Genomic DNA, 57,671 nt, shown 5'->3' with positions numbered 1-57,671 from the left:
GTTCACGCCGGAGACGGTGCTGGCGGGGTTGAATTCACTCCCTCCCCCTGCGGGGGAGAGCGGGGGTGGGGGCGAGCGGCGCTTGAGTGGTGACGCCGTCGTGCCCCCATCCCAACCTTCCCCCGGAAGGGGAAGGAGCAAGACAGATGCGCTCTGGCCCCGGCGCAAGGGCATGTGGGCCACCGGCGCCGCGCTCGTCATCGGCGGCATCGGTGTCATCGCGGGCCTGCTCGGCTGGCGCTCCGTCATCGCGCCCGTGTCGCTCACCGCGCCGGTCTACAGCCAGTCGACCATCGAACGCGGCCGCGTGCTGGCGGCGGTCGGCGACTGCGCCGTGTGCCACACCGCTGCGGGCGGCGCACCCAACGCGGGTGGGCGGGCCATGGACACGCCCTTCGGCACGCTCTACACCACCAACCTCACGCCCGACCCCGACACCGGCCTGGGCCGCTGGTCGTTCAGCGCGTTCCAGCGCGCGATGCGCGAAGGCGTCTCGCGCGACGGCCACTACCTGTACCCCGCCTTCCCCTACACCGCCTTCGCCAAGAGCAGCGACGACGACCTGCAGGCGCTGTATGCGTACTTCATGTCGATGCCCGCGGTGCGTGCTGAAACGCCCAAGTCGCAGCTCAGCTTTCCGTTCAGCGTGCGCCCGCTCATGGCCGGCTGGAACGCGCTCTTCCACGACCCCGCGCCGCTGCAGCCCGTGGCCACGCAAAGCGCGGAGTGGAACCGTGGCGCTTACCTGGTCAACGGCCTGGGCCATTGCGGCGCCTGCCACACGCCGCGCAACGCGCTGGGCGCGGAGCAGGGCGGCGCGGCCTTTCTTTCGGGCGCGATGGTCGACGGCTGGGAGGCGCCCGCGCTCACGCAGCTGTCGAAGTCCGCCGTGCCCTGGGACGCCGACGAGCTGTACCGCTACCTGCGCCAGGGCCACACCCAACGCCACGGCATGGCCGGCGGCCCGATGGCCGAGGTGGTGCGCGAGCTGCAGCAGGTGCCCGATGAAGACGTGCGCGCCATGGCCACCTACCTGGGCTCGTTCAACCCCGCACCGGCAGCGCAAGCCACTGCAGTGGCCCAACAGGCGGTCGACAACGCCGCGCGCACGCAGGGCGGCTTGCTCGGCCCCGCGCAGCGCATGTTCGACAGCGCCTGCGCGTCATGCCACCACGACGGCAACGGTCCCACGCTGCTGGGCGTGAACACGCCGCTGGCGCTCAACAGCAACCTCACGAGCGACCGGCCCGACAACCTGCTGCGCACCATCCTCGACGGCGTGCGCGAACCCGCCACGCGCGACATCGGCTTCATGCCCGCGTTCCGCGAGGCGCTCGACGACCGGCAGATCGCCGAGCTGGCCGGCTACATGCGCGCGCGCTTCGCACCGCAGGCGCCGGCGTGGCAGAACCTGCCGGCCGAGGTGGCACGCGTGCGGGCCGCGCCGGGGCACTGACCGGCCACGGACCCACCACGAACCGTCCACGGACGGTTCACGGACCGTTCACGCACCGTTCAATGGCGGGAAAACGAGCGCCCTCCGGCCGGGCGTTCGCGTGAAGCCGCCGCTACGATGCAGCGCAGCAACGTACACATCACGGAGACAACCGCCATGCCACTCGACCTTTCGACTTCTTCCAGCCTGCCCCGCGACGCCGAGCGCGCCACCCTCGTCGGGCGGCTCTGGCAGCCCGGCGTGGGCCCCGTGCTGGTGGCCGTGCACCAGGGCGACCTGTACGACCTGTCCAAGCTCGCGCCCACCATGAGCGACCTGCTGGAGGCCGACGAAGCGCCTGCCCAAGCCGTTCGCCGCGCGGTGAAGAGCGCGCCGCGCATCGCCTCGCTCGAAGAGACCCTGGCAAACAGCGATCAGAGCGACGGTGGCCCGCGCGACACCGGCAAGCCCTGGCTGCTCGCGCCCTGCGACCTGCAGGCCATCAAGGCCAGCGGCGTGACCTTCGTTGCGAGCCTGCTGGAGCGCGTCATCGAGGAGCAGGCCCGCGGCGACGCCTCGCGGGCCGAGGCCACGCGCGCGGCCATCGGCGGCGTGCTGGGCGACAACCTCGCTGACATCGTGCCCGGCTCGCCCGAGGCCATGAAGGTGAAGGAGGTGCTCATTGCGCAGGGCGTGTGGTCGCAGTACCTCGAAGTGGGCATCGGCCCCGACGCCGAGATCTTCACCAAGGCCCCGGTGCTTGCGGCCGTGGGCACGGGCGCCGACGTGGGCATTCATGCGGGCTCGGTGTGGAACAACCCCGAGCCCGAGGTGGTGCTGGCCGTCAACAGCCGCGGCGAGACGCTGGGCGCGGCACTGGGCAACGACGTCAACCTGCGCGACTTCGAAGGCCGCAGCGCCTTGCTGCTGGGCAAGGCAAAAGACAGCAACGCCTCGTGCGCCATCGGCCCCTTCATTCGCCTGTTCGACGAACACTTTGGTATTGCCGACGTGCGCCGCATCACCGTCGCGCTGGAAGTGACCGGCCCCGAAGGCTTCACGCTCGAAGGCTCCAGCTCGCTGTCGAAGATCAGCCGCGACCCGCTCGACCTGGTCGCGCAGACCATCGGCAAGCACCACGCCTACCCCGACGGCTTCATGTTGTTTCTTGGAACTATGTTCGCACCGACACAAGACCGTCACGGACCTGGGCAAGGATTCACCCATGTCGTGGGGGACCGTGTGCGCATCGCCGCACCCGAACTCGGCGCCCTGGTCAACCGCGTGGTGCACGCGGACCAGGCGCCGCGTTGGACTTTCGGTGTCGGCGCGTTGATGCGCAACTTGGGTGCACGCGGACTGTTGTAAACGTTCCGTAGACGTTCTGGCGGTGAGGCCAAAGGAGGTGTACTCCTTTGTAATTCACCGCTCGTACGTTGGCTCCGTTGCTGTTGACCGCGCTGCGCGTTCCCCTCAAGATAACTGTTGTTGACGAACAGTTAACCAAGGGAGAAGAGGTTGTCGCAAAGCGAAATCGAACTATTGCAGTCGGTGGTGGATGGCGCGCGCGCTTGCGGCGAAGACCTCGAATACGACCCTGATTTTCTGGCCCTGCAGCAGGCCACCACGGGCAAGCGCGAGCAGCAGTTCGGCTCGACCATCATCCCCGCGGAACCCCCCGACTGGGCGCGCGTGGAGCGCCTTGCCAAGCAACTGTGCAGCCGCACGCGCGACCTGCGCGTGCTGGTGCCTCTTACGCTCGCATGGACCGAGAACCGCGGCCTTCCGGGCTACGTGGAAGGGCTCCAGCTGGTGCACGCCGTGCTGCAGACCTTCTGGAGCGAGGTGCATCCGGTGGTGGTGGACGGCGACTTCGAAGACCCCCTGCCGCGCATGAACGCACTGGCCGCGCTGGCCGAAGCCGAAGGGCTCGGGCGCAGTGTGCGCGACGCCAAACTGCTCGACGACACCGGCACCGCCATGAGCCTGCGCCAAGTGGAGGCGCTGCTCGATTCGAGCAAGGCCGACCACCAGATCGACTACCCCGGCGGCATCGGACGGCTGCGCGACGCGGCGCGGCGCGCGCACGAAAAGTCGGCACCCCCGGTGGTGGCCCTGCGCGAGGCCATCTTGTTGCTGCAGGGCATTCGCGAGACCTGCGAGCGTGCACTGGGCCAGAGCTGGGCGCCCGACTTCTCGCGCCTCGAACGCTCGCTGCGCACCGTCATGCAATTGCTGCCCGAGCAGGCACAGGCCGACATGACGAAAGTCATGGAGGCCAACGCCGGAGCCCCTCTTCAAGGTGTGGAACTTTCCACTACACCTGCGCAAAGCCACGCCGAAAGTGCTGCAGATGGCGGCATCGGCCTACGCGCGCCGCGCATCAAAGACATTGAAATAGCCAGCCGTGACGACGTGCAAGTGCTGTTGAAAAAAGCTTGCGAATATTTGGAGCGCGCCGAGCCCAGTCATCCCGCGCCCATGCTGATACGAAGAGCACAGCGGCTTCTGGATCTGAATTTTCTGCAGATCATCGAAGAGCTCGTGCCGGAGGGATTGCAAAAGATCGAGAGCCTTGCAGGGCGCCCATCCAGCGGCGCCGGCAGCGCCGAGTAACCGCGCCGCATCGCCAACCAAAGGGCAGCAGCAGCGGCAGGGAGGGGCGCGCGTGCCCCACGCATTTCAGATTCAAGAGGAAGCTTTATGGCAGACAACCGTGTCAGAAACAGTGGTCAGAAGTTCATTGCGCGCAACCGTGCGCCGCGCGTGCAGATCGAGTACGACGTGGAGATCTACGGCAGCGAACGCAAGATTCAGCTGCCCTTCGTGATGGGCGTCATTGCCGACCTGGCGGGCAAGCAGACCGACCCGCTGCCCGACCTCGCGGAGCGCGAGTTCATGGCGGTGGACATCGACAACTTCGACGAGCGCATGAAGTCCATCAAGCCGCGCGTGGCCTTCCAGGTGCCCAACACGCTCACGGGCGACGGCCAGATGAATGTCGACATCACCTTCGACAGCATGGACGACTTCTCCCCTGCACGCATTGCGCGCCAGGTGGGCGCGCTGCAGCACCTGCTGGAGGCGCGCACCGAGCTGTCGAACCTGCTGTCTTACATGGACGGCAAGAACGGCGCGGAGCAACTCATTGCGCAGGCGCTGCAGAACCCGGCGCTGCTGAAGTCGCTGGCCTCGGCGCCCAACCCGGCGGTGGCCAAGGCGGTGGAAGCCGCGAACGAAAAGTCGGGCGCCTCCGGCAACCCCGCAACGCCCTCCGAGTAAGCGCGAGCAGCAAGGACACAGCCCCATGAGCACCGCCCCCCAGAAGACCGCCACTCAGGCACAGGCCACCGTCGAGGCGCTTGCGCCCAACGAGTTCTCCGACCTGCTGCAACGCGAGTTCAAGCCCAAGACCGACCAGGCCCGCGAGGCGGTGGAGAACGCCGTCAAGACGCTGGCCGTGCAGGCGCTGGAAAACACCGTCACCGTCTCCAACGACGCCTACCGCTCGGTGCAGGCCATCATCACGGAGATCGACCGCAAGCTCTCCGAGCAGATCAACCAGATCCTGCACCACGAAGAGTTTCAGCAGCTCGAAGGCGCATGGCGCGGCCTGCACTACCTGGTGAACAACACCGAGACCGACGAGCAGCTGAAGATTCGCGTGATGTGCGCGTCCAAGCGCGAAGTGGCGCGCTCGCTCAAGCGCCACAAGGGCATCGGCTGGGACCAGAGCCCGCTGTTCAAGAAGATCTACGAGGCCGAGTACGGCCAGTTCGGTGGCGAGCCCTTTGGCGCGCTCATCGGCGACTTTCACTTCGACCACAGCCCGCCGGACGTGGAGATGCTCGGCGAGATGGCCAAGATTGCCGCGGCCGCGCACTGCCCCTTCATTGCCGGCGCATCGCCCACGGTGATGCAGATGGAGTCGTGGCAGGAGCTGTCGAACCCGCGCGACCTGACCAAGATCTTTCAGAATACAGAGCACACCGCCTGGCGCTCGCTGCGCGACTCCGAAGACGCGCGCTACATCGGCCTGGCCATGCCGCGTTTTCTGGCGCGCCTGCCCTACGGTGCGCGCACCAACCCGGTCGACGAGTTCGAGTTCGAGGAAGAGACCGACTCGGCCGCGCACAACCGCTACACCTGGGCCAACTCGGCCTACGCCATGGGCGTGAACATCAACCGCTCGTTCAAGCAGTACGGTTGGTGCACGTCGATTCGCGGCGTGGAGTCTGGCGGCGCGGTGGAGAACCTGCCCACCCACACCTTCCCCACCGACGACGGCGGCGTGGACATGAAGTGCCCCACCGAAATTGCCATCAGCGACCGGCGCGAGGCCGAGCTGGCCAAGAACGGCTTCATGCCGCTGGTGCACCGCAAGAACTCCGACTTTGCGGCCTTCATCGGCGCGCAGTCTTTGCAGCTGCCGGCGGAGTACTACGACGCCGACGCCACGGCCAACGCCAACCTGGCCGCGCGCCTGCCGTACCTGTTCGCCTGCTGCCGCTTTGCGCACTACCTGAAGTGCATCGTGCGCGACAAGATCGGCTCGTTCCGCGAGCGCGAGGACATGGAGCGCTGGCTGAACGACTGGATCATGAATTACGTCGACGGCAGCCCCGGCACCTCGTCGCAGGACACCAAGGCCATGAAGCCGCTGGCGGCCGCCGAAGTGCAGGTGGAAGCCATCGAAGACAACCCCGGCTACTACGCCGCCAAGTTTTTTCTCCGGCCGCACTACCAGCTCGAAGGGCTGACGGTGTCGTTGCGGCTGGTTTCGAAGCTGCCGTCCAACAAGAAGGACAGCAGCTAATTCAACGGCGACCCGACACCGGGCGCACACACCTCAGGGAGTCAATTCAATGGCAGTAGACATGTTCATGCGCGTCGAAGGCGCGGGCGGCGAATCGAAGGACGCGAACCACAAGGACTGGAGCGACATCAAGTCGTTTGCATGGGGTGCCACGCAGCCCGGCAACATGGTCAGCGGCGGCGGCGGGGGCGTGGGCAAGGCCAGCTTCAACGACCTCCAGGTGCTCGCACGCATCGACAAGGCCGCACCTGCCGTGCTGAAGAACTGCGCCAGCGGCAAGCACCTGGCCAAGGTGGAAGTGTCGGTGTGCAAGGCCGGCGGCGGGCAGATCGAATACACCCGCGTCACGCTCGAAGAAGTGCTGGTCACGTCCGTGCAGTACACGGCCGAGCAGGGCTCCGACGCCGTGTTCGTGCAGTACGCCTTCCAGGCCGCGAAGGTGAAGCAGCAGTACTGGGAACAGACCGAAAAGGGTGGCAAGGGCGCCGAGACGGTGCTGGGCTGGAACCTGAAGGAAAACAAGGAAGCCTGATCCGCTTGCGGGTGTCGGCTGCAGGTGCGCGACCGGTCTTGGGGCTGGTCGTGCCGGTTTCCCGACGGTCTGCAAGGCCGTCCTTCGCACAGTGGCTTTTGTTGCGCCACGTGCCCGTCAGTCAGTGAGGAAGCGTCATGGGAGTTACCGGAGTTACCGGAGCTATTGCACAAGGGTTTGCCGTTCTTGGCGAGCAGTCCGTCGCCGAGCACATCGAAGCGGTGCAGCGGCAGATTCGCGCCAACCCCCAGAACGCCGGCCTGCGGCTGGCGCTGTGCCACTTTCTCGCGGTGCGCGGTGAATGGGAGCGCGCCGAGGAGCAGCTCAAGCGCGCCACCCAGCTGGACACCACCTTCACCCCCGCCAGCGTGACTTGCGCGATGGCGCTCGCGGCGGAACGCCATCGCGCAGACGTGTGGAACGGCACACGCGCGCCAATTTTGCTGGGCGGCAATGCGGAGTGGGTCGAGCAGCTGATCGCCGCCGCGGCGCTGCCGCCCGAGCGCACCGACGAGGCCGCCGCCCTGCGTGAAAGCGCACGGCAGGCCGCACCTGCATTGCAAGGCGCACTGACCCAGGTGGACCGCAGCGATTCGCGCGCCGCGCAGGCGCTGGACGGCGAGCCCGTCGAGCGCACTGCTTTCACCTGGCTGTGCGATGGCGACGTGCGCCTGGGCCCGGTGCTGGAGCTGCTCACGCCCACGGGTTATGCATGGCTGCCATTGACCGAGGTGCGCCGCATCAAGTTCTCGCGCCCGCGGCACCTGGTCGACCTGCTGTGGGCGCCCGCCGAAACCGAGCGGCACGACGGCCGTGCGCTCAACGGGCTGGTGCCCGTGCGCTACCCCGGCCCGCTCGAAGGGCTGGACGACGACACCGCCCTCGGGCGCCGCACCGACTGGCTGCCTCTGGCCGGCGAAGAGCAGTACGCGGGCCAGGGCCAGCGCACGCTGATCAGCGAGGCCGGCGACCATTCGATGCTCGACCTGCGGCTGATCGAATTCAATTCAGAGGGCACCGCCGCATGAGCGCCATGCTGGATACCGAGGGCGAGCTGCAGGAAAGCGTCGCGCGCGACCGACTGCAGCCCGTGCTGCTCGACCGCCTGACCGACACCACGCCGCAAACCCGCCATGAGCGCGCGGGCGCCTTCCTCATGAGCGGCAAGCTGTTGCGCGACTCGGTGCTGCGCGACCTGCAGTGGCTGCTGAACACCGCCAACTTCGGTGCCGACCACGACATCAACGCCATGCCGCGCGCGCGCCGCTCGGTGCTGAACTACGGTGTGCGCGGCTGGGCCGGCGGGCGCATGTCGGAGGTCGACTTCGCCGACGTGGAGGCCGCCATTCGCGGCGCCATCATCGACTTCGAGCCGCGCATCATGAAAGACAGCATCGACGTGCGCTGCGTGACCGATGCCAACGACCTGGAGCACCACAACCTGCTGGCGCTGGAAATCCGCGGCACGCTGTGGTCGGTGCCATACCCGATCGAATTCATCCTGCGCTCGGAGCTGGACCTGGAAAGCGGGCACATGGTGCTGCGGCCGACTGGAGGGCTTTGATGCGGCGCGTGGTGCTGGTGGCTTGCCGCCCGTCTTGCCCCCTCTCCCTCCGGGAGAGGGTTGGGGTGAGGGCCGACGGCGATGGACCCGCCGACAGCGCTTGCAACGCCGCACCCCTCACCCTGGCCCTCTCCCGCAGGGAGAGGGAACAAGGCGGGAGCCGCTGACATGGACGCCAAGCTCCTCGACTATTACAACCGCGAGCTCACCTACATGCACGAGCTCGGGGCCGAGTTCGCGCAGCGCTACCCCAAGATCGCGGGCCGCCTGGGCATGCGCGGCATCGAGGTCAGCGACCCGTATGTGGAGCGCCTGCTCGAAGGCTTCAGCTTTCTCACGGCGCGCATCCAGCTGAAGATGGACGCGGAGTTTCCGCGCTTCTCGCAGCGCCTGCTCGAGGTGGTGTACCCCAACTTTCTGGCGCCGCTGCCCGCTATGGCCGTGGTGCAGATCGACGGCAACCTCAACGAAGGGTCGCTCAAGGCCGGCTACGAGCTGCCGCGCCACACCATCCTGCGCGGCCGCATGATCAAGGGCGAGCAGACGGCCTGCGAATTTCGCACCGGCCATGCCGTCACGCTGTGGCCCATTCGCATTGCCGAGGCCGGCATCGGCCCGGTGCCCGCGGACATTGCGCACGCCATGCCGATGGTGGCGCGGCAGGCGAAGAGCGCCATCACCATCAAGCTCGAAGCGGTGGGCGGCGCGCGCTTTGCCGACATGCCGCTCGACCGGCTCGAGTTCTTTCTGTCGGGCGCCGAGCTGCATGCGCTGCGCGTGCTCGAACTGGCCACGCACCACAGCCTGGGCGTGGTGTGCCGCAGCGGCCCCGGCGCCTCAGGTGGTGCGGGTGGCGGTGCTCGCATCGTGCCGCTCGGTGAAGACGCCATCAAGCACGAAGGCTTCGACCCCGAGCAGGCCCTGCTGCCCTACGACGCGCGCTCGTTCCAGGGCTACCGCCTGCTGCACGAGTACTTCGCGTTCCCCGACCGCTACCTGTTCTTCAGCGTCAACAAACTGCGCGCGGCGGCAGCGGCCATGGGCGGCACCACGATGGAAATCGTGATCCTGCTCGACCGTGCCGACGCCGACCTCGAACGGCTGGTCGACGCCAAGCACTTCTCGCTGTTCTGCACGCCCATCATCAACCTGGTGCCGCGCCGCAGCGACCGCATTCCGGTGGGCCCGGGCCAGCATGAGCACCATGCGGTGATCGACCGCACCCGCCCGCGCGACTTCGAGATCTTCACCGTGGAGCGCGTCACCGGCCACATGGCCAACGGCTCGGAGGAGCGCGAGTTCCGCCCCTTTCTCGGTTCATTCGCGGCGGACGACGGCGACTTCGGCGCCTACTTTTCGCTGCGCCGCGAGCCGCGCCTGGTGTCCGACCGGGCGCGCGCGCAGGGCACGCGCACCAGCTACACCGGCAGCGAGGTGTACGTGTCGCTGGTCGACCAGCAGGACGCGCCGTTTCCGCACAGCCTGCGCCACATCACGCTCGATGCGCTGTGCACCAACCGCGACCTGCCGCTGCTGCTGCCGACCGGGCTGGAGTCGGACTTCACGCTGCGCGTCTCTGCCCCGGTGCGCGCCATCCGCATCCTGCGCGGGCCGTCGCGACCCTACCCGGCATTGGCCGAAGGCGCGCTCACCTGGCGCCTCATCAGCCACCTGGGGCTGAACTACCTGAGCCTCACCGATGTGGACGCGGAGCAAGGCGCATCGGCCCTGCGCGAAATGCTCGACCTGTACGGCAACCTGGCCGACCCGGCGGTGCGCCGCCAGATTCAGGGCGTGCGCTCGATGGCGCTGGCGCCGGTGTTCCGCAGGCTGCCGGAGCCGGGGCCGATCATGTTCGGCCGCGGTGTGGAAATTGCGCTGAAGATCGACGAGGTCGCGTTCTCCGGCGCCAGCCCGTACCTGTTCGGTGCCGTGCTGGAGCAGTTCTTCAGCCGCCATGTGTCGCTCAACTCGTTCACCGAGTTCGCGCTGAGCAGCCTGCAGCGCGGCGAAATCGCGCGCTGGACTCCGCGCGTGGGACGTCGCCCCGCGGTATGAACGACATCGGCATCACTGGCAGCACGGCCGTTGCAAACACTGCGGCGGTCGATGGGTTCGACGCCCTCGCCGAGCAAGGTCGTGAGATTGCGCAACCGCTGCAGTCCACGCCCGTGCCACGCGGCATGCCAGAGATCGACCCCGCGCTGTGGGCCCGGCTGGTCGAGCAGCCCTTCGAGCACGACCTGTTCATGCTGCTGCGCCGCCTCGACGCGCAGGGCGACCATCCGCTGCTGGGCCGCGCGCCGCGACCGGTCGACGAGCCTTTGCGGCTGGGGCAGGAACCGTCGATGGCCTTCGCGCCGTCCAACGTGTCGGGCGTGGAGGTCGACGGCGACGGACCGCCGCGCATTTCCATCTACGGCTTCGGCCTGTTCGGCCCCAACGGCCCGCTGCCGCTGCACCTGACCGAATACGCCCGCGAGCGCAAGCGCCACCATGACGACGACACGCTCAGCGCGTTTGCCGACCTGTTCCATCACCGGTTGATCTTGCTGTTCTACCGGGCCTGGGCCGACGCCCAATCAGTCAACAGCCTGGACCGCCCCGACGGCCATCGCTTCGTCGACTACGTGGCCAGCCTCATGAACATGGGCCAGCCCGGCCTGCAAGAGCGCGACCGCATCGCCGACCACGCGCGCACCTTCATGGCGGGCCACCTGGTGCGCCAGACACGCAACCCCGAAGGGCTGATTCAGATCCTCAAGCTCTACTTCGACGTGCCCGTGCGCGTGGAGGAGTTCGTGAGCGACTGGGTGATGATCGACGAGCGCGAGGTCAGCCGCCTGGGCCTGTTCGGGCGCAACCACCGGCTTGGCGGCGGCGCCACGCTGGGGCTGGCGGTGCGCGACGCGCAGAGCAAGTTCCGCCTGGAGCTGGGGCCGCTGTCGCAAGCCGAGTTCCGTGAGTTCCTGCCCGGCAGCAAGCGCCTGCAGCAGGTGGTCGACTGGGTGCGCCAGTACGTGGGCATCGAGTTCGCGTGGGAGCTGCGCCTGGTGCTTAAAAAGCAGGACGCCCACGCCACCCAGCTCGGCGGCAGCCAGCGCCTGGGCTGGGGCAGCTGGCTGGGCACGCGCCTGTCGGACACCGACGCCGGCGACATGGTGTTCCAGCCCGAGGCCTTGTTTTCCCATTCCGCATCGGCACCAACCGGTGCCGTGCCTGCATCTTCTTCCATGGGTTTATGACCGACATCCGCCGCGTCTCTCTGTTCTCCAAGCTCAACCCGGTGCTCTACAAGGCACTGGAAACCGCCACCGCCTTCGCCAAGCTGCGCGGCAATGCCTATGTGGAGCTCGTGCACTGGCTGCACCAGATCCTGCAGCTGCAGGACAGCGACCTGCGCCGCATCGTGAAGCGCGCGGGGCTCAACCTGGACGCGGTGGAGCAGGACCTGGTGCGCGCGCTCGACCGGCTGCCGCACGGCGCCACGTCCATCAGCGACATCTCCGAGCACGTGGACAACGCGGTTGAACGCGCCTGGGTCTATGCCAGCCTGCGCTTCGAGGCCACCTCCATCCGCGGTGCCTACCTGCTGGCCGGCATCGTGAAGACGCCGGGGCTGCGACAGGTGCTCTCGGGCATCTCGCGCGAGTTCGACAAGCTGGTGCCCGACGTGCTGGTGGCGCAGCTCGCGGCCTGGACCGAAGGCTCGCCGGAAGACGACTTCGATGCCGCGCCGGGCGCGGGTGAATCCGCTGGCGCACCCGCCGTGGCGCACCAGGGCGACGGCCCCCCCGCGGGCGGCTCGGCGCTGGCCAAGTACGCAAGCGACCTCACGGCCAAGGCGCGCGCGGGCGAGCTCGATCCGGTCTACGGGCGCGACGACGAGATCCGCCAGATCATCGACATCCTCATGCGCCGCCGGCAGAACAACCCGCTGCTCACCGGCGAGGCCGGCGTGGGCAAGACGGCGGTGGTCGAAGGCCTGGCCTCGCGCCTTGCATCGGGCGACGTGCCACCGTCGCTGAAAGACGTGTCGCTGTGGGTGCTCGACCCCACGCTGCTGCAGGCCGGCGCGGGCGTGAAGGGCGAGTTCGAGCAGCGCCTGCGCCAGGTGATCGACGAGGTCGAGAAAAGCCCCAAGCCCATCGTGCTGTTCGTCGACGAAGTGCACACGCTGGTGGGCGCGGGCGGCACGGCCGGCACCGGTGATGCGGCCAACCTGCTCAAGCCCGCGCTGGCGCGTGGCCGGCTGCGCACCATCGGCGCCACCACCTGGTCGGAGTACAAGAAGTACATCGAAAAAGACCCGGCGCTCACGCGCCGCTTTCAGACCATTCAGGTGCACGAGCCCACCGAGCCCAAGGCGGTGATCATGCTGCGCGGCATTTCGGCCGAGCTGGAAAAGCACCACGGCGTGCTCATCCTCGACGCCGCGCTGGAGGCGGCCGTGAGCCTGTCGCACCGCTACATTCCCGCGCGGCAGTTGCCCGACAAGGCGGTGAGCCTGCTGGACACCGCCTGCGCGCGCGTGGCGCTGAGCCAGCATGCATTGCCGGCTGCACTGGAAGACCTGCAACGGCGCATCGAGGTGCTGGGCATCGAGTCGGGCATTGCGGGGCGCGAGGCGGTCATCGGCGTGGGCGAGCACCAGCGCGTGGCGGACATCGCCGCGCAGGTGGCGCAGGCGCAGGCCGAGCTTGCGCTGCTGGAAAGCCGGCGGGTGGAAGAAAGTGCGCTGGTCGAACGCATCGTCGCGTTGCGCAAGCAGCTGTCGCCGGCTGCGGTGCCGGTGCAGGCCGAGCAAGGTGATGCGCCCGATGCCGATGCGCCGCCTGCAGTGCCTGTCGAACCCACGGAGCCCGCGCGTTCACCCGAAGACCTCCGCGCCGAACTCGACGACGCGCAAGACAAGCTCGTGCAGCTGCAAGGCGAGTCGCCACTGATTCTTTCGGCGGTGGACGCGCAGGCCATCGCCACCGTGGTCGCCGACTGGACGGGCATTCCCATCGGGCGCATGGTGCGCGACGACGCGCAGTCGGTGCTGCGGCTGGGCGAGATTCTGTCGGCGCGCGTGGTCGCACAGCCCGACGCGCTGGAAACCATCTCGCGGCGCATTCGCACCGCGCGTGCGCGGCTGGACAACCCCAACAAGCCGGTGGGCGTGTTCCTGCTGTGCGGCCCTTCGGGCGTGGGCAAGACCGAGACCGCGCTGGCGTTGTCCGAAGCGCTGTACGGCGGCGAGCAGAACCTGGTCACCATCAACATGAGCGAGTTCCAGGAGTCGCACACCGTCTCCACGCTGAAGGGCGCGCCGCCCGGCTACGTGGGCTATGGCGAAGGCGGCGTGCTCACCGAGGCGGTGCGCCGCCGGCCTTACAGCGTGGTGCTGCTCGACGAGATCGAGAAGGCCCACACCGACGTGCACGAGATCTTCTTCCAGGTGTTCGACAAGGGCTGGATGGAAGACGGCGAGGGCCGCCACATCGACTTTCGCAACACCGTGATCATCATGACCTCCAACGTCGGCACCGACCTGGTCATGCAGCTGTGCGAAGACCCGAGCCTGCGCCCCGACCCCGAGCCGCTGGCCGCCGCGCTGCGCGAGCCGCTGCTGAAGGTGTTCGCGCCCGCGCTGCTGGGCCGCCTGGTGGTGGTGCCCTACTACCCGCTGCATGCCGAGGCGCTGCACCGCATCATTCGCCTGCAGCTGGACCGCGTTGCCGCGCGGCTGCAGGCCAACCACGGCATTGCGCTGGCCTACGACGACAGCGCCGTGGCGCTGGTGGCACGGCGCTGCACGGCCATCGAGTCGGGCGGGCGAATGATCGACGCCATCCTCACGCACACCATCCTGCCGCGGCTGAGCGAGGAGGTCATTGGCGCCACCGTCAGCGCGCGCAGGCTCACCGCCGTGCAACTGGGCGCGGCGGGCGACGAATTTCACTATGAGTTTTCCGAGGCGCCGCGCTGAGTGCGCAAGGCAAACCAAGAAAGGGAGCAGCCATGGACCGCGTCGTCATAGCCCATACACCGCTGGCGCAAGACCAGCTCATGTTCCGTTCGATGCAGGGCAGCGAAGCCCTGTCGCAGCTGTTCGAGTTCGAGGTCGACCTGCTGAGCCCGGGCACGGCCGTCGACATGAAGGCGATGCTGGGCAAGCCACTCACGCTGCAGATCAAGACCCTCACCGGCGTGCCGCGCTACCTCAACGGGCAGATTACGCGCTTCACCCTGGTGGGCCGGGACACCAGTTCGTCGCGCTACATGGTGTATCGCGCCTCGCTGAGGCCTTGGCTCTGGTACCTCACGCGCACCAGCGACTGCAAGATCTTCCAGAACAAATCGGTCGTCGAAATTATCGAGGAGGTGCTTGGCGAGTACGGCTTTGCATTCGAGACAAAGCTCACCGCCACTTACCGCCAGTGGGACTACTGCGTGCAATACCAGGAGACCGACTTCGCCTTCGTGAGCCGGCTCATGGAGCACGAGGGCATCTACTACTACTTCAAGCACGAAGACAACCAGCACACGCTGGTGCTGGCCGACGACATGAGCGCGCACGATGCGCTGCCGGAATATCCGAGGATCAGCTACCTGTCGACGGACCGCCTGGCCGACCCCGGCCGCGAGTCGATCGACCAGTGGGAAGTGACGGAGGAGATTCGCCCCGGCACCTACGTCGTGGACGACTTCGACTTCAAGAAGCCGAAGGCCGACCTGCTCAACACCCGCAGCCAGCCGCGCGGCCATGACCATGGCCAATACGAGATGTACGAATGGATGGGCGGCTACAGCGACGCCGGACAAGGCGAGCACTACGCCCGCATCCGGCTGGAGGAGGCGCAGGCGCAGGCCGAGCTGGACGTCGGCCATGCCACCGTGCGTGGCATGGCCCCGGGCTATCGCTTCACGATGCAGAACGCGCCGCGCGAAGAAGACAACCGCGAGTACCTGATCGTCTCGGTGCTCTACAGCCTGCGCGAGGGCGGCTATGCCTCCGGCAGCGAGAAGGGCAGCTACGGTTTTCAGTTCGGCGTGCAGCCCACGTCCGTTGCCTATCGCGCGGCGCGGGTGACGCGCATCCCGACCACCCACGGGCCGCAGACCGCCACCGTGGTCGGCCCGCCGGGCGAGGACATCTGGATCGACAAGTACGGCCGCGTCAAGGTGCAGTTTCGCTGGGACCGCTACGGCCAGCGCAACGAGAACAGCTCATGCTGGGTGCGCGTGTCGAGCGCCTGGGCGGGCTCCAACTTCGGCGCCGTCAACCATCCGCGCATAGGCCAGGAGGTGGTGGTCGACTTCATCGCCGGCTGCCCCGACAGGCCCTTGATCATCGGGCGCGTCTACAACGCCGACCAGATGCCGCCGCTCGAGTTGCCCGCCAAGGCCACGGTCAGCGGCTTCATCAGCCGCACCCTCAAGGGCGACGGAGAGCTGGCCAACCACTTCGTGATCGACGACGACCCGAGCAACGAGTCGATCAAGATCCATGCGCAGAAGGATTTCAGCCTCAGCGTCGAGAACAATGAAACACACACCGTGGACGGCTTGCGCGAGACGGTGATCGAAGGCTCGGACACCTACACGACCAACACCTCGCTCGACGAGACGGTCAACGGGCCGCACACGCTGACGGTCAACAAGGGCGGGCCGCAGAAGATCACCGTCAACGGCGGCGACCAGTTCATCAAGGTGGACGGTGGCAACCAGCAGGTCGATGTCATCGGGAATCAGACCCTCCATGTCACCGGCAAGCGCACGGACACGGTGGACAGCGGTGAAGAGCGAATCATCGGCAAGTCGCTCAAGGAAGACATTGCGGGCCCGCAGACCACCACGGTGGTTGGTCTGTACACCGAAGAAACCAACGGGAAGAAGGTGACGGTCAACGGCGACGAGGACTACTTGGTCAATGGGGCGCAAAAGGTGCATGCGACCACGTCGTTGAAAGCCACGACGGACGGCCCCATGAACCTGGAAAGCACCAAAGCAGACATCACGGTGAAGTCACCGACCATGATCATCCTGGATGCGCCCCATGTGGAGGACACGTCGAAGAAGAAAGTGACGTTCACGGACTGGGGCATTGCTTTCAAGGGCTTCAACATGGGGATCACCGGGGTCAACGTGAACCTCAATGGCGTCGGCGTGACCGTGAATGCGTCGTCCACCACCGTTACCGGCCTGAACACGGGGTTCAACGTCTACTCGCTCACAGGTACGTTCATCAAGCTCGACCTGTACAACGTCAGCCTTTCGATGGGCGTGTTTTCCACCACCCAGACGGTTTTCACGTGGGACAACCAGGCGCAAAAAATCGAAAACAACGCATACAGGGTGAACCTCTCGGGCCTCACCGTCTTCATCTGAGCCTGGAGCGCATGTTGGATCTTTTCACTGTGTGGTTTACCAAGTACTGGTATCTGATTGTCCCCATCGCCGTCGTCGTGCTGTCGACGTTCGTGGCGATCACGCTGGCCAAGCGCTATGCCTCCCACGTGATGCAGATGCAGAGCGAGGGGAACCGCCGCGCGATGGGTACGGATCTCGCCGAGCGAGTGCTTCGCACGGGCCAACCGGCCGTAGCGACAGTGCTCGAGAGCCATGACACGGGCATGCGGGTCGCTCGCATCTACATCCTCGTACGGCTCAAGTTCCAGGTACGGCCCGAGGGAGGACGGCCTGCCTTCGAGGCTGAACTGGTCGCCCCGATCAGCCCGGTGAAGCTCGCCGACTTCGCACCGGGGCGCTCCGTGAAGATGCGCTTCGACCCGGTCTCGCACGAGATCGCCATCGATCAGCCGATGCGCTGAAGCGGGTCCGCTGCCCTCATGAAGACCATCAAACCCTTTCGCCTGAGCATCCTCACGCGGCCCTTCCGGCGGCAGCGGCAAGACCACCTGGGCGTCTCGGTCTTCGCGATGGCCAGCCTGGCGCCCGAGCCTTTGCTGATGCCAGACCAGGATCTGTGGAAGCTGGCAGCCGACGAGATCGGGCCCGGCAACGTGCTGGACCTGGGCGTGCCCAAGATCGAGCCGGAGTGGCTGGTCAGCGGCTATGCGTACACGGCGCATCAGGACGACAAGACACTGTGCGCGGCCAAGGCCGTTTTCCATGGCCAGGCCAAGTCGTTGCTGGTGAGTGGGGACCGCTACTGGCTTGGCGGCCGCGCGACGCCTCCCCAGCCTTTCGAGCGCCTGAGGCTGGACTGGGCACATGCCTATGGCGGCCCGAGCGAGTCCGAAAACCCCGAGGGCATCGGCAGCTTCGATGAAACGATCAACGGCGTACACACGCGCCGGGTTCCCAATGTCGAGTTGCCCGGCGCGCGCCAGGACGGGCCCGGGCGGCGCATCGTGCCCGCGGGTTTCGGCGCCGTGCCGCCTGATCGGCCGCAGCGGCTCGCGCTGATGGGGCGCGCCTACGACCAGCAGTGGCTGCAGCACGAGTACCCGGGTTTCGCCGATGACATGGACTGGCGCTACTTCAATGCCGCGCCTGCCGACCAGCGCCTGCCCGGCCAGCGCGAGTTGCCGCCGGGCGCCGCCTACGAACTGTGGAACATGCACCCTCGACAGCCGGTGATGCGCGGCCAGCTGCCCGATTGGCAGGCGCGCTGCTTCGCCAGTTTTCAGAACGACGGTGGCGCGCTGTCGGAAATTTCGCTGCGCCTGAGCACGGCCTGGTTTTTCCCGCACGCCGAGCGCGTCATCCTGGTCTGGCACGGTGCATCGCCCATCGCGGAGGACGACGCGGCTGACGTGAAGCACATCATGCCCGCGCTCGAGTTGCGCGGGCAGCCGCGACCGCTCGCCCACTACCAGCAGGTGCTGCAGCAACGCATCGATCCAGCCAAGGTGGTGCTGGTCCTGCGCGACAGCGACCTGGTTCCCAAGGCGGTCATGGGGCCATGGGCAGGCGACCAGATGCCCGATGTCGCCTCGTTTCCGCTGGCGCGCAATCTGCGCGCAGGCCGGCAGCGCGAGCGCGAACGCATGCGTGCCCGCCTGCTGGCGCAGGGGCTGGACCCGGAGCAGTATCTGCCGCCCCTGCCCGAACCGGATTTGCGGCCGCCTGCCTCCATGGACGATCTGCCCGACTTCGCCGAGAAGGCCGATCAAGCCCTCGAGCAGATGCGCCAGGAGGCCCTTGCCCGCGGCGCCGAGGACCGGGCCAAGGCCGTCGCACACGGGATGCCCGCCGCCATTCAACCCGATATCGATATCCCGCCGCTGTCGCAGATGGATCCGCGCAAGCTGTCCGACGAGATCAAGGCGAGCATCGACAAGGCCATGACCGAGGTGGAGGCGCGGACCGGCAAGCCTGTGCAGCGCCGATTCGACCCGGACCGCCTGCTGCGTGATCTCGCGCGCCTCGAGGAAGACGCGGCGCGTGAGCGCCGAACACCCCCCGCGCCCGACGAGGCCGCCGAACGCGCGCGGCTGCGCGAGCAGGCCGGGCACAGCGCGCGCATGGGGCACCTCTACGGCGCACATCTGCTCGAGCCGGCGCCGCCAGCCAGCAGCCTGCGCTCCAGGCGGCTGCGTCGGCGTCTCGAGGCCGCGGCCAGCGGCGAGCGTCGCTTCGCAGGCATGAGCTTTGCCGGCGCCAACCTCTCGGGCCTGGACCTGCGCGGCGCCGACTTCACGGGGGCGAACCTCGAAGACGTCGACTTCAGCGACGCGCGGCTCGATGGCTGCAACTTCACGCGCGCGGTGCTTGCGCGGGCGCGGCTTGTCCGCGCCTCGCTCACCGATGCGCGGCTGGACGAGGCCAACTTGGGCGGCGCGCAATGCGAAGGCGCGAACTTCACGGGCGCGAGCTTCGTGCAGACGCGTTGCAGCAAGACCGTTTTTCGTTCCTGCGTGCTGGCGAAGACCGCGTTCAAGCAAGCCGATCTGTTCGAAAGCGAATGGGTGCGCTGCGATGCGCGCGGCTCGCACTGGGAGCAAGTGGCGCTGGTCAAGCTGACACTGGAAGACATGGCTTTCGACAACGCCGAGTTCAAGCAGGTGAGCTGGACCGAGTGCAGCTTCAAGAGGGCATCTTTCGTACGCGCCTCGCTGAACGCCTGTGCTTTCGTTGCCGTCGATGCGCAGGAGGGGGTCGACTTCACCGAGGCCAGCCTCGTCACCTGTTCCTTCGTCCATGGCTGTACCTTGGTGCAGGCCGTGTTCTGCGCCGCTTCGCTCAGGCAGTGCGGCCTGCGCGGCGCCATATTGGTCGGCACTGACTTCGCGAATGCCCGCCTTGAAGGCTGTGACTTCTCCGGGTGCGACCTGCGGCGCGCGCGGCTGGAGCGGTTGCAGGCCGGCGAGAGCCTGTTCATTCGCGCGGACTTGCGCGAAGCCTCGTTGCGTGGTGCCAACCTCATCGACGCCAATCTCTCCAAGGCCGACCTGCGCTTTGCCAGCCTGCAGGATGCCAATTTGTTTCGCGCCGACGTGTCACAGGCCGCCATCGACGGTTCGACCACCTTCATCGGCGCCTACACCCAAGGCGCAAAGACTTTGCCTGCACGAAGGACGGAGCCGGTTCGGTGACAGTCGAAGAACTTCTGGACAAGATTCGGCATGCCGAACCGGTGGTCAAAGTGAGTCTCGCGGGTCAGGACCTCAGCGGCATCGACTTGTCGGGGGCGCAGATGGAGCAGGTCGATCTGAGCCGGACGAATCTGCGTAACGCCTGCCTCGACGACAGTTCACTGGCGCAATGCAACTTCGATCAAGCCGACCTCTCGGCGGCCAGCTTGAAAGGCGTGCGCGTGTTCCGGTGTCGGTTGGAGGCCGCGCAACTCGGCCGCGCGTTCATGCAGGACACCCAGTTCGTCGAATCTTCGCTGGCTCACGCGAATTTTGAGAAAGCGCAAATGGAGCGCGTGGCTTTTTTCCGATGCGAACTCGGGCATGCGGTGTTGAAACCCGGCATCTGCGATCAGATCGTCATCACCGAATCACGGGTCGATCAGCTCGATTGCCGCGGAGCACAGCTGTTGCACGTCATGTTCTTTCGCATGGACCTGCGCACGGTGGCGTTCGCCCAGGCTCAATGCGACGGTTCGATGTTGATGGAGTGCAATCTCGAAGGTCAGCGCTTGCCGCACACCACCTTCCTGCGCTGCCAGTTCACCGACAGCGCCATGGCAGGTGTCGATTTCAGTGGCGCCGTGCTGACCCAGAGCAACTTCAAGGGCGCCACGCTGACCAATGCGAACTTCAGCGGAGTGGATGCCGCGCAGACGATGTTTCCGGAGGCCGATCTGCGTGAAGCGAATTGCACCGATGCCATCTTCGATCAGTCGATCTGGGTCGACGCCAAACTCGAAGGTACCGATTTCAGCCGCTCGCGCCTGCCGCTGAGCGTGTTCCATCGCGCGCGGGCCAGCGGTGCGAGCTTTCGCGACGCGAACCTGCACGATGCCGATTTTTCCTATGCCGAACTGCATCACGCGGATTTGCGCAATGCAGGTTTTCTGCGCACCCGCTTTCATCGGGCCGCGCGCGCGGATGCGCGTTTCTCGGGAAGCGGCGGCATCATCGAAAACGATCCGGAGCTGTTCAAGGCGCAAGAGATCCATCCGCCGCGCTGATGCCGCAAGGCCTGCCCGTTCCACTGCTGACCCATCGAAACAAGGAAATCTTCATGACAGTCGTTCCACTGCACAAAGCCTCGAAGCTGCAGGCGCCGGTTCACTTCCAGGGGGTGGTCGCCGCATTGCTGCCGGATGGACGTGTGACCGTCGACGACGAGCAGGGTGCCGTCTGGGTTTGCCGGCGCGCGGCAAGCTGCCTGCTCAAACCGGCCAGCGGCGATACCGTGCTGGTGTCCGGTCCCGACAGCGCGCGGGCCTACCTGATTGCCGTGATCGAGCAGGCCGATGCGTCGTCGAGCTGCATCGAGGCGGCGGGCGACGTCACCTTCGCCTCGACCGGCAACGGCCGGGTGACCGTCGCGAGTGCCTCGGAGCTCAGGCTTCACGCGGACAGGCGCTTTGTACTCAAGACCGAAGAGGGCCAGTGCGACATCGGTGAACTGCGCTTGGTAACGCGCTCCGTGCAGGCCGCGGCCGGAAGCGTGCGGCTGGTCGGCAAGGTGTTCGAGACCGTGGCCGATCGCATCGTGCAGATGGCGCGCCAGACGCTGCGCCTGACGGATGAAGTCGACCAGGTGCGTGCGGGCCACATGGACTACAAGGCCAGCGAGACGGTGCGCATTCATGGCCACCACACGATGGTCACCGGCCAGGAGCTGGTGAAGGTGGACGCGGCTCAGATCCACATGGGCTAGGCAAGGAGGTACCCGATGTTTGCAAATTGCCAGCTCATGGGAATGGACATGGCATTCCCCGACGTCTGCAGGACGCCGGTGCCCATTCCTTTCCCGAACATGGCCATGGGGCCGATGGCTGTTCCGAATGCCTGGAACATCCTCTTCATGGCGATGCCGGCCCACAACATGGCCACGACCACGCCCATCACGCTGGGGGATCAGCCCGGGGTACTGGGCGGCGTGGTGTCGCAGACGTTCATGCAGCAGTCGCGCCATGTGACAGGCGCGTTCACCGTGCTTCTCAAGGGCACGCCGGCCACGCGGGTCACCAGCATCACGGTGCAGAACCGTTGCAACATCGTCGGCATGCGCATCGTGCCGAGCCAGTTGAAGGTGTTGATGCTGGCACCCTGAGGGCGCGTCGGTTCAGACCGCCCCCGCCAGCGTCACTTGCTGCGGAAACCCCACCCACACGGCCAGCGCCGAGTAGTTGTCGCGCGCCGCGTCTGCCTTGGCCTCGGCCGCGCGGCGCAGCAGCGCAAGCCACTCTTCCGCGCTGTCGGCCAGCTGCAGCGATCGCTCCATCACCGGCTGTGAAATGAGCTGCCACAGGCCGTCGGTGCACAGCAGAAAGGCGTCGCCGTCGGCCAGGCGCTGCGGCGTGGCCAGCGTGGCCTCGGCGGTGGCGCGTGCGCCGAGCGCGCGGTACAGCAGGTTGGTCTTCACCAGGCGCTCGCCGCCATGCTGGCTTGCGGCGGCGTCGCCGGAGCGCTCCGACAGGCTGTGGTCTTCGGTGCGCTGCATCAGCGCGCCGCGCCGAAACCAGTAGAGCCGGCTGTCGCCCACATGGGCCCAGCAGGCCTGGTTGGTGTCGCGGTCGACGAACAGCGACACGAAGGTCGCGCTCATGCGGCTCTGGTCGGTGAGCTCGCGCTGCTTGGCCAGGATGGCGTCGTTGGCCGACGTGACGCAGCGCTGCAGGCTGTCGGCCGCCAGCGAGGGGCTGTCCACGAAAGTGTTGAGCGCGGTGTCCACCGCGATGCGCGAGGCCAGCTCGCCGCCCGCGTTGCCACCCACGCCGTCGCTCACCACGAAGCAGGCGTTGCGCTCGTCCAGGTGGTAGCCGATGGCGTCCTGGTTGCCGCTGCGTTCACCCACGCACGAGAACTGCGAGGTGGAAATGGGCACGGCAAAGGAACGGCCGGCCTGAACCCCTTGAGCAGGCTGGGCGGTCTTGGGCACGGCGTCATGCACGGCGGGCCTCCTTCAGGCGTTCCATCTCCTTGTCGTAGGCCTGCTGGAAGGCCCGGCCGAAGACGGCCTGGAAGTCGTCTTCCACCGCCGCCGTGGTCTCGGTGTGCAGCGCCTGCAGGCGGCGCCACAGGCGCGCCTCGCGCCCGCCGGGCAGCAGCTTCTCGCCCAGGCCGCCGTCGTGCGGCGTGTCGCGCGCCAGCGCGGCGGGGTCGAAGCTTTTCAGCAGCGTGAGCAGCGCGGCGCGCATGCCGGCCACCATGCCCAGCTGGTGCGACTGCAGGTCGCCCAGCGCGTCGTGCACCGCGGCCTCGGGCGGCAGAAAGCCGGGCATGCGTGCGCCGAACATCTGCATCAGCACGGCACGCCCGTTGGGCAGGATCTTGAACGGGTTGTTCTCCTCGTCCACGATCATGGTGATCTCGGCGCGCACCTCGCGCTTGAGCATGGCGCGCGAGGACAGCAGCTCGATGGTGCCGTCGGTGAAGGCCCGCATGATGCGGCCCAGCCGCTGCATGGCCTCGGCGTCCATCGGCTGCTGGCCCGCGAGCTCGGGCACGCCGGCGCCTTCCAGGAAGGCCTTGAACAGGGCTTCGTAAGTGGACGGCGACAGGGGTGCGGTGGGTGCGGTGGCGGCGGGTTCTGCGACCGGTGGGGCGGGCACCACGGGCGCTGCCGGTTGCGTGAGCACGGCAGGCGGCAGTGCGGCCACGGGCGGTGGAACAGGCGGCGGAGGCGGCGGCGGCGGTAGTGGCGGTGGTGCGGGCGGCGGGGGTGGCGGGGGTGGCGGAGGTGGCGGGGCTTCGACCTTCACAGGCATCACGGGCGCCATGGGCACTACGGGCACTACGGGCGCAGGCGCGGCCATCGGCGTCGGCGGACGGAACTGCGTCGCCACTTCGCGCGCATGGTTCGAAGGGCTGTAGGCATGCACCGCCGGCCGAGGGTCGTGCAGCAGGTCGAGCGCGGGATGCGCATCGCCGGGCAGCATCGGGTCGTGGTGCGTGAGCGCGGTGGGCCGCGGGTCGGCCAGCGGTGCGTGCGCGCTGTCGTCGGAGGCGAAGAACGACAGCGGATCGACACCGCGCTTCAGCGCGATATTCGCCATGTCGTCGGCCGCGTGCGGGTTCAGCTCTGCCAGCGGATCGACCGGGTTCCTGCGCGCCTGCGACGGCAGCTCGAAGGGCTCGTGCGCCATCGGGTCGGGCATGGGCGCGGGCGTGCTGTCGACGCGGCGCGGCGCGTTGGCGAGGATGGCGTCCCAGTCAGCCGACGAAGGCATCTGCGATGCGGCGGCGCTGCTGCTGGTGCCGATGCTTTTCGCGCTCGGTGGCGGGGCGGGTGGCTGCAGTGGCGCGACGAACGGTGCCGGTGGTGGCGCAAGCGGTGGCACGAAGGCCGGTGTGGGTGTGGGCACGTGTGCGGCCACAGGCGCGGGTTCGGCTGCACGCGGTGGCGGTAGCGGTGTGGCCGCCGCAGGCTGCGCATCGCCGATGGGCAAGGTGCCTTCACCGAACAGGTCGGCGAATACGTCGGCACCGGGCGAGGGCGACAGCAGGTCGCCGATGGGGCTCGGCTGCAGCGGTGCGGCAAGAGGTGATGCGGCAAGAGGCGACGCGGGAAGTTGCACGGCGAGTGACGCGGCCACCGGCGGCGATGCCTGTGGCGCTGGTGCCGGCGCAGGCACCTGCGCCACCATCACCGTGGGCGCCACGGTCACCGAATGCGGCGCGTTCGTGGTCTGCAGCACATAGCTGCCGATGGTCACGCGGTCGCCGTCGTCCACGCGCGACTCCTGTTCGTGCGCCAGCGTGCGCCCGTTCACGCCAATGGGCAGCACCGCGCTCATGTTGCGCAGCACCGCCGCACCGTCTTCGTCGAAGCGCACCGTGGCCTGCAGGCGCGAGATCTGGCGCTGCGCGTCGGGCAGCACCAGGTGGTTGTCGGGGCTGCGCCCGATGGTGCCGCCGGGCGCCGCGAGCCACGCCGAGGCCCCCGCGCTCACCGGCGTGCCGGCATGTTCGATCACTGTCCAACGCATGGCTTCTCCCTGTTCGTCGTCTCGCGCCGGCGGCATCGTTGCGCACCGTACGCGGTGTCTGTCGTCAACGCTTCATTCGCTTGGCGGCCTCGAACGCCGGGCCCCACACCGGGTGCTTGCGCTCGGCCACGTTCAGGTCGAAGGTGGGGAACGCATCGAGCAGCTTGCGGAACTGCGCGCGGCACTCGGGTATCTGGTTGGCCACGCAGTAGCTGAAGGCTTCGAGCTTCATGGCGTCCAGCCGCGTGTTGGGGTCGGCACCTTCGAACACCGACACACCGCCGCTCTTCAACGTGCCGATGGCCTTGGCGTAGTCGCCTTCGTCATAGGCCTGCTGCGCGCGCTCCAGTGTTGTGCGTGCAACCTGTTGGCTCAGTCGTTCGGGTTGCGGTGCGGGATCGGGCGCTGGCGTTGGTGGGGTCGTGCAACCCGCAACCATGCAAAGAGTGAACGCCAGAGCTGGCAGACATGACTTCAATCTTTTCTCCTACCTGCTGAATGCAATGTTCGAGATAGTGTGCCGCTGGGTTGCGACAAACACGCGATGCGCCATCGTCGATGCGCATGCTTTCGATAATATAGGTCGCGAACATCACGGGAGCTCTCATGCATCGAAGAACCTTGCTACAAGGCGCACTTGCAACGACACCTTTGTTTGCAGGCCTCGTCAGTGGCTGCGCATCGACAGCCAAGTCGCTGCCCACGCCCTATGCCATCACCATCAAAATCGACGACGGCGTGAACCCCGACGGACGTGGCCAGGCCGCACCCATTTTGGTCAAAGTCTTCGAACTGAAATCTTCCGGTAACTTTGAAGCCGCAGACTACTTTGCGCTGCAGGACCGCGACCGCGAGACGCTGATGACAGAGCTTGTCAATGCCGACCAGGCCATCATGCGCAGCGGCGAAGAGCGTGTGTTCAAGCGCGAGGCGGGGCTCGACTCGCGGGCCATCGGCATCGTTGCCGGCTACCGCAAGCTGGAGGCCGCGCGCTGGCGCATCGTGCTGCCGCTGCAAGAGCCCAAGCAAACCAATCTCTACAAGGTGTGGCAGTTCTCGCCCAGCGAGCAGGCGGTGCAGGTCGCGGTTCGCAAGACGGGCATCGAGCTGATACCAAGTCGTTAGTTTTGCCAATGCCAGAGTACCTAAGTACGACATGGCACTCAAAAACAGCCAGTGAAAGCGATGCAAAACGCAAGACACGCCGTGTAGCATCGGACGCATAAAAGAAAGCAGATCGATCGGGAGGTCGTTCACTCAGGCATCTCCCGTTTCCGTTGAGCAATCAGGAGGTTCCTTGGTGACTGTTCGCAATTCGGGCGCTGGAAGACATGGCGCTCAACCGCAGGCGTTGGCAAATCGCGTGGTGTGGTCCGAGGGCATGTACCTGCGGCCACAGCACTTCCAGCAACTGGAGCGCTACGTCGAGCAGTACGTCACCCGCCGCACCGCCGGCCTGCAAGGGGCCTACTGGGGCTGGCTGCATCTGGAGATCGATAGAGACGCGTACGCGCTGGGGCGCGTGTCGCTGCTAGGCGGCGCGGGCGTGCTGCCCGACGGCACGCCTTTCTCTTTCGGCGCCGAAGACGCGCCGCTGCCTTATGAAGTGCCCACCGACCTCACCGACGAACTTATCGTGCTCGCGCTGCCGCTGCGCAGGCCCGGCAGCGAGGAGGTCATCTTTGCGGAACAGGAAGGCTCCGCCGCGCGCTTCGGTGTGATCGAGCGCGAGGTGAACGACGGCAACGCCGTGGCCCTTGGGCCGGCCACGCTGCAGCTGGCGTCGCCGCGCCTGCGCCTGGCGCGCGCCTCGTCGCTCACGGCGGAGTGGCAGGCCATTGGCGCGGTGCGCGTGATTGAGCGGCGCACCGACCACCGGCTGGTGGTCGATGCCAACTACATTCCGCCGGTGCTCGATGCATCGGCGCACGCCATGCTGCGCAGCATGGTCGCCGAGCTGCACGGCCTGCTCACGCAGCGCGCCGAGGCGCTGGCCTCGCGGCTGTCGCAGCCGGGCCGCGGCGGTGTGAGCGAGGTGTCCGACTTTCTGCTGCTGGAGCTGGTCAATCGCTACCTTGCCACCACCTGGCATGCGCAGCAGGCGGTGCAGGTGCACCCGGAGTCGCTGTTCGTCGACTGGCTCAAGCTGGCCTGCCACCTGGCCACGCACACCTCGCCCACGCGCCGGCCCGTGGTGTGGCCGGTGTACGACCACGACAACCTCAACGAAAGCATTCGTCCGCTGATGGAAGAGCTGCGGCGTTCGCTGTCGGCGGTGCTCGAGCAGAGCGCCATCGCCATCGAGCTGGAAGAGCGCAGCCACGGCGTGCGCGTGGGCCGCATGCCCGACCCGGTGCTGGTGCGCAACGCGGGCTTTGTGCTGGCGGTGCATGCCGATCTGCCGGCCGAGGCCATTCAGCAGCGCTTTCCCACGCAGGTGAAGATCGGTTCGGTCGAGCGCATCCGCGACCTGGTGCAGTTGCAACTGCCCGGCGTGGTGGTGCGGCCGCTGCCGGTGGCGCCGCGCCAGATTCCGTACAACGCGGGCTACCACTACTTCGAGCTCGACAAGAGCGGCGACATGTGGCGCCAGCTGGAAAAATCCGGCGGTGTCGCGATGCATCTGGCCGGTGACTTTCCGGGCCTGGCCATGGAGTTCTGGGCGATCCGTCCGTGAGGGAGCCTATGCACAACGACATGGCCGTGGGCCCGGGTGGCTTCGTGCCGCCAAACCCCGGCGGCGCACCCACGGGCTCTGGCATGGGCACGGGTGAGGGCGCCGCCGCGCCGCGCGGCCTTGGCGCGCAGCCCGACTCCTTCACCGCCTGGCACGACACGCGCCGCCCGCATGCGGGCGACGCCGCCATCGCGGGCAACAACCCGCTGGTGGCCGCGGCCAATCCGCTGCTCGACCTGATTCCGCAGATCAGGGCCACTGGCCACCACCCCTCGCCCGCGCAACTGCGCGAGCACCTGGTCGACGAGGTGCGCCGCTTCGAAACACGCGCGCAGCAGGCCGGCATTGCGCCCGAGGTGATCATCGGCGCGCGCTACTGCCTGTGCACTGCCGTGGACGAGGCGGCCGCGCTCACGCCGTGGGGCGGCAGCATCTGGTCGTCGCAGAGCCTGCTGGTGATGTTCCACAACGAAACCTGGGGCGGCGAGAAGTTCTTTCAGCTGCTGTCGCGCCTGGTGCAGAACCCGCAGCAGCACCTGCACCTGATCGAGCTCATCTACTTCTGCCTGGCGATGGGTTTCGAGGGGCGCTTTCGCGTCGTCGACAACGGCCGCACGCAGCTTGAAACGCTCAAGCAGCGGCTGCTGCAGATCATTCGCCAGACGCGCGGTGAAATTCCGGTGCCGCTGTCGCCGCACTGGCAAGACGCCAGCGCGCCGGTGCGCCGCGCGCGCAACTGGCTGCCGGTGTGGGCCGTGGGCGCGGTGGCCGCGGTGCTGCTGGTGCTGGCCTTTGTGCTGCTCAGCTTCAACCTGGCCGGCACGTCAGACGGCGCCTTTGCCGCGGTGAACGCGGTGCGGCTGCCGCAGACCGCGCGCGCCGTGGTCATGCCCGCGGCGCAGCCGCGCCTGCAGCGCTTTCTGGAGCCCGAGATTCGTGACGGCCTGCTGACCGTGCGCGACGAGGCCGACCGCAGCGTGGTGGTGCTGCGCGGCGACGGCCTGTTCGCCTCCGGCTCCGACCGCGTGCTCGACCGCTATGCGCCGGTGCTCGCGCGGGTGGCCGATGCGCTCAACTCGGTGGAAGGCAACGTGCTGGTGAGCGGCTTCAGCGACGACCAGCCGATTCGCAGCGTGCGCTTTCCGTCCAACTGGCAACTTTCGCAGGCCCGCGCCGATGCGGTGAAGAAGATGATTTCGCAGCGCATTGCACGGCCCGAACGCCTGCGCGCCGAAGGCCGCGGCGACGCCGAGCCGATCGTGCCCAACGACTCCGCCGCCAACCGCGCGCGCAACCGGCGCGTGGAGGTGACGCTGCTGGTCGCACCTGTGTCCGGTGCATCAGGAGCGTCAGGCGCATCAGGTGCGCCCGCCCCGCAAGCCGGAGGTGCCCGCTGATGCTGCGCGCCATCTTCCGTTTTCTCATCAGCCGCGACCTGTGGGTGTTTCTGGGGCTGGTCGCGGTTGCGTTCCTGATATGGATCATCGGCCCGGCCATTGCCGTGGGCCGCTACCGTCCGCTCGAAGACGAGCTGGTGCGCATCGTGGTCATCGTGCTGATGTTCGCGATCTGGCTGGCGCGCGTGGCCTACCGCAAGTGGCGCGAGCGCCGGCTCAACGCGCAGCTGCTCAACCAGTTGCGCACGCCGTCCAAGAAGGAGAAGGAGGCCAAGCCCGAGGACGCCCCCGAAATCAAGGAGCTGCAAAGCGGCTTCACCGACGCCACCGCCATCCTGAAGAACATGCGCTTCGGCGAAGGCGCCGACGGCAAGCCAGCGGGCCGCTTTTCGCTGTTCGACCGGCAGTACCTGTACCAGTTGCCCTGGTACATCTTCATTGGCGCGCCGGGCTCGGGCAAGACCACCGCGCTGGTCAACTCCGACCTCGACTTTCCGCTGGCCGACCAGCTCGGCAAGGCCGCGGTGCGCGGCATTGGCGGCACGCGCAACTGCGACTGGTGGTTCACCAACGAGGCGGTGCTGATCGACACCGCCGGGCGCTACACCACGCACGAGAGCAACCGCGAAACCGATGAGGGCGAGTGGAAGGGCTTCATCGACCTGCTGAAAAAGTTTCGCCCGCGCCAGCCGATCAACGGCGCCATTCTCACCATCAGCATTGCCGACCTGCCGCTGGCCGACGACGCGCAGCGCGCGCGCCACGCCATGGCCTTGCGCAAGCGGCTGCTGGAGCTGCGCAACGACCTGGGCATCGACTTTCCGGTGTACGTGCTGGTCACCAAGACCGACCTGTTGGCGGGCTTCAACGAGTACTTCGGATCGCTGGGCCGCGCGGAGCGCCAGCAGGTGTGGGGCTTCACCTTTCCGATTCAGGGCAACCCCGCGAACAAGAAGAACGCCAACAGCGCGACGCCCGTGGGCGGCGACCTGCGCGAGCGCTTCCACCAGGAATACAAGCTGCTGCACCAGCGCCTGGACGAGCGCCTGCCCGAGCTGCTGGCGGCCGAGTCCGACCCGATGCGCCGCGCGCAGGCCTACCTGCTGCCCCAGCAGTTCGCCAGCTTCGAGGACATTCTGGGCACCTTTCTGGCCGACGTGTTCAACCCGTCGAAGTTCGAGGCCGCGTCGATGCTGCGCGGCGTGTACTTCACCAGCGGCACGCAAGAGGGCACGGCCTTCGACCGCGTGATGGGCGCCATCAAGCGCTACCTGCAGGTCAACGCGCCGCCCGCGCCACCGCCGGGCCCGGGCAAGAGCTACTTCCTCAAGGAACTGCTGCAGCAGGTGATTTTTCGCGATGCGGGCGTGGCGGGCACCAACCTGCGCTGGTACCGGCGCAAGCGCGCCATCGACATTGCGGGCTACAGCGTGATCGGTGTGCTGCTGGTGCTGCTGCTGGGCGCGTGCGTGAACAGCTGGAGCAACAACAAGAGCTACGTGGCCGAGGTCGACGGCAATGCCAAGGCCTTCAACAAGGCGGCCGCGCGCGGGGAGCTGCCAACGGTGGTCGACGCCAGCGGCGACCTGGCGAGTTCGCTGCTCATTTTGGACAAGCTGCGCGACCTGCCGAAGTCGAGCCACTTCGATACCGACGAGCCGCCGGTGTCGTACCGCTTCGGCCTGTACCAGGGAGAGAAGCTGCAGGCCGCCACCGATGGCGTGTACCAGCGCGCGCTGGAAACCGTGCTGCTGCCGCAGGCCGCGCAGCGCGTGGAACAGTCGCTGCGCGAGGCCTCCAAGACCGATGCTGAATACAGCTACGAGGCGCTCAAGGCCTACCTGATGCTGTTCGACGCCGAGCGCTACGACGCCGACTTTCTGCAGGCCTGGTTGCTGAGCGATGTCGACCGCAAGATCGGCGCCTCGCTCACGCGCGAGCAGCGTACCCACCTGGAAACGCACCTGAAGGCACTCTTTGCCGGCCGCGTGGTGACCTCGCCCTTCGCCAAGGACGAGCGGCTCGTCACGCAGACGCGCGAGCGCCTGGCCGGCGTGCCGCTGGCGCAGCGCTCGTATGCGCGGCTGCGCCGTGTGCTGCTGCAGAGCAGCGCGCCCAACGCCTTCTCCATTGCGGAAGCCGGCGGGGCCGAGTCGGCGCTGGTCATTCGCCGCGCCAGCGGCAAGCCGCTGACCGACGGCATTCCCACGCTGTTCACCTACCGCGGCTACTGGGACATCTTCGACAAGCGCATGGCCGAGACCGCGCTGTCGCTGGAGCAGGAAGACCGCTGGGTGCTGCAGATTCGCGCGCCGGGCATGGCCGACATCACCTCGCGCGAGCTGCTGCTGCGCGAGGTGCGCCGGCTCTACCTGACCGACTACATCAAGGTGTGGGACGACTACCTGGTGGACATTCGCCTGGCCGACAGCCGCTCGCTGCTGCAGAGCATTCAGATGACGCGCGTGCTCTCCACGGCGGAGTCGCCCATGTCGCGCATCATTCGCGGCGCGGCGCGCGAGACCGACCTGCTGCGCAACCATGACGAGGCCGCGCGCAGCCTGCTCGACCAGGCGCAGAACCGGGTGCAGACCACGCGCGAGCGCATCGAGCAGCTCATTGGCCAGCCCGACGGCAGCCAGCGGCGCAACGCGCAACTGGACCGCCCCGAGTCGCTGGTGGACAACCACTTCGAGCCGCTGCGCCGCATGGTGACGGCGCCCAAGCAGGGCGGCCAGGCCCCCATCGACGCCACGGCCGCGCTCATCAACGAGCTCTACACCTTCCTCACCGCCACCGACAGCGCGCTGCGCAGCGGCAGCATTCCGCCGCAGAGCGACGCGGTGACCAAGGTGCAGGCCGAAGCGGGCCGGTTGCCGGTGCCGTTCCAGGGCATGCTGAACGACCTGTCGGCCACGGCGTCGTCGAAGGCAGCGGCGGTGACGCGGCAGAACATCGGCCAGAGCGCGGCGGCGAGCATCGGCTCGTTCTGCAACCAGGCGATTGCGGGGCGTTACCCGTTCACGCGCGGCTCCAACCGCGACGTGGCCTCGGGCGATTTCGCGCAGCTGTTCGCGCCGGGCGGGATGATGGACGACTTCTTTCAGAAGAACCTGATCACGCAGGTCGACACATCGGTCAACCCATGGGCGTTCAAGCGCGGTGTGGACGGTGCGGCGGCGGGGCGTTCGGCGTACCTCGATTCGTTCCAGAAGGCCCAGGCCATTCGCGACGTGTTTTTCTCGGGCATGGCGGGCGGTCGCACGCCGTCGTTCACGCTGGACATTCGCCCCGAGGACATGGACGCGGCGCTCACTCAGTTCACGTTGGACATCGACGGCCAGACGGTGCGTTATGCCCATGGGCCGCAGGCCCCAGCCACGGTGAAGTGGCCGGGTCCGCGCAACAGCAATCAGGTCCGTTTGCAGGTGACCACGGCCAACGGCACGCCGGCCGGCGGCATCGTGACGGAAGGGCCATGGGCGTTGCACCGCTTGTTCGACAAGGCTTCCATTTCAGCGGGGCGCTCGCCGGAGTCGTTCAATGCGACGTTCGATCTGCAGGGCAAGAAGGTGGTGTTGGCTGTGACTGCCAACAGTGTCTACAACCCCTTGCGGTTGCCGCAGATGAACAGCTTCTCTTGTCCGGGGAAGTCTTGAGATGAATCGCTGTCTTCTTGCTTGTCGCGTTGGATTTGGTTTGGGCCGTTGTTCAGGGCGCGCTCACGAGGGCGGGGTACCTTGCTCCGCGAATGTCCCCCGGGCTGCGGGCTACCGCACCTCCTCCTTTGTTTCGCTGCGCAAGGCACCCCACCCTCCTGAGCGTTATTCGGAGCGGTCGTTGATCGGCGAGCACCCAGAGCGTGCCCTGGTGCACAGGGCGTCGGGTACTCCCCGCAGCGAAATAAAGGAGGAGCGAAGCGGGGGACATTCGCGGAGGGGAGTACCCGGCGGCCTGTGCACCCGCCCTGAACAACAGCGCCCAGAACGCCTCAACGCCCGAACGAGGCACGACAAGAAATGAACAGCAGCATCCCTCCCCAAGCGTGGGTGCCCGTGGACGAGCAGATCGGCTGGTACGGCAAGCTCCCCGCCGCCGGCGACTTTCTCTACCGCCGCATGCCGCGTGAACTCCAGGCCTGGTGGGACCGGTGGATGCAGAACGGCCTGGGCAGCTTCAAACGCTGGCCCGACGCCATGACACGCCACTACGCCGTCGCCCCCGTGTGGAACTTTGCCATTCCCGCCACCCACGGCATCGACGCCGTGCAGTTCGGCTGCATCGCCCCCAGCTGCGACCGCGTTGGCCGCTACTACCCCGTGTGCGTGACCCTGCAAGTGGCCCCGCGCAACTACCGCCCGTCCGTGCTCGAAGGCTCGGCGGCCTGGTACTGGCAATGCGGCAACGCCCTGCTGCAGGCCATCCGCCATGGCGTGCCGCCCGACGCGTTCGACGCCCAGGTGCTGGCCGCGGCACGCGCGGGCTTTCAGACCGCCAGCGGCGGCTCGGACGACATCCTTTCCATCCTCGCGCCCACGGCCGTTGGCGCGGGCGCCCAGCAGCGCCTGGGCTGGCCGGAGCTTCCACTGTGTTTCGACCCCCTCGGCAGCACCAGCTACTGGTGGACCAACCAGGCCGACGGGTCGCCGTTGCGCACCGCCGCCCATGGCGGGGGACTCAACACACCACTGTTTTCGCAATTGTTTTCGCAGGGGCATGTGCCATGGGCATGAACAAGAAAAGCCACAAACGCCACAGCCCCGCAGGAGGAGGAAACGCATGACCACCACACACGGCATCGGCACAGACACCGGCACCGACAGCCCACCCGCCGACCCGCAGGAACGGCCGCACCCGCTGGGCGTGGGCCACCGGCTCGACGAGTTCGAGCTGCTCGAAGTGATCGGGGAGGGCGGCTTCGGCATCGTCTACCGGGCCTACGACCACTCGCTGCAGCGCGAGGTGGCCATCAAGGAGTACATGCCCTCCATGCTCGCGCGCCGCGTGGGCGACAACAGCGTGCATGTGCGCTCCGAGCGGCTCACGGCCACCTTCGAGGCGGGCCTGCGCAGCTTCATCAACGAGGCGCGCACGCTCGCGCAGTTCAGCCATCCGGCGCTGGTGCGGGTGCATCGCTTCTGGGAGTCCAACTCCACCGCGTACATGGCGATTCAGCTCTACAAGGGCCGTACGCTGCGCCGCCTGGCGGACGAGACGCCGGGCAAGATCACCGAGCCCTGGCTGCTGGGCATGCTGGGCCCGCTGCTGGGCGCGCTGGAAACGCTGCACCGCAGCCAGTGCTTCCACCGCGACATTGCGCCCGACAACATCTTCATTCAGCAGGACGACCTGCCGGTGCTGCTGGACTTTGGCGCGGCGCGCAAGTCGATTGCCGACCTGGTCGACGAGGTGGCGGTGATGGTGAAGTCGGGCTACTCGCCCATCGAGCAGTACGCCGACGACAACACGCTGCTGCAAGGCCCGTGGACCGACCTCTACGCGCTGGGCGCGGTGCTGTACCGCGCCGTCACCGGCAGCCCGCCGCCTTCTGCCGTGGTGCGCAGCGTGCAGGACGCCTACGTGCCGCTGTCGTCCATGGGGCGCGCCGACCTGAGCCCGGCCTTCTGCGCCGCGGTCGACCACACGCTGGCGGTGCACAGCAAGGTGCGCACGCAGACCGTGGCGGCGTTCGCGGCCGAACTGGGGCTTACCCGGCTGGGCGACATCTACGTGAACGGCATGGCCGCGCCGACGGTGATCATTGCCGCCGCGCCGGTGCCGGCCGCGCCGCCGCCGCCGGAAATTGCGCCGCAGCAGTTCGCGCCCGCCTCGGGGCCGGTGCCGCTGGAGCCGATGGGCGCGACCGGCTTTGCCATGCCGCCCATTGCGGCGCCTGTTACCGCGCCCGTTGCAGCGGCCGAGCCGGTGATGGTCAAGGTCAATGCCAAGGCCTCGGCGCAGGGGACGACTGCGGCGGTCGCGCCTTCGCGCGCGGTGCCGAAGACGAAGAACAAGAAGTCCGGTGGGCTGTCATGGCTGCTGGTCGGCGGGCTGGTGGTGGCGCTGGTGGCCGTGGGCAGCTGGATCGGCCTGCGCCTGACCGCGACCAAGCAGGAAACCTCGACCGCCATGGTGCCGGTGCCGCCCCCGGGCGCGCCGATGTCCAACACCAGTTCGCCGCCCGCCGCCATGCCGCCGGGCACGGGCGCTGTGGTGGGCGCCGCGACGACGACCGATGGTGTGCCCACGCCTTCCGCCGGCACCGCAGCGGCCGGGGCAACGCCGCCCGCGGGCCCCGCCAGCGCGCCAGTAGCCGCCGGGCCTTCCACCGGACCGCTCACCCCGCTGGACACCGTGCCGGTCAACCCGCCCCCGACCACCGGTCCGCCTGACGCGGCCCTGGCCACGGCCGAGGCCGAAGACTGGAACCTGGCGCAGTCCGAGAACACGCGCGAAGGCTACGAGGCCTACCTGCGCCGCTACCGCCGCGGCCTGCATGCGCGCGAGGCACGCAACGCGATCGCGGAGATCAACCGCGTCTCGCCCCCGACCGTCACCGCCGACGCCGGTGCCGTGCCGCCCGGCACCACCCCGGCGGCCGGTGCCGGGGCTGCGGGAACTGCAGCAGCGCCGGGCATGGGCCGCGTGAGCTTCAACATCCGACCCTGGGGCCAGGTGTTCGTCGACGGCGCGGACCGCGGCGTGAGCCCGCCGCTGAAGTCGCTGGCGCTGCGCCCGGGCATCTACAACATCGAGGTGCGCAACGGCGACCTGGAGGTGTTCCGCCAGCGCGTGACGGTGCAGGACAGCAAGTCGGCGCCGGTGGTGAGCCACGAGTTCAAGTAGGGCCAGGGCGCAGGCCCTCGCCGTCGGCATTCCACGGCCGACCAAGCAGGCCGGAAATCGGCCCCGGATCGGCCCTGCACCGGCCCCATATCGGCCATAGGCGGTAGGCCGTATCCCGCGTTCGCTGGATGGCGCCGCACGTCGCCGCGCGCCCACAATGCGGCTCCTCGCAGGAGCACGCCATGGCCGCACCGCCTGAACCGACGCCCGCCGGCACGCCACGTGCCGAGCGCGTGGCCGTCATCGCCATCCATGGCGTGGCGGACCAGAAGGCGGGCGACACGGCGCGCGCCATCGCCTCGCTCATGGTCAATGCCGGCGGCCCGCGGGCGCACTACAGCCGGGGGGACTGCGACAGCTACATCGTGGCGGTGCCGCCGCTGTTGTCGATGGTGGAAAGCAGTGCCCACGGCAACCAAGGCCACCACGGCAATCACGTAGATGGCACGGCGCGCAAGCGCGTGGCCCCGCGAGACCCGGCACCCGATGCTGCGCAGGCATCGCACGCAGCGCCGACAGCGGACGCGCCCAAGCCCTCGGCGCTGTCGCTCAAGAAGGCCCTGCGCCAGTCGGTGCGCTCCGACTTCCTGCGCGCCAACTGGAGCACCGCCAGCCAGGCGCCGGGCCCTTTCGGCACCACCGGCGTCACCGGCGCCACCTCCACCTCCAGCCCCTCCACCACCGCGACCGCTGCGCCCGCCGCCATCGCCGCGGCCGGTCCAGCCGCAACCGCAGCGCATGGAATGCCGCTGACCGCCCCCGCGCGCCTCATGGCCGCGGACGCCGGCATCGCTTTCAGCGACTACCTGCTGTTCAAGTGGCAGGGCGCCGGGCACGAGGCCTACGAAGCCACCCGCATCCGCATGGTCCGCCAGGAGGCCACGGCGGGCCGTGAGCCCACCGTGCAGCAGGTGGACGTGCACGAGATGTACTGGGCCGACCTGTCGCGGCTGTCGGGCGTGCTGCCGCGCATCGTCACCGAGCTGTTCACCATGGTGTTTCGCCTGTCGCAGCTGGGGCGCGACGCGGTCGACCGCGCGGGCGCTTACGCGGCCCGGCACCGCACGCCCCGCGCCTTGGCGTGGGCGTGGCTCGCCCGGCTGCAGATGGCGCTGGACTGGGCGTTCTCGGGCGTGCTGGCCAACCTGTTCCTGCAACTGCTGCTGGCCGGGCTGGTGATTGCGGCGCTGGGCCTGGCGGCGCCGCATGCGGGTGCGATCCACATCGTGCTGGCGCTGCTGCTGCCGGCGCTGGCCGCCTGGTGGTACTGCTACCTGCATGTGGTGCGGCCGTTGAAGCGCAGCGCCGCCGTGGGGCTGGCGGTGGTCGTGGCGGTGTTGCTGTGCCTGGTGCCGGCGCCGTGGATGCACTGGCTCATCGGGCTGACCTGGCTGGCGTTGCTGGGCGTGGTTTTCAACTACGGGCTGCGCGTGGCCGACACCCGCTTTCCGGCGATGCGCGCGGCGGGGCTGGTGTTCTTGGGTGCCATGGCGCTGACCTTGCTGGGCCATGTGGCCATGGCGTCCTTCGCGGGGAACGGTGGGGCAAACGGTGCGGCAAACGGTGCGGGCAGCCTGAACGACTGGGTGCGCGCCGGCCTGCGCACGGTCGAGTACCTGCTGCTGGGCATCGTGCTCTGGTGGCTGCTGGCGGGCGCACTGCTGATTGCCTGGGCCGTTTTTGGCCAGTGGGCGGCGCGCGACGGCGAGGCCGCACGCGCCAGCGTGGCCACCGGGCGGCTGGGCCTGTTCGTGTCGGTCGCCTCGTTCATGACCCTGGCGATGGCCATCTGGGCGCTGGTGACCACCTTCGTGGAGTTTGGCGCGGCCCACACCGACTACGACCCGCTCATCTTCACGAGCGGCTGGCTCTGCTTTCTGAACGGCGGGAGTTTTCTGCACCTTCGCTACCAGCGCAGCACCGAAACCTTCGCGCTGGCCGCCGGGCTCACGCTGGCCCTGGCGCTGTACCTGGTGGTGGTGCTCGTGCCCAGCGTGCTGGCCGAGGTGCGCAGGACGGTGGGCACCGCGCACACCCTGGGCCGCTGGCTCACCGGCGGCTACCGGCGGCTCGACGGCTTCGTCACCGGGCTGACGATGGCGAGCGTGCTTATGGCCTGCGCCGTGGGCGTGCTGCTGGCGCTGGCGCGGCTGAACGTGGAGCCCGATGGCTGGGTCGGGGACGCCGCGCGCGGGGTGGGCGAGCTGTCGGCGCTCGTGCTCAAGCCGCTGGTGCTCAGCGCGGCCACCGCGGCGGCGGCGCTGTCGGCCTTCGGCGGCGTGCTGTCGCGCTATGTGCCGTGGCTGCGGCTGCCGCTGGACGTGGCGCTGGACGTGGACAACCACTTTCGCGAGTTCCCGCGCAACGCCATTCCGCGTGCGCGCATCTTCTCGCGCCATGTGGCGCTGCTGGAAAGCATCGTGGCGCAGGGCTACGACCGCGTGGTGATCGTGGCGCACAGCCAGGGCACGGTGATCTCGGCGGAGCTGCTGCGTTACCTGCAGCACCGCGCGCGCTGGCTGGCGCAGGCCTGCCCCGACGACCGGGTCGTGAAGCTGTGGTCGCAGCTGGAAGGCAAGGTCGACCTGTTCACCGCGGGCTGCCCGCTGCGCCAGCTCTATGTGGCGCGCTTTCCGCACCTGTACGAGTGGGTGCAGACGGCCCAGGCCGGCGACGTCGGCGTGCGGCGCTGGGTCAACGCCTACGCCACGGGCGACTACGTGGGGCGCTGGCTGTGGGCCGACCCGCCGCTGTACACGCCCTCGCCACCGGTCACCGTGACGGCGGGGCCCGAACACGACGTGTGCCTGGGCAGCGGCGCGCACACGCACTACTTCGACCAGGAGCAGGTGCTGGTGGCGCGGTGGATCGATTCGCTGGTGCGCAGACCCTGACGCCGGGCCCTAGGCCCGGCACGCTCAGGCCGGCCCGCGCCCCAGCGCACGGCGGTACTGCACCGCCTCCGCCACATGCACCGCCTGCACCGTGTCGGCCCCCGCCAGGTCGGCGATCGTGCGGGCCACCTTCAGCGCGCGGTGCGTGCTGCGCGCCGACCAGCCGAGCTTGTTCGCGGCGTTGAACATGAACTGGCGCGCCGCATCGTCGAGCGCGGCATGCCGATCGATGGCGCTGCCCTGCAGCGACTGGTTGGCGTGGCCTTGTCGCGCCATGGCGTGCTCGCGTGCCTGCACCACACGGCCGCGGATGCTGTCGGTCGACTCGCCCGGCGGCGCGTCGAGCAGCAGCTGTGCCGACACGGCGGGCACCTCGATGTGCAGGTCGATGCGGTCCAGCAGCGGGCCGCTGAGCTTGCCCTGGTAGCGCGAAATCTGGTGTGGGGAGTCAAATAAAGTGAACTTCGGCATGCAGTGAATCAACAGTTTGGGCACTAACTTTGATCGACAGGCTAAGTGCATGGATCACAGTTAGTGCACTCAGAGTGATTTCAGACCGAAATTGTTGAGCTAACGAACTGGACATACGTCATCTTCTGAGTGGGGCCGCGAGTGTTGCCTTACGCAGAACCGATACCTAGTGTCACTTGTAGCGAGACGCCCAGTTGTAGAAAGGGATCGAAAGGTCATGGGGGGACGCATAGAACGGCTCGGTCTCGGGGTTGTTCGAGTGCAGGACGGAAAAGCGACAGCTCTTGGTGCCGAATTCCTGCTCCACATGATCTGCGAGGATGTCCGTCATTTCTTCGCGCTGGGCAAGGCTTCTGCTGTCCGAGAATTCAAACAGCTGCGCGAGGTATCTGCCGTCCTTCGTGACAAACGCGCGGTTAGTCTTGAGAAGCGCACGCACGAACGGTTCGGCGCCATCGTGCAGCCAGAGCCAGCAACCACCCAATTCCCCGTCTTCCGCAGGACCGGCCTCCCGGTTGACCCGAGCCACGAGTTCGCCAAAGCGTGCGGAGATTGTTTGCGCTTCCAACTTGCTCCCGAGGAAGTACGGGGTGAGGTCGATCGATGCAGCTTGAAGAGTCTCGTTGAGTTGCTGCTTGTCCTGGATGTCACGTGGCGAAGTCAGATCGTCGGTGACCAAGACGAAACGGAAAGCCGTCTCCTGAGCCACGTGGGCATCGATGAGCGCCAGCATGTCTCTAATAACTAGCTCGGCATGCTCGCGAGTCTTCACGACCGCGCCGATTCCGCTGAGTCCAGGTTGATACAGCTCGAGCCCAGGAACTTGGTCCCACTCGGCGGCACCGCCTTCGTCGCGGTGCGTAAGCTCTGCTCCACGCATGGCCCAGCGCCACTCCCGTTCATGCGTCCAGTCGACCATGCGACCCGGTGCTACTACGTCCGCGACGTAGCGGTACTGCTCCACGTGCGGTAAAACATATGGCGAAAAAATACGGGCGCCACCATCCGTGCCGCTGGATACTGTCGCGTTGGGCTGGCTCAGGCCGTAGATTGCAGTCCGAGCGCCGAGCGAGCGCATGTTGTTTTTGGGGAAAATGAGAGCAACCTCCCCCATGGCTTCTCCACGCGCGCTCCGTCTGCGACTCGCCTCCACGAACGCAGCGAGGGGCATCTCCGAGAAGCAGACTGCAGGATCGGGCCCATAGATGGTTCGCACGCCGTTACGGTAGGACCAGGTGGCCCAGAGCCGCCCGTTCCGCAAGGCCGCCCTCAACATGAAGATCGCAGGAAGCTTTTCGTCCTCGTACGTGCTATGCCATCCAAGGTGCTCCGGCAGAGAGATGCCGTTTGGGCCACTCTGATCGATGTCGCGGAAGAAATGGAGCAGGTAGTCGGACAAGTCAAAGCGATAGTTGTTGTCCATAGGTGGCCTTGGAGGATGAGGAAGTCGTTGGTTTTGAACATGGCGTTGCTGTCAACGTCGGCGCGGTTGTTCAACGAGAAGTCTACTGGCCCAAGGCTCGTGTTCTTCGTCATAAAAACCTGAAGGTGCCACTACGCCTTCGAGCTTTGCAACGCCCCAGAGCGCACCCGTCTTTCAAGACGTGCAGGTTTCCCTCTCCCTTGAAACTTCTAACATCGCGTCTGCTAGGCCCCCTAAGGTTCAGGAGCTTGGCAGTCCCGGTGGCCTGGCGCATCTTCGGACGAGGTGCTAGCTCGTCCACCACGTCTTCAGCGACTGCCAGATTCCTGCCGGTTTCGGACCCGGGGCGGAACTCAGGTCACGCTTGGCTGACGCTCTTGGCACTTGCGACGGTACAACCGTCGCTCCAGGCGGCAAAGCGCTTGGAGTAGATTTCGCGCTCGAGAAGTAAGCGGACTTGTTTTGGCGGTCCCGAGACCTGCCGAGTTCGATGGCCGCATTCGACATGTTCCCCGCCCAGGCGACCGTACCGCGGTCGATGAAGTAGTGCGCGCGGCATGGGAGCGCCCAATTGCCGACGGAAGGATCGAGGGAAACAGTGTCGCCATCGAAGATCAGCGACCAGTCCGTCGGCGACAACGGCGTGACCACCTCCTGTCCGCAGCCGCACGCGCACCGATGGATGGCCGTGGCACATTCCATCGAGACGTACAGTACGCCCTGTTCCGTCTTGGCTGGAATTTCCTCGACGAAAACATGTGACAGGCGTTGATGCTTCATTCGGAGGTCTCGTCGCTGGTCAAAAGGTTCATGCTCGTGGAGTAGGTCGAGTGATGCTCGCCTTCCTCGTCCGCATAGAAGCCACACATCTTTTTCCACTTGATGACCGCCAGCACCGCGTTCAAGGCGTTCAGGTCGGCAATCTGGATGTTCTGGTTGTAGGCATCCTCTTCATCGCGATCAGCCATCGAAATCCGCGATGCGATGTGGTCCTTCTTTTCAGGGGTGACGGTCGTGACTCGGCACACCGCCAGCAGCTCGCGCGTTTCTGTGGTGAGTTCGACGCCCATGCCGACATCGATGAACGACGCACCGGTCGCAACAAGTGCTTCGGCGATCATCTTGCGCACGCTGCCCTTGTCCACGCAGATGAACACTAAATCGAAGCCCTGGATCTCGTGCAGGTTCGTTTCGCCCAGGTAACCGTTGTGCGCCACGATGTGTGCGTGCATGTTCGAGTAGATGCCCTTGAAGCGTTCGACCTTGCTCACCTGCGTCTCCAGCTCCGCCAGCGAAGGCGCGCCGGGTGCCCGAAAGGCGTTGTGCTGCATGAAGACATCGCCATCGAACAGGTGAATTTCGGTCGCCGGCGTTTTGGCGAGCAGATCGAGCACGTAGGAACCAGTGCCACCGAGCCCAACGATCGCGATGCGATGTGCAAGACGCATCGCGATCGCCTGAATGCCGGCCCGACTCGAGGCCGTGTCGATGTACCGGAACACCGATTCATCAGCCGCCGCGACCACCGGGCGGAAGGTTTGAGCCTTGAGCGCGGGATCACGGGAGCGCGCCGGAGCGCTGATGATTTCGACATAGCGAGCCATCTTGTGGTGGTAGTCGGTGTAGCCGTCGGCCGGCTTGTTCGAGAACGAGTGGTTGGTGACAATGCCACCTCCCAGGTCGGTCACAGCGCTCGCGTGCTTGATCTGCACGATCTCCGTGCCATTTAGATTGCACGGATGCTCGCCCACGAAGTGGGCCAAATGCGAGTCCGGCCTGGCCGTGATGTCCCCGCCCAACGTCAGGTTCGACACAAGGGTGCCCAACGCCGTTTCGCCGCGAGGGTTCACGTACGGAACCGAATGAATGAGCAGGTGCCCTGCTCGAACTTCGACCTCGTACCCCTCATCGCGAAGGCGTTTGAGGTCGGGACTACGACTTATCAGTGAATGTGACATTGAAGAGCATCCCGTCTTTGATGTGAACCGAACCGCCTTCGACCAGCGTGCCCTCGGGGTTGCTGGCCGGCCCGCGCTTGAAAGTCACCGTGTAGACACGCGAGTCCGTCGTCGCGGCATCGGCGAACGCCAGCTTCACCACTTGGTCGAACGTCAGCGTTTCGGTGTGCACCTGATGCGGCCGGGTGTTCACCTTGACCGTGATCGTGCGCAGCGCCGTATAGAACCGCTCCACGCCAGGCGCCGAGAGGTCGAAGAGTTCTGCGTCGCCGATCAGGCGGTCCTTGCCACCGCGCGCGTCCAGCCAGACCGCGAAGGTCAGCGGGTCGACGCTGGCTAGCTTCTTCAGCGTCAACCCCGAGATGCGGGTCGCACCCCATTCGATCACGCGGTCGTCCAACTCAAAGCGGAACGAGCGGTCATTGCGGAACACGAGGAACCGCTCGACGCCAGCGCTGCGCAGATCGACCGTCAGGCCATCGCCCAGCTCCAGCAGCAAACCGTTCTGCGACATGAGGAACAACAAGTGCTCCACGGTGTCGCGGACACCTCCCGCCTCGAGGATCTGGCGCCTGGTGGGCACCGGATCGGCGATCACCACCGGGCGGAACTCCAGCCGCTCGTCGCCGATGAGCATGCCGTAGGGGCCGTGACCACGGACTTCGCGCCCGGCATTCAGCGCTTGCTGCACGTCTTCCACACCATCTTCAAAGTTCTTGGCCATGGGGCCCGTCCTTTCTTGTGCCGCGAGAAATCCCGCGGTCTGTTGCTAATGTGATAGCGCGCGCTAAGTTTGTCAAGCAAAAACATTGCATGCTTGGAAAAATTAGCATTCCGATTAGACTGAAGTCGTCGGGCGGTGAACGAAACCGCGTTCGCCGCTGTCGGCATTCAACGAGGAGAACGTGAAGCCAACACTTGGCCAATATCTGGCGTCCATCCGGCAGGACAGAAAAATGTCACTCCGACAGGTGGAAGAAGCCAGCAGCAAGGAGGTATCGAATGCCTACCTTAGCCAACTTGAAACAGGAAAGATCGCTCAGCCTAGCCCCAACGTGCTGAACACCCTTTCAGAGATCTACGGAATCGACTACGTCCAACTGATGGAACTTGCGGGCTACTTATCCCCCTCAGCTGCGCGCGAAGCGACGCAGCGCCACGGACGGCTTGCGACATTCGCAGAGCACAACCTGACACCGGATGAAGAAGGCGAACTTATGAAATATCTGCAATTTCTGAGGATGAAAAAACCCCCATGAGAAAAGAGGACGACAGCAGCTTGCTACCGGCCGAACTGCGGGCCGTGGAGGAACGCGCTCGGCAATCGCTTGACAAGGCGGCCGCCTGGGGTCGCTTTCCGACGCCTGTGGATGACATCGTTTCGGCAGCAAAGCTGCGTGTCGCCCCCAAGGGCCTTTTTGATCCAGAACGCCTTCTGGCGTATGCCAAGGCGAAAACCGCCAAGGTGTTCTTTGCGGTGAAGACGGCGCTTTCGAAGATCCTCGGTCTCTACGACGCGAGTGAACAAATCATTCACATCGACGAGTCAGTCGGTCTGAGCAAGCAAAAATTCCTGACGCTTCACGAGACCGGGCACCATGAGCTCCCGGCACATCGAAAAATTTTCACGTTCTTTCAGGACTGCGAGCAGACCTTGTCGCCGGACATCGCCCACCAGTTTGAGCGCGAGGCCAACAACTTCGCCCGGTACGCGCTATTCCAGGGAGATTCCTATCTAAAACTCGCGGCGGACAGCCCGATGAGCATCAAGTCTCCGATCAACCTAGCGAAGAAGTTCGGCTCTTCCAACTATGCGTCCGCGCGCGAATTCGCAAGGACGAACCATCGCTCTTGCGTCGTCTATGTGCTCGAACAGATCGAGTTCATCCCCGGGCGCAGCGCATCAGCCGCAGTTCGTCGTATCGAGACTTCACCGAGTTTCGAGCAATATTTCGGTTGTCCGTCCGATGTACTCATCGACAAAGAACATGCGTTGTTCCCGCTTCTGCCGATCGGCAGGAAGATGACCCGACCAACCTCATTGGTCTACCGCGACAAAAACGGTGATCAACACGAGTGTCTGGGCGAGGCTTTCGACACCACGCACAACATCCTGCTATTGATCTATCCGGTCAAGGCGCTCACTGCAATGAGCATTCTTGTTCCGGCCGGGTACACGACGGAGTCGTAGCGGTCGAGCGGCTTCGGCGCGACTCGCCGAACGGTGGAAGCGACGCACGCGTCCTGAGGGCCTCGAATTCCTCAAGTATTGCGGCTTGGACCTGGTGGTGATCCCAGCCGATGCGGCCGATGTCGCAGTGAGATTTATATGCCACGGATCACAAGGGTTACCCTCCCGCTGCCGAAACCCTGACTGCGACGAAGTTGCGCCAACATGTCGTGGCCGCTCACGCCTGCTCAGCGGATCCCCCCTTATTCCGGCGGACGCTCTGCTTGCCCGTGCTTCTTCTCGCCCGGCGAGCCATCAACTTAGCACGATGCATCAATTCGTCTTCGTGAAGGAGCGCATCAGCGGCAACGAGGGCCGGTGCCACGGCATCTTTGATGCGAAGCACGCTCTTCAATTCTGTCAGGCGATCTAAATCAGTCTCGTGCCCCAGGTATAGGCTTGTGATCAATGCAAGTGTCTGGGCAGTCCTCACGCCTGGTTCGACAAGCCCAGCGTTGCTGCGTCCTGCAAGGAGCACTTCTTCATCGCCCATTGAACTCAGCTTGAAAAACAGGCTTCGCGCGCCAGCATGGACGTTGAAGGATGCCAGCTTGTGGTAGCTGTTCATGGACTCCCGACCTGCCGATTTCTGCAAATCCTTGAAAGTGGGCTTTTTTAGTTTCAATGCGTCTGCCGCCCAGCCATAGGGATGAGCAAACATCGGACCAAATCGATCAATGACACTTTGGTATTGACGATCGATTCTGTTTCGTTGACGCTTGTTCACAGGAGAAAATCCGAGCGGGACCTGAGTCGCATCGTGGTCGTCCGCCTGGCGCTTTACGTCGACCGCGTCATGAAGGACATATCGCTCCGCCAACGCCTCGTCCCCAGCGGAAATTACAGCGGCTGTGACGGCAAGTTCATGCAGCGTGCGCCACCGCGCCATGGCGCCGTCGGCAAAGCCGTTCTCCATGAGGCAGATGATCTCGTTTGCGACCTGGCATGCTCGCGAATGAAGCCGAACCATCACCCATCTGCGGTGCGCGTGGCCAGCGGCCCGTGATCTTCGATGCCGCAAGAACGTCTCCCGGCCAAGCTCACGACAACAGGTGAGCAGCATCCTCATCAAGCCCAGCCCGTCACCCCAACGCTCCTCGAGGTTGTGGCGAAAACTTTCAATTTCTTCCGCTTGACTCACTCCCTCGGTAGCCCATTTTTCACACAGGCTTTTGAAGTACAAGAGACTGACCTTGTCGGACGCTTTGGCGATCGCGCCAGGCAAGGCCTTGGTCATCGTCGAGACTGTCGTTTCGAGTTCCACTGCATCGGCGTCCGTGAAGGTCAAGTCGATATGACGGACTTCCGCTGATCGCCCTTGCTTCCAAGAAAAACGAGCCTGCGCGCCCTTCATCACGTGCTCCGCGAAGGCTTTTGCTGCCTTTGCTGGCAACTCGTAGCCGGCCTCCCTCATTTTCCGTCTCAGAACCTTGCGCAGTGCGATTTCAGGTAGCTCTTGCAGGGTGCGGCGAACCGAATATTTGACTACGTCCATATTGGATTCAAGAGTAGAAATTGGAGCCATCGGGTGACCCGGCGGACGCCCACCGCATCGGATGGATGTATTGGTTGTGCAGCGCTGAAAAGAGCTCAAAGAGACGGGGCATGGAATCCACGCAGGCCTTAGCATGCGCCAGCGAGAGCTGCCATGCCTGCCCTTCATGAAGAAAGGTGTTTCGGACGCCTGCGGCCTCTTTCATTAGCGCGGAGACCGGCTCGAAATCTATGCCGGTCTTATCGGACACAGCTGCTACGGCCGTCTTCCAACTGACGCCGGCAACTGACTTAAACAGCGGACCGAACTTCTGCGCCGCGAGCTTGTTGTCATCCATCAGTCGTGCTATCAGCAGTTCTGGAATTTCCTGGGCCCGCAGATGAGAGAGCAAAAAATGGCTAAGCAAGGCTTCTCGAAGCGCGCAGAAAAACAGGACGGTTCCAATCGTCGGAGCTTGTGGCCCGTCGATCGGTCCTACAGGTGAGCCAGAGTGATAGACCTGCGCAACGAGATCAACAAGTATGTGAATGCTGATCGGGAACGCCAGTCGACCGCCTTTGCTCTTGATCCCGCAGATGCTGCACGCGTGCCCGGAGCGAAGGCGACCGTGATCCCGATCGATGACCTCGCAATTCGCGCAGATCAGATGGTTGCAGACGAGCGGGCTGGCGTCTTGATTGTCTATTTCGGAGAGGGATCGCATCTGTCACCGTGTTTGTCAGAAAGTTTATTGCGCCAGTCCGGCGAAGCGATCGCGCCGTCCGCCTTAGAAGGTCTTAGTAGCAAACCGAGCTTTTTAGGGCACGCGCAGGGCAAGCGGTGGGAGCGATGCACGAGCCCTGAGCGCGCCGAATTTTTCAAAGACCGCGGCTTGAATCTGAAGATGATCGAAAGGCTTCCGGTCGAACTTGAACTTAAGGGCCGCTTCGTGACCGTCGAAGTTTAGGACTGCGTACTCGAGCCAGCTTTGGAATCCTTCTGGATGCGCCGGCTTGTTGGGAGTGGTCGTCATAAAATTTTCTTTCTGCTGGTACGCCGCACGCGGAAGATTCTTATTGTCAGAGTAAGGCTGCAAGCGTCTCGAGCAGATGAATCGTCCCGTATTTTGAGGAGGCTCAACACTCTGAGAGGATTGAGCCATGAAGAAGTCAAACAAGTTCTCACCCGAGGTGCGTGAGCGCGCGGTGAGGATGGTGCAGGAGCACCGTGGGGAATCCCCATCGCTATGGGCTGCGATCGAATCGATTGCGCGGAAGATCGGCTGCGTGCCGCAGACGCTGAACGAATGGGTCAAGCGCGACGAGATCGACAACGGCGTTCGAGAAGCCGTGACGACCAGCGAGGCCCAGCGCATGAAGGAGCTGGAGCGCGAGGTCAAGGAGCTGCGCCGGGCCAACGAGATCCTGAAGCTGGCGAGCGCGTTTTTCGCCCAGGCGGAGCTCGACCGCCGGTTGAATTCCTGAGGGATTTCATCGACAAGCATCGCGTCACCTTCGGGGTCGAGCCGATCTGCAAGGTCTTGCAGGTCGCCCCGTCGGGCTATCGGCACCACGCGGCGCTGCTGCGCGAGCCGCACAGGCGCTGCGCCAGGGCGCAACGCGACGATGCCCTGGTGCCAGAGATCCAACGCGTCTGGCAGGCCAACATGCGGGTCTATGGCGCCGACAAGGTCTGGCGGCAACTGGCACGCCAAGGCACGGCAGTGGCGCGCTGCACGATCGAGCGGCTGATGCGGCGCCTGGGCCTGCGAGGCGTGATGCGCGGTAAGGTGGTGAAGACCACGATCAGGGATGCCAGGGCGCCATGCCCGCTGGACCGGGTCAACCGGCAGTTCCGAGCGCAGCGTCCGAACCAGCTGTGGGTCTCGGACTTTACGTACGTGTCCACGTGGCAGGGCTGGCTGTACGTGGCCTTTGTGATCTATGTCTATGCCCGGCGCATCGTGGGCTGGCGGGTCAGCAGCTCGATGCGCACGGACTTCGTGCTCGATGCCTTGGAACAAGCGCTGTACGACCGTCAACCCGAGCGCGACGGCAGCTTGATTTGTCACTCCGATCGCGGGTCGCAATATGTCAGCATCCGGTACACCGAACGGCTTGCAGAGGCCGGCATCGAGCCGTCAGTGGGCAGCAAAGGCGACTCCTATGACAATGCCCTGGCCGAGACGATCAACGGCCTCTACAAGGCCGAGCTGATCCATCGCCGGGCACCGTGGAAGACCAAGGAGGCGGTGGAGTTCGCGACGCTCGAATGGGTGTCCTGGTTCAACCACCAACGCCTGCTCGAACCCATCGGCTACATCCCGCCTGCAGAAGCTGAGGCAAACTATTACCGGCAACTCGCCAGTCAGTCCGCCACGGCGGCGGTCTGACTTAAACCAACCGTCCTCCACGAAAGCCGGGGCGATTCACTGAGCCTCTCATTCCACGATTCCGTTTAAGATGCCTTCAAGTCCTCGGCATAGCCCGACAGAATTTTTTCGTCCAAAAATTCAAGTCGCGTTTTGAGACGAGCAGCATTTTCTTTTGATGGCGCCACATTAACCGGAATGAGTTGGCCTGTAGGAGCACCTTCATCTATGGCCCTGATCCACTCCAGCATCGCGCCGATATAGGAATCCAGCGCTGTGGCCGGGTTTGGACTGTCTTCGCATGTGATGTATGCAGGTGGAAGGTCTCCTGTAATGACCCAGACCCACTCATCAACACCTTTTCGAGCTGGCAAAAATCTGAACAAGAAGACGCCAACGATTCCCGGATAGACCATCCCGACGTACTCTTCGGTGATCGTCTCGCACCAGTCATAGTACTCAAGGAATATCCGTGCTTCTGTGTGAAGTTTCTCGATGGATCGAGCGTCAGGATCTACCCACCCTGCATTGGCGAAGTACTTGCTCCACTCGAAAGTTTTCGACAGATCTGGTTTCATGGTTAGTTCCTGCGTTTTCCCCAACGACTGTAATCCCCCGCTGCACGATGACGATCCTGGTGATTGTCACCCGGTCGAGGTTTCACATTTCTCCAATCATCAGGACCCCCGTCGGCGAGCGGAATTTCGTGTGATACGTCCTCGTTGCGGCCATTAGCATCCTTTGGCCATTTCAGTCCAGTTCCTTGCTCCCAATCATCCCGCAATTGTGCGGATGATTTACGCCCCTTGTGCCACCAACTAAACGGGCCGTCAGGGCCATCCACTTCGCCGCCACTAAGCATGCGGTCACTGATTCCCTTACACAGGTCTTGAATCATCCCGGGAATAGTGAAGTCCAAAGGGGACACTGGCCTAGGCTTTGGGAGTGCCATGTCCGGTAGATTGCTATTGCCCGAACCAGTTCCAAGCAATGGTGGCAAGGGCATTGGACCCCAAGGCGTAGGCGCAAATTGCAGACCTTCCGGGTCGACAAAGCTCAAAGGATTTGCGTCCACATACCCGAAGCGGTTCCATCCCCCGCCAAGACCGATGGGGTCACCTTGGGTGTATCGGCCAAGGGTCGGAATATAGGACCGGAATCCGTTATAGAAAAGCCCTGACTCCTCATCCGAATACTGCCCCGGATACCTCAGGTTGAACTTCACTTCTGAGATGCTCGTCGTGCCCGGGTTTGGCATCGTTTCCAGGTTTGCAAAGCGTCTCTTCGCAGTCGTCGGTTTGTCATCCCCGAACGCGCTGTAACTTAGCTGCCAGACCGCTTGCCCGCTTGCGTTAGTGAGCTTCCTGGGTGTGTTTAAGTGGTCACTGTGAACCGCAAACGTGCCGCCATTGATTACCGCCGCAATAGGCATCGGCCCATTGGCCGTTGGCATATAAATGTATTGCGCCTGCCCCGCACTGGCCGAGCCGCCGCCGCCCACCTCCGCAATCAGCGTGCCATGCTCGTCATACACATACGTATAGCCCAGCTGCTCCGCTTCGGTGGTACTTGGACTCCACAGTTTCGTGAAGAACGCGATCAGGCTTTGCATGAAGCCCGGGTTGCTCTCGTCTCCCTGCACCGGCGGATAAAGCGGCTCGGTCTTGAAAACCCGCTGCCCCAACGCGTTGTGCGCGTAGCGCGTCGTTGGGCTGACATCGGTCGCTCCGGTCGTTGCCGCGGCCAGTCGCCCTTCGGCGTCGTAGGTGTAGGTGCGGAGGCCATCGTTCACCAGATCGCCGTTGGCGTTGTAGCCGAAGGTGACGCTGGTGTTGCTCGCGCCGTTGATGGCCTGCGTGAAGCCCGTGAACCGGTTGCTCGCTGCGCCCACGGCGTAGGTGCGGTCGGTGCTCACGCCGTTGACGGCACGGGTGCTGCTGCTGCGGTTGCCATTGGCGTCATAGTCGAACCCCGCCGTGCTGCCCGTGGCATTAAAGCCGGTGATGCGGCCCATCGCGTTGTAGCCCACGCTCCAGGTCACGTTGGCGCTGGCGATGGTGCTGTGTGTGGGGTCGGTGTCGCCGGGTTGTTGGAGGTTCTGCGTCAGGCTGGTGATGCGCCCTGCCGCGTCGTATACGTAGCTGCTGAACTCCGTGGCGATGAGGCGGCCCGCAGTGTCGTAGGCACGGCTGGCTGACACCGCAGGAGATGCCAGAGCCCAGATCCAGGCGGTGGGCTGGCCCAAGGGGTTCCAGGTGATGCCGGTGACCAGAGGGTTGCCATTCAGGTTCAGGCCCGTCAGGCGGCCAGTGCTGTCGTAGGTGTGCGAGAGCACGCCACCACCGTTGGGGTAGCCGATGCTCGCCAGCGTGCCGTTGAGGTTGTAGCTGTAGCTCACCTGCTGCACGCTGCCCGCGCTTGCACCGGTCGCCAGCGTCTGCTTCTTGAGCGTCACGCGGCCGAAGGCATCGCGGGTGTACTCGGTGGTGCCGCTGCGGTCGATGATCTCCGACAGATAGCCCTTGCTTGTAGGGGTGAGGTCGTAGCGCAGCGTGGTGGTCTTGCCGTCGGCGAAGACAAGGCTGGTTGGCCGCCCTAGCAGGTCTCGCTGGATGGTCGTGGCTTGGCCCAGGGCGTTGGTGATCTGGCTGGGCAGGCCCAGTGCGTCGTACTGGGTGTTCGCCGTGCCCGTGTCGGGGCTGGAATCGGTGGTGGCGTTACCTTTGGCGTCACGGGTGTAGGCCGTCGCCACGCCCTTGAAGTCCTTGGCTTCAGTGACGGCGTCAAGCGCGTTGTACTTAAGGGTTGCGCTGGCGTTGGCGGCGTCGGTCACGGCCTTCACGCGGCGCAGGCCGTCTAGGCCGTACTGGGTGCTCTGGTTCAGACCGTTGGTGCTGCGGGTGAGCTCGCCGTTGGCGTCATAGCCGAAGGTGCTGGTCTGGTTCGGGCCTTCGGTCTTGGCTGATAGGCGATTGATGTTGTTGACCGTGCGCGCCACGCTCCAGGCCACGCTGCCGGCGCTGTCCTTGATCTGCTCGGCGGTGCGGTTGCCCATGCTGTCGAGCGTGTAGGTGCCACTCTCGCCTCGGTTGTTGCTCCAGCCTTTGAGGCGGTGGGCTGCGTCGTAGGTGTAGGTAAACACGAGGCCGGTGGGCAGCGTCACGGTTTCGACGGTTCCGTAGGGCTTGTAAGTGAGCGTTGTGGTCTGGCCGCTGACGGTCTGGGTCAGCAGGCGGTCGCGCAGGTCGTAGGTGTAGGTGGTGCCCAGCCCGTTCGCGGCAGTCGCACTGACTACGCGGCTGGCGTTGTCGTAGGTGTAGGTGGTGACGTGGCCTAGGGCGTTCGTCGATGTGAGGGCGTTGCCTCGGAGGTCGTAGGTGTAGCTGGTGACTGCGCCGTCGGGTTCAGTCGCGGTTGCTACTAGCTGTTGAGCGTTGTATGTCCATTGCCAGACTTGGGTGCTATTGGTCAGCGTGTCAGTGATGCTCTTCGAAAGAGTGTTCCCAAAGGAATCATAAGAAAAGGCTGTGGTACGCCCAGCTTCGGTCACGCTAGACGGCAACCGAAATGTTGGGTGCCATGCGGTTGTGATGGCGCGCGAGTCAGGCGTGCCTGACGCCTCGACAATGGTTATAGGAAGCCGCCGGGTTTTGTCCCAAGTAGTCGTTTTGACAATACTTTTGAAATCGGTTTCACTAACCACAAATCCATCCTCGTCCAGCACTCGGGATTGAATGCTGTTCGAATCTTTGGAGTTTCCATCAGGCAAAGAGGAACTTGTTTGGGCAATCACTCCATTTTTAGTCGTATAGCTGTATACACGCTGCGTGAACAGCGGATCTCTAACCATAATACTCGGCCCAGATTTATAGATAGCGTATAAATTTACGCCGCCAGCATGGCTTGTTGAGTCTGCACGGTAGTCCGCATCGTAAGTGAAGTTGGCGTATTGGATTCCCAGTTCGTCAATTACGCCAGTCATCCTTCCGTTATCGTAAATATATTTTTTTACTGAATTATCCGGCTGCGTAACTTTCTCAAGATAGCCGTAGTAATCATATGCATAGCGAACAACGCGTCCAGTCGATGAAGTGATCGAAGATATTTTTTTATATGCGTCATACTCGAAGATGAGATAGTGCCCGAAAGAATTCGTCGCCATTACCAAATTTTCGGTCGCATCGTACGACAAGCTGGTTATCCAGCCGTTTCTGTTCTGAATGGAGGTCGGCTTTCCGTTTGGCGAAAATGAAATTTTTCTATCGCGTGCGGACTCTGTCCAGTTCCATCCGGAACCGTTTTGAACTAAGGTGTCTGTATTTGTGTTAGTGCTAGGAATCCAATTCAACCCATCGGCCGATTTGTTGAAAATTAGAACGTAGCCCTCCTCAGTAGTAATTGTGACTTTGTTAAAGCCAAGTTTTAGGGAGGCGGCATACGGGTGTGTCCATACCTTTCCTAAACCTTCAGAAGGTCTTGGATTAGCAGCTGCCCATAGGCTATGATAGGTGCGTCTAAAGTGCAGCGAAGCTGGGTTCTGATCAGGGAAATCTTCCTCGCTTTCGATTTTGTCACCATCTATTGCAGAAATTGGATTGCCGACGATATATCCCGGGCTGCACATTTGATTTTCAGCAGGCTTTATTGGTTCAACTGGCGGATACACGCAGTTTGATCCATCCCAAGATTGCAAGTATTTTGTGCATTGACAGGTTGCAGATGCATAAAGAGGTTTACCACCTTCCAAACCAATTTGCCCGCTTGGGACTACAGATGGCTGACTAGGCGTTTTGGGGCACAGGATTCCGAGACGTATGGTAATTTCCTCTGGCGGCCCATTGCTATCCGTAGTCCCACGGCAAATCAAGGACGATCCGTCTCGGATAAACCCTTCCCCACTCGGCTTAAAAACGTACCCCCCAAAAGGACTTGGCCAAGTTGGACATTTGGAGGCATCTGCGATTGGCTCTTCCCAGCTAAGCGGTGGAATATGGTAACTAATGTCGACCAAGACGACGTTTGGCGCAGCCGTTTGAGCCTGCGCGTTTCCGAAACAAGGAAAAATTATTGCAATTGCAAGCAGTAATAGGCAAAGTGGCCTGGTAAAAATTAGGGCGCGCAAAAAAGTAATCTCCCAATTTTAATATGTAGTGGCGATAGGTCGCAGACATCCCTCGGGATCTCGCTCCGTGCAATACATTACTTAAGAGCGAGGAAAATTGCAAGAATAAGTTATTAATGAAACTTAAAGTTCTCCTGCCGTGAATGGCTTAAGTTTTTCGGGTTAAGGTGGGTGTGGTTTTCAAGTTTGAGGGGGGTGTTGGTTCACTTCTGAAATAACTCGCGCGGCCTGATGATTTCCTTCAACAATTTACCCGCGTGGTAACCCAATCTGCTGCTTTTCGCGGCAGGAGTACAGGAGTGATAGACGTGGCGACATTGAATGTCACCAGACTGGGCACTGCGAAAGCAACTGTCCATCTGTGTGTGGCTCTGCCGCAAATTGCGCTGCGGTTTCCGCGATCTGGTGCCTCGATCGCGAGCCAGGTTGCGAGCTTGTCGGCATAGCGATCGAGCTTGCTTGAGCTCGTCCGCTTGGTGTAGCACGGCATTTCTTCGCCCGCCCGCACGACTTTTTCACAATGTTGCGAGACAGGCCTGTACGCCCGACTATCACGCGGTCTTAGACGGAAATTAGTGCAGTCAGAGGGTCAATTTTTGGTAGAACTCAACAAACAAGCCGGCACAAGCCGGCGACGTCGCATTCATAGCGACGAATTCGAGGCCAACGCCGTGGCCAGTTGCATGAAACCGGGCATGTCGATGGCGGCGGTGCCGATGGCCCAAGGCGTCAACGCGAATTTGCTGCGCCGATGGGTTCGCGACGCAGAGATGAAGTCGGAAGCCACGGTCGTCAGCGCGAGCATCGCCGAGGGCCGCAAGGCGCAAGAAGCCAAGACATTGTTTGTGCCGGTCAGCTTGCCGCCACCAGTCCAGCCGGCTCATGTCGCGGACATTCGCATCGAACTGCAGCGTGGACCGACGGCGGTCACGGTGAGCTGGCCTGCAAGTGCTGCCAGCGAGTGCGCGGCTTGGACGCGTGAGTTGCTTCGATGATTCGCATCGACGCGATGTGACTGGCCGCCGACCCCGTCGACATGCGCGCCAACGCCGAGCGCCTGTTGGCGCGCGTCCTGCAAGTCTTCGGCGCAGTGCAGGCGCACCATGGCTATCTGTTCGCGAACGCCCGCGGCGCGGGCACGGGTGTCAAGCTGCTGGTGCACGACGGCTTCGGCGTGTGGTGCGCGGCGCGCCGGCTCAACGCGGGGCGCTTCGTCTGGCCGGGCACGACCAGGCGACACCCTTGCTGTCGCTCACACCTGCGCAGTTCGACGTTTTGGTCCTTGGGCTGCCGTGGCAGCGCCTTCCCGAGCTGAGCGTCATCACGCGAGCCTGAGGAGTCGGCGCCAGCGCTACCTGCCCATGCGTTGACGGTGGATGTGCCGATGCTTGGCGCGCGTGATCTTTCTGCAGCGAATCCTTCGGAACTGTCCGCCGAGACAGGGGCGCTGGTTGCTCAGTTGCTCCAGCGGCTGCAAGACCAGGAGCAACAACTTGTCGAGGATGGCCGAGTCCTTGCACAACGCGATCAGGCGCTCGCCGAACGCGACGCGCCGCTGCAGCGCAAGGACCGCGAGATCGCGCTGGGCGAAGCCAAGTTCGAGAAGATCACCTTCGAGCTGGCCAGGCTCAAGGGCTGGAAATTTGGGGCCAAGTCCGAGGCCATGAGGGCCGAGCAGCGCCGCTTGTTCGAAGAGGCGCTGGCCGAGGACGAGGCGGGCCTGCGCGAGCAGCTCGAGCGGCTTCGGCGGGAAGCTGCTGCGGCCGCCGCCGCAGCAGCCTCGGACACAACGACCAAGGCGCCCCCGCGCCGGCGGCGTCGCAACCTGTTCCCTGATCGCTTGCGCCGTATGGAACACCACTACGAGCCCGAACGCACTGACTGCCTGGAGCCCGGCTGCGGGCGCCCGATGACGCGCATCGGGCAGGAGGCCAGCGAGCGCTTGGACATCGTCCCGGCCGAGTTCTTCGTGCACCGCCAACATCTACGGCAAGTGGGCCTGCCGCTGCTGCCAATGCGTGTCGGCGATGATCAGACTTTTGGCTTTGCGGTCAGAAGCCGTGATCCCAGTGGCCAATCGCTGATGCGTGCGCGGCGCAGTAGGTCTGCAAAGCGCGGGATCAAACCGAACCCTTGCGATGGGACGCCGTAGCGCGTCAGAAAAAGCGCTTGCTGCGGCAGCTCGTAACGCTCGAAGCGGCTGCGCGTTCGACTCAGATACTGCTCCATCCAGGCCAGATAGGACTGGGCGATATGGCCGCGGACCCCTTCCATGCGCGCAGCCGCATGCCACTCTTGCAGAAGGGCTTCGCCGTCGGCTATGGACAGGCGTGCGACGGCTTTGAGAGGGATCCTCAGCCAGGCTGCTGCAGCGATGCTGCACGCATCGCGCAGGAGGCTTGCCCGCGCCTCTCGGGCGGCCGAGGTGATGCGCAAATCAGCATTTAAGAGCTGCGCCAATGCGAGCATTTCCGAGCTGGAAAGGCAGCGCAGCATCGGGGCCTTGATAGCGTTCAGTGCCTTCCCCTGCGTTACCCCTAGAAGGCGCTTGACGGCGTGCTTGGAGACCTGCCGATTGGTACTTTTGAGCAGAGCGATGGCTCCGGCCACTTCTGTCTCGCTTGGCCAGTAGTGCTTTTTTTCGAGATGCTGCTTGCAAACCGACCACAGCCAGTACGGCATCTGGATTTCCGAGGTGCTGAATTCGCTGTGCGTGATGCGCGCGTTGTTCATGCAGCTGACAAATCGGGTCGGCCACTCCTTCGTGAGCCAATCGATCAGATCCAGCATTCGGTGGCGCGTCTCTAGCGGCTGGTGATCGAACGGCATGCGTTGCCCTGCAGTCAGGCAAGTCAAAACTGGGGCGAAGCGCCGAGGCAGACCTGACTGTTGTAGCTTCCTGGCAAATTGCGCACGGCCCAGCACGTTCAGCAGGACGCGCACACCGTCCCACCAGAGCTTGCTGTGAGCGACCGAAACCGGGAGGCAAGCGTGCCGCAATCCGTGCGCGGGGACCACGCGCCACTTCGACACGCGTGGAGCAACCTGTGGACTCACCTTGACATGCAGCGCTTGACCGCACTGCTCGCAGTGCCTTAGCGATGCCATTCGCGTGCCAGTGAGGACCAGGGGTCCTGCGCAGCCTTTGCAGGTGTCTACAAGAAGATGCCTGTGTACAGGGCAAATGGTGCTTACCGAAAGACGCCAGGCGCTGCGCCAGTATGGCTTTGCATCCTCCGCGAGGCACGCTGGGCAGACTGCAAACCTGCATCCTCGACCGCTGCTGGGCATCAACCAACGCCCTGCGGTGCTGCACGAGCTGCCGGTCATGGCCAAGAGCGCAGGGTTCAACGTGTGCTTTTGCAGCAATGGGACGCAGACGCCGGAGAGCTGCTGCAGCCGCGCAAGCAACGCCCAACGCTCAGGCTCCAGGTCGACCAGCGTGCGTGCCGACAGGACGATGTCAACGTTGTGCATCAGTTCACCATATGTGGCGAAGCCATTGGCCGAAGCCAACCGAAAAATCCAGGAGGTGAGGGATTCGGGCTCAGACGGGCCTGCGATGGGTGCAGGCCTCGCGAGCAGTCGATTGGGCTGAAATCTCATTGCAGCGCTCAATCACGGGATGCCGCGCGCGCCCGTGGAGCTGTGTTTCGAGAGTCCTCATTTTTCGCACAGATCATGTGAAACTCGTTATGCCAATCCGAAATAACAAGGCCGCGCTGGATCAGCCTATCGAAATCGTGGGGGCGACGGCGTGCGAAGTCAGAGGTGGCCCCGTTCGTTTGAACAGATTCCGATTACTTTTAAGTGGATCCTGCGGGGTCAGGCTGCCTGGGCCGAAGGCCGTGGCAGCGAGTCGAAGTACACCACATCGGGTGTGCGGGCCTGCAG

General features: G+C 64.9%; 42 protein-coding genes, 2 pseudogenes and 1 other annotated feature (1 of these 45 running past the window's edge). Of the genes and pseudogenes, 31 read left to right on the top strand and 13 right to left on the bottom strand.

The window, feature by feature from the left end; all coding sequences use genetic code 11:
• The 17 genes from VLK31_RS31425 to VLK31_RS31345 form a co-directional block, all read left to right on the top strand.
• Positions 1-1,456, top strand: the 3' portion of a protein-coding gene (locus VLK31_RS31425) for a molybdopterin cofactor-binding domain-containing protein (RefSeq protein WP_409172405.1). It extends 2,303 nt beyond the left edge of the window; 1,456 of the gene's 3,759 nt are visible here — the last part of the coding sequence; its start codon lies beyond the left edge, outside the window; its stop codon occupies positions 1,454-1,456.
• Between the two features lie 156 nt (positions 1,457-1,612).
• Complete coding sequence (locus VLK31_RS31420; protein ID WP_409172404.1) at positions 1,613-2,803, top strand: fumarylacetoacetate hydrolase family protein; 1,191 nt, start codon at positions 1,613-1,615, stop codon at positions 2,801-2,803.
• 150 nt (positions 2,804-2,953) lie between these two features.
• Positions 2,954-4,051 (top strand): type VI secretion system protein TssA, encoded by a 1,098-nt coding sequence (gene tssA, locus VLK31_RS31415; RefSeq protein ID WP_409172403.1) that lies wholly within the window; start codon positions 2,954-2,956, stop codon positions 4,049-4,051.
• An 87-nt stretch (positions 4,052-4,138) separates the two neighbouring features.
• Complete coding sequence (gene tssB, locus VLK31_RS31410; protein WP_409172402.1) at positions 4,139-4,717, top strand: type VI secretion system contractile sheath small subunit; 579 nt, start codon at positions 4,139-4,141, stop codon at positions 4,715-4,717.
• Positions 4,718-4,742: 25 nt separating this feature from the next.
• A complete protein-coding gene (tssC, locus tag VLK31_RS31405; protein WP_409172401.1) occupies positions 4,743-6,251 on the top strand; it encodes a type VI secretion system contractile sheath large subunit in 1,509 nt (502 codons plus the stop codon).
• 49 nt (positions 6,252-6,300) lie between these two features.
• The gene (locus tag VLK31_RS31400) at positions 6,301-6,783 is read left to right on the top strand and encodes an Hcp family type VI secretion system effector (RefSeq protein WP_409172400.1); all 483 of its coding nucleotides are present in this window, start codon (positions 6,301-6,303) and stop codon (positions 6,781-6,783) included.
• 137 nt (positions 6,784-6,920) lie between these two features.
• Positions 6,921-7,811 (top strand): type VI secretion system accessory protein TagJ, encoded by an 891-nt coding sequence (locus VLK31_RS31395; RefSeq protein WP_409172399.1) that lies wholly within the window; start codon positions 6,921-6,923, stop codon positions 7,809-7,811.
• Positions 7,808-8,347, top strand: a complete 540-nt coding sequence (gene tssE / locus VLK31_RS31390; protein ID WP_409172398.1) for a type VI secretion system baseplate subunit TssE — start codon at positions 7,808-7,810, stop codon at positions 8,345-8,347. Before VLK31_RS31395 ends, tssE begins: the two co-directional genes overlap by 4 nt.
• 168 nt (positions 8,348-8,515) lie before the next feature.
• Entirely contained in the window at positions 8,516-10,405 is a 1,890-nt protein-coding gene (gene tssF, locus VLK31_RS31385; RefSeq protein WP_409172397.1) for a type VI secretion system baseplate subunit TssF, read from the top strand.
• Between the two features lie 125 nt (positions 10,406-10,530).
• The gene (gene tssG / locus VLK31_RS31380) at positions 10,531-11,592 is read left to right on the top strand and encodes a type VI secretion system baseplate subunit TssG (RefSeq protein WP_409172451.1); all 1,062 of its coding nucleotides are present in this window, start codon (positions 10,531-10,533) and stop codon (positions 11,590-11,592) included.
• Positions 11,589-14,321 (top strand): type VI secretion system ATPase TssH, encoded by a 2,733-nt coding sequence (tssH, locus tag VLK31_RS31375; protein ID WP_409172396.1) that lies wholly within the window; start codon positions 11,589-11,591, stop codon positions 14,319-14,321. Before tssG ends, tssH begins: the two co-directional genes overlap by 4 nt.
• Before the next feature lie 32 nt (positions 14,322-14,353).
• The gene (locus tag VLK31_RS31370) at positions 14,354-16,723 is read left to right on the top strand and encodes a type VI secretion system Vgr family protein (protein ID WP_409172395.1); all 2,370 of its coding nucleotides are present in this window, start codon (positions 14,354-14,356) and stop codon (positions 16,721-16,723) included.
• 11 nt (positions 16,724-16,734) lie between these two features.
• Positions 16,735-17,166 (top strand): hypothetical protein, encoded by a 432-nt coding sequence (locus VLK31_RS31365; RefSeq protein ID WP_409172394.1) that lies wholly within the window; start codon positions 16,735-16,737, stop codon positions 17,164-17,166.
• A gap of 18 nt (positions 17,167-17,184) precedes the next feature.
• Positions 17,185-19,896 carry a DUF2169 domain-containing protein gene (locus VLK31_RS31360; RefSeq protein ID WP_409172393.1) on the top strand — a complete coding sequence of 904 codons (2,712 nt, stop codon included), beginning with the start codon at positions 17,185-17,187 and terminating at the stop codon, positions 19,894-19,896.
• Entirely contained in the window at positions 19,893-20,942 is a 1,050-nt protein-coding gene (locus VLK31_RS31355; RefSeq protein ID WP_409172392.1) for a pentapeptide repeat-containing protein, read from the top strand. Before VLK31_RS31360 ends, VLK31_RS31355 begins: the two co-directional genes overlap by 4 nt.
• Positions 20,943-20,995: 53 nt before the next feature.
• Entirely contained in the window at positions 20,996-21,640 is a 645-nt protein-coding gene (locus VLK31_RS31350; protein WP_409172391.1) for a DUF3540 domain-containing protein, read from the top strand.
• A 15-nt stretch (positions 21,641-21,655) separates the two neighbouring features.
• Positions 21,656-22,036: a DUF4150 domain-containing protein gene (locus tag VLK31_RS31345; RefSeq protein WP_409172390.1), complete on the top strand. Its 381-nt coding sequence runs from the start codon at positions 21,656-21,658 to the stop codon at positions 22,034-22,036.
• 12 nt (positions 22,037-22,048) lie between these two features.
• Here VLK31_RS31345 and VLK31_RS31340 read toward each other — a convergent pair whose 3' ends face one another.
• The 3 genes from VLK31_RS31340 to VLK31_RS31330 form a co-directional block, all read right to left on the bottom strand.
• Positions 22,049-22,876 carry a PP2C family protein-serine/threonine phosphatase gene (locus tag VLK31_RS31340; protein ID WP_409172389.1) on the bottom strand — a complete coding sequence of 276 codons (828 nt, stop codon included), beginning with the start codon at positions 22,874-22,876 and terminating at the stop codon, positions 22,049-22,051.
• Positions 22,869-24,914, bottom strand: coding sequence for a type VI secretion system-associated FHA domain protein TagH (gene tagH, locus VLK31_RS31335; RefSeq protein ID WP_409172388.1), 2,046 nt, complete (start codon positions 24,912-24,914; stop codon positions 22,869-22,871). Before tagH ends, VLK31_RS31340 begins: the two co-directional genes overlap by 8 nt.
• Positions 24,915-24,978: 64 nt before the next feature.
• Entirely contained in the window at positions 24,979-25,392 is a 414-nt protein-coding gene (locus VLK31_RS31330; protein WP_409172387.1) for a TssQ family T6SS-associated lipoprotein, read from the bottom strand.
• A gap of 173 nt (positions 25,393-25,565) precedes the next feature.
• Between VLK31_RS31330 and tssJ the strand changes: the two genes are divergently transcribed.
• The 7 genes from tssJ to VLK31_RS31295 all read left to right on the top strand — a co-directional run bounded on the left by tssJ (position 25,566) and on the right by VLK31_RS31295 (position 38,728).
• Positions 25,566-26,039 carry a type VI secretion system lipoprotein TssJ gene (gene tssJ, locus VLK31_RS31325; protein ID WP_409172386.1) on the top strand — a complete coding sequence of 158 codons (474 nt, stop codon included), beginning with the start codon at positions 25,566-25,568 and terminating at the stop codon, positions 26,037-26,039.
• A 256-nt stretch (positions 26,040-26,295) separates the two neighbouring features.
• Complete coding sequence (tssK, locus tag VLK31_RS31320) at positions 26,296-27,591, top strand: type VI secretion system baseplate subunit TssK (protein WP_409172450.1); 1,296 nt, start codon at positions 26,296-26,298, stop codon at positions 27,589-27,591.
• A gap of 8 nt (positions 27,592-27,599) precedes the next feature.
• Positions 27,600-28,988 carry a DotU family type VI secretion system protein gene (locus VLK31_RS31315; RefSeq protein ID WP_409172385.1) on the top strand — a complete coding sequence of 463 codons (1,389 nt, stop codon included), beginning with the start codon at positions 27,600-27,602 and terminating at the stop codon, positions 28,986-28,988.
• Positions 28,988-32,647: a type VI secretion system membrane subunit TssM gene (gene tssM / locus VLK31_RS31310; RefSeq protein ID WP_409172384.1), complete on the top strand. Its 3,660-nt coding sequence runs from the start codon at positions 28,988-28,990 to the stop codon at positions 32,645-32,647. Before VLK31_RS31315 ends, tssM begins: the two co-directional genes overlap by 1 nt.
• 360 nt (positions 32,648-33,007) lie before the next feature.
• Positions 33,008-33,721: a type VI secretion system-associated protein TagF gene (gene tagF / locus VLK31_RS31305; RefSeq protein ID WP_409172383.1), complete on the top strand. Its 714-nt coding sequence runs from the start codon at positions 33,008-33,010 to the stop codon at positions 33,719-33,721.
• A gap of 46 nt (positions 33,722-33,767) precedes the next feature.
• Entirely contained in the window at positions 33,768-35,834 is a 2,067-nt protein-coding gene (locus tag VLK31_RS31300) for a serine/threonine protein kinase (protein ID WP_409172382.1), read from the top strand.
• A 182-nt stretch (positions 35,835-36,016) separates the two neighbouring features.
• Entirely contained in the window at positions 36,017-38,728 is a 2,712-nt protein-coding gene (locus VLK31_RS31295; protein ID WP_409172381.1) for a hypothetical protein, read from the top strand.
• A 24-nt stretch (positions 38,729-38,752) separates the two neighbouring features.
• Here the strand turns inward: VLK31_RS31295 and VLK31_RS31290 are convergent.
• The 5 genes and pseudogenes from VLK31_RS31290 to VLK31_RS31270 all read right to left on the bottom strand — a co-directional run.
• Positions 38,753-39,175: pseudogene (locus VLK31_RS31290) on the bottom strand (ATP-binding protein); the annotation flags it as partial.
• A 196-nt stretch (positions 39,176-39,371) separates the two neighbouring features.
• The gene (locus VLK31_RS31285; protein WP_409172380.1) at positions 39,372-40,622 is read right to left on the bottom strand and encodes a DUF4427 domain-containing protein; all 1,251 of its coding nucleotides are present in this window, start codon (positions 40,620-40,622) and stop codon (positions 39,372-39,374) included.
• A gap of 288 nt (positions 40,623-40,910) precedes the next feature.
• The gene (locus VLK31_RS31280) at positions 40,911-41,402 is read right to left on the bottom strand and encodes a DUF6527 family protein (RefSeq protein ID WP_409172379.1); all 492 of its coding nucleotides are present in this window, start codon (positions 41,400-41,402) and stop codon (positions 40,911-40,913) included.
• Positions 41,399-42,580, bottom strand: a complete 1,182-nt coding sequence (locus VLK31_RS31275) for a ThiF family adenylyltransferase (protein WP_409172378.1) — start codon at positions 42,578-42,580, stop codon at positions 41,399-41,401. The genes VLK31_RS31280 and VLK31_RS31275 overlap by 4 nt, the downstream gene beginning before the upstream one ends.
• Positions 42,555-43,304 carry a multiubiquitin domain-containing protein gene (locus VLK31_RS31270; RefSeq protein ID WP_409172377.1) on the bottom strand — a complete coding sequence of 250 codons (750 nt, stop codon included), beginning with the start codon at positions 43,302-43,304 and terminating at the stop codon, positions 42,555-42,557. Before VLK31_RS31270 ends, VLK31_RS31275 begins: the two co-directional genes overlap by 26 nt.
• A gap of 181 nt (positions 43,305-43,485) precedes the next feature.
• Between VLK31_RS31270 and VLK31_RS31265 the strand changes: the two genes are divergently transcribed.
• On the top strand, positions 43,486-43,839 hold the full coding sequence (locus VLK31_RS31265; protein ID WP_409172376.1) for a helix-turn-helix domain-containing protein: 354 nt from the start codon (positions 43,486-43,488) through the stop codon (positions 43,837-43,839).
• On the top strand, positions 43,836-44,771 hold the full coding sequence (locus tag VLK31_RS31260; RefSeq protein ID WP_409172375.1) for an ImmA/IrrE family metallo-endopeptidase: 936 nt from the start codon (positions 43,836-43,838) through the stop codon (positions 44,769-44,771). The genes VLK31_RS31265 and VLK31_RS31260 overlap by 4 nt, the downstream gene beginning before the upstream one ends.
• Before the next feature lie 217 nt (positions 44,772-44,988).
• Here the strand turns inward: VLK31_RS31260 and VLK31_RS31255 are convergent, their stop codons facing one another.
• Both VLK31_RS31255 and VLK31_RS31250 read right to left on the bottom strand, forming a co-directional pair.
• Positions 44,989-46,305 carry a DUF5677 domain-containing protein gene (locus tag VLK31_RS31255; protein WP_409172374.1) on the bottom strand — a complete coding sequence of 439 codons (1,317 nt, stop codon included), beginning with the start codon at positions 46,303-46,305 and terminating at the stop codon, positions 44,989-44,991.
• 7 nt (positions 46,306-46,312) lie between these two features.
• Positions 46,313-46,642, bottom strand: coding sequence for a hypothetical protein (locus tag VLK31_RS31250; protein ID WP_409172373.1), 330 nt, complete (start codon positions 46,640-46,642; stop codon positions 46,313-46,315).
• Between the two features lie 153 nt (positions 46,643-46,795).
• On the opposite strand from VLK31_RS31250, the gene VLK31_RS31245 reads away from it, so the two are divergent.
• Together VLK31_RS31245 and VLK31_RS31240 are read left to right on the top strand one after the other, a co-directional pair.
• Positions 46,796-47,251, top strand: a complete 456-nt coding sequence (locus tag VLK31_RS31245; protein WP_409172372.1) for a hypothetical protein — start codon at positions 46,796-46,798, stop codon at positions 47,249-47,251.
• Positions 47,252-47,444: 193 nt separating this feature from the next.
• Positions 47,445-48,676 (top strand): IS3 family transposase gene (locus VLK31_RS31240; RefSeq protein ID WP_409172371.1). Its coding sequence is split into 2 segments (ribosomal slippage): positions 47,445-47,733 and positions 47,733-48,676, totalling 1,233 coding nucleotides; the frame shifts between segments, so codons are not numbered across the junction.
• Positions 47,723-47,839, top strand: a sequence feature (AL1L pseudoknot). Its footprint overlaps the gene before it by 117 nt.
• A 65-nt stretch (positions 48,677-48,741) precedes the next feature.
• Here VLK31_RS31240 and VLK31_RS31235 read toward each other — a convergent pair.
• Positions 48,742-49,233, bottom strand: coding sequence for a hypothetical protein (locus VLK31_RS31235; RefSeq protein ID WP_409172370.1), 492 nt, complete (start codon positions 49,231-49,233; stop codon positions 48,742-48,744).
• A gap of 2 nt (positions 49,234-49,235) precedes the next feature.
• Positions 49,236-53,321, bottom strand: coding sequence for an RHS repeat-associated core domain-containing protein (locus VLK31_RS31230; protein WP_409172369.1), 4,086 nt, complete (start codon positions 53,319-53,321; stop codon positions 49,236-49,238).
• 1,052 nt (positions 53,322-54,373) lie between these two features.
• Here VLK31_RS31230 and VLK31_RS31225 point away from each other — a divergent pair.
• Genes VLK31_RS31225 through VLK31_RS31215 form a run of 3 tightly spaced genes read left to right on the top strand, consistent with a single transcriptional unit; the run spans position 54,374 to position 55,929 of the window.
• Complete coding sequence (locus tag VLK31_RS31225) at positions 54,374-54,772, top strand: transposase (protein ID WP_409172368.1); 399 nt, start codon at positions 54,374-54,376, stop codon at positions 54,770-54,772.
• 20 nt (positions 54,773-54,792) lie between these two features.
• A complete protein-coding gene (tnpB, locus tag VLK31_RS31220; protein WP_409172449.1) occupies positions 54,793-55,092 on the top strand; it encodes an IS66 family insertion sequence element accessory protein TnpB in 300 nt (99 codons plus the stop codon).
• 57 nt (positions 55,093-55,149) lie between these two features.
• Positions 55,150-55,929 carry an IS66 family transposase zinc-finger binding domain-containing protein gene (locus VLK31_RS31215; RefSeq protein WP_409172448.1) on the top strand — a complete coding sequence of 260 codons (780 nt, stop codon included), beginning with the start codon at positions 55,150-55,152 and terminating at the stop codon, positions 55,927-55,929.
• A 1,019-nt stretch (positions 55,930-56,948) separates the two neighbouring features.
• Here VLK31_RS31215 and VLK31_RS31210 read toward each other — a convergent pair.
• Positions 56,949-57,383 (bottom strand): annotated as a pseudogene (locus VLK31_RS31210) (TniQ family protein); the annotation flags it as partial.
• Positions 57,384-57,671: the final 288 nt, after the last annotated feature.

This window comes from Variovorax sp. H27-G14 (genome assembly GCF_046156345.1).
Taxonomy (GTDB): Bacteria; Pseudomonadota; Gammaproteobacteria; order Burkholderiales; family Burkholderiaceae_C; genus Variovorax.
Note: the sequence above shows the minus strand (reverse complement) of the source record. Positions and strands in the feature narration are given on the sequence as shown.

Excerpts from the sequence above, each read along its gene's own strand:
- VLK31_RS31260 (WP_409172375.1), top strand. The coding sequence starts at position 43,836 with ATGAGAAAAGAGGACGACAGCAGCTTGCTACCGGCCGAACTGCGGGCC.
- tagF (WP_409172383.1), top strand. The coding sequence starts at position 33,008 with ATGAACAGCAGCATCCCTCCCCAAGCGTGGGTGCCCGTGGACGAGCAG.
- VLK31_RS31255 (WP_409172374.1), bottom strand. The coding sequence starts at position 46,305 with ATGGACGTAGTCAAATATTCGGTTCGCCGCACCCTGCAAGAGCTACCT.
- VLK31_RS31345 (WP_409172390.1), top strand. The coding sequence starts at position 21,656 with ATGTTTGCAAATTGCCAGCTCATGGGAATGGACATGGCATTCCCCGAC.
- VLK31_RS31275 (WP_409172378.1), bottom strand. The coding sequence starts at position 42,580 with ATGTCACATTCACTGATAAGTCGTAGTCCCGACCTCAAACGCCTTCGC.
- VLK31_RS31420 (WP_409172404.1), top strand. The coding sequence starts at position 1,613 with ATGCCACTCGACCTTTCGACTTCTTCCAGCCTGCCCCGCGACGCCGAG.
- tagH (WP_409172388.1), bottom strand. The coding sequence starts at position 24,914 with ATGCGTTGGACAGTGATCGAACATGCCGGCACGCCGGTGAGCGCGGGG.
- VLK31_RS31285 (WP_409172380.1), bottom strand. The coding sequence starts at position 40,622 with ATGGACAACAACTATCGCTTTGACTTGTCCGACTACCTGCTCCATTTC.
- tssC (WP_409172401.1), top strand. The coding sequence starts at position 4,743 with ATGAGCACCGCCCCCCAGAAGACCGCCACTCAGGCACAGGCCACCGTC.
- VLK31_RS31235 (WP_409172370.1), bottom strand. The coding sequence starts at position 49,233 with ATGAAACCAGATCTGTCGAAAACTTTCGAGTGGAGCAAGTACTTCGCC.
- VLK31_RS31370 (WP_409172395.1), top strand. The coding sequence starts at position 14,354 with ATGGACCGCGTCGTCATAGCCCATACACCGCTGGCGCAAGACCAGCTC.
- tssH (WP_409172396.1), top strand. The coding sequence starts at position 11,589 with ATGACCGACATCCGCCGCGTCTCTCTGTTCTCCAAGCTCAACCCGGTG.
- tssK (WP_409172450.1), top strand. The coding sequence starts at position 26,296 with ATGTACCTGCGGCCACAGCACTTCCAGCAACTGGAGCGCTACGTCGAG.
- VLK31_RS31300 (WP_409172382.1), top strand. The coding sequence starts at position 33,768 with ATGACCACCACACACGGCATCGGCACAGACACCGGCACCGACAGCCCA.
- tssM (WP_409172384.1), top strand. The coding sequence starts at position 28,988 with ATGCTGCGCGCCATCTTCCGTTTTCTCATCAGCCGCGACCTGTGGGTG.
- VLK31_RS31395 (WP_409172399.1), top strand. The coding sequence starts at position 6,921 with ATGGGAGTTACCGGAGTTACCGGAGCTATTGCACAAGGGTTTGCCGTT.
- tssE (WP_409172398.1), top strand. The coding sequence starts at position 7,808 with ATGAGCGCCATGCTGGATACCGAGGGCGAGCTGCAGGAAAGCGTCGCG.
- VLK31_RS31280 (WP_409172379.1), bottom strand. The coding sequence starts at position 41,402 with ATGAAGCATCAACGCCTGTCACATGTTTTCGTCGAGGAAATTCCAGCC.
- tssF (WP_409172397.1), top strand. The coding sequence starts at position 8,516 with ATGGACGCCAAGCTCCTCGACTATTACAACCGCGAGCTCACCTACATG.
- VLK31_RS31250 (WP_409172373.1), bottom strand. The coding sequence starts at position 46,642 with ATGGATGACAACAAGCTCGCGGCGCAGAAGTTCGGTCCGCTGTTTAAG.
- VLK31_RS31350 (WP_409172391.1), top strand. The coding sequence starts at position 20,996 with ATGACAGTCGTTCCACTGCACAAAGCCTCGAAGCTGCAGGCGCCGGTT.
- VLK31_RS31360 (WP_409172393.1), top strand. The coding sequence starts at position 17,185 with ATGAAGACCATCAAACCCTTTCGCCTGAGCATCCTCACGCGGCCCTTC.
- VLK31_RS31400 (WP_409172400.1), top strand. The coding sequence starts at position 6,301 with ATGGCAGTAGACATGTTCATGCGCGTCGAAGGCGCGGGCGGCGAATCG.
- VLK31_RS31365 (WP_409172394.1), top strand. The coding sequence starts at position 16,735 with ATGTTGGATCTTTTCACTGTGTGGTTTACCAAGTACTGGTATCTGATT.
- VLK31_RS31315 (WP_409172385.1), top strand. The coding sequence starts at position 27,600 with ATGCACAACGACATGGCCGTGGGCCCGGGTGGCTTCGTGCCGCCAAAC.
- VLK31_RS31270 (WP_409172377.1), bottom strand. The coding sequence starts at position 43,304 with ATGGCCAAGAACTTTGAAGATGGTGTGGAAGACGTGCAGCAAGCGCTG.
- tssB (WP_409172402.1), top strand. The coding sequence starts at position 4,139 with ATGGCAGACAACCGTGTCAGAAACAGTGGTCAGAAGTTCATTGCGCGC.
- VLK31_RS31295 (WP_409172381.1), top strand. The coding sequence starts at position 36,017 with ATGGCCGCACCGCCTGAACCGACGCCCGCCGGCACGCCACGTGCCGAG.
- tssG (WP_409172451.1), top strand. The coding sequence starts at position 10,531 with ATGCCAGAGATCGACCCCGCGCTGTGGGCCCGGCTGGTCGAGCAGCCC.